We start from the raw sequence: 43996 nt of genomic DNA, 5'->3' as shown, positions 1-43996 counted from the left end.
TGCATGCCATCGCGTTGATACGCTTCCCAATGCCCGCCGATCGAGGTCTGGCGATCCACCGCGTGCCCCTCCACCATGCTTCGCATGGTCCCCCTCCCCCAAGGGGGAGGAATGGGGGTAAGCTGCCTTTCCATCAAAATCAGAAAAACGGGTTCACGCAGAGGCGCAGAGGTTTTACGTAATACCGCCGCCTCCCTTCCTTTTGCAGCGATGAGGAAAACGCTCCGTTGACGAGGAAAGCGGCGCGGCCGCGAGCGGGACTCCTCCGCGCCTCTGCGTGGATATTCCTGCCCCTCTTCGCCACCCGCCTCCCGCCGTGCTATCCGCCCGCCGATGACCGAAGACGCCGAAACCGCACTGCCCCGTGCCCAGCGCCGCCTGCTGCGCCGTATCTACAACGGCCGCACCCAGCCCATCGTCGTCGAGGGCCGGGAATTCCTGACCTACAAGGACGCCAGCCGCCACCTGCTGGCGCTGCCGGAGGACGCGCGCGAGGCCGCCTATCTGGAGATGAAGCGGCAGGCGGAATAGCGCCGCGCTTTCCTACAGACGGCGCGCCGGAGTATCTTCGCAAGGCGGCGGCTCCCCCGCCCTGCCTCGATCACAAGGTGACACTCCATGCCTCGCAAGGTGACACATCGCTGCCCCAAGGTGACACTTTTCCCGCGCAAGGTGACACCTGCACCCACGGATTTCCGCCAATCCCGGAGCATACGGCCCACAAGGTGACACTTTTCCCCCTGGACCGTGTAAACCGTGTAAACCTCGCCCTGTTTCCTCTAGCCCTGCGCCCCTCCCGCCTCTAGGGTCGGCGGCTGTTTCCCCCTTTCTTTCCCGGAGCCCAGCGCCTCGATGCATGTCGCCTATAGCCTGATCGGCATCGTTCTCATCATGGCGGCAGCTTTCGCCCTCTCGACCGACCGCAAGGCGATCCGCCTGCGCGTCGTCGGCGCGGCCTTCGCGCTGCAGGCGGGGCTTGCCGCGCTGGTGCTCTACGTGCCTTTCGGCAACCGCATGCTGCGCGGCGCGGCATCGGGGGTGGAGAGCCTGCTGGGCTATGCCCATGCCGGCGTGGACTTCCTGTTCGGCCCGCTTGCCTCGCCCGAGATCGGCGGCACCAGCTTCGCCATCGCGGCGCTGCCGGTCATCATCTTCTTCGCCTCGCTGATCTCGATCCTGTACTACTTGCGCATCATGCCGCTGGTGGTGCGCTGGCTGGGCGGCGCGCTGGAAAAGGTGACCGGGATCAGCAAGGTCGAAAGCCTCTGCGCGGCCTCCAACATCTTCGTGGGCCAGAGCGAGGCGCCGCTGGTGATCCGCCCCTACCTCGCCTCGCTCAACCCCTCGCAGCTGTTCTGCGTGATGACGGTGGGCCTGGCGGGCGTGGCGGGCACGATCCTGGCCGCCTATGCCTCGATGGGCATCCGCATCGACTACCTCGTCGCCGCCGCGTTCATGTCGGCGCCGGGCGGCATCTTCATGGCCAAGATGATAATGCCCGACCCGCGCCCCGGCATGGTCTCGGATACCGAGGTCCATGAAGGCACCTTCCCGCCCGCCGGTGCTGCTGCCGCCGCGATGAACCGCGCCGACGTCACCCACCTCCCCGGCGTCCACATCGACGAGCCCGAGGCGGTGGAGCACGAGGAGGAAAAGCCCGCCAACATCATCATGGCCGCATCGCAGGGCGCGCAGACCGGCGTGAAACTGGCGGTCGCGGTCGGCGCGATGGTGCTGGCCTTCGTGGCGCTGATCGCGCTGGCGAACGGCGTCGTCGGCTCGATCGCCGGGCTGCTTGGCTTCCAGGACGTGACGTTCCAGTCGCTGCTGGGCTATATCTTCGCGCCAATCTTCTACCTCCTCGCCGCGCCCGACTGGACCGAGGCGATGCATGCGGGCGGTCTGTTCGGCACCAAGATCGTGCTCAACGAATTCGTCTCGTTCATCGAACTGGGCAAGGACGCCGCGCTCTCGCCCCATACCGTCGCGGTGGTGACTTTCGCGCTGTGCGGCTTCGCCAACTTCTCGTCGATCGCGATCCAGATGGCGGTGACCGGCAGCCTCGCGCCCAACCAGCGCCCGATCATCGCGCGCCTGGGCATCCGCGCGCTGGCGGCGGGCAGCCTTTCGAACCTGATGAGCGCGGCGCTGGCGGGGCTGTTCCTCACCGGCATGTGACGGGGGCTAGCCGCCCCGGCGCCGCGCCAGTTCAAGGGCGGAAAGCACGATCCCGGCCAGGATCAGCGCCATGCCCGCGAAGTGGTAACCCTCCAGCCGCTCGCCCAGCAGCAGAGCGGAAAGCAGCGCGCCGAACAGCGGCATCAGCGTGATCGCCTGCCCCGAGCGCGCCGCGCCCAGCTGCGCGGTGGCGGCGTTGTAGATGAAATAGGCCAGAACCGAAGGGAACACGCCGACGTACAGAAAAGCCGCGACCACCGCCGGGCTCCATTCGACCCGCAGGCCCTGCGCCCGTTCCCACGCCGCCAGCGGCGCCATCGCCAGCGCGCCGATCACGAACACCAGCAGCAGGAAGCTCGCCGAGGATATCGCCGGCTTGCGCCGCAGCAGTACGGTATAGAGCCCCCACACCACCACGCCGCACAGGATCAGCGCGTCGCCGGAGCCGAGGTGCAGCGAGGCCAGTGCGGAGACGTCGCCCCGGAACACGATGGCGACGACGCCGATCGTCGATGCGACCACCCCCGCGACGTGCAGCGCCCCCGCCCGCGTGCCGAAGATCGCACGGTCGAGCACCAGCACCAGCGCCGGGATCGATGCCTGCAGCAGCAGCGCGTTGGCGGCGCTGGTATGATGCAGCCCGGAATAGATGAAGGCGTTGAAGCAGACGATGCCCAGGAACCCCAGCGCCACGATCCAGCGCCATCCGGCCAGCGCCTCGGCCCGCTCCGCCCAGACCCGCCGCGCGGCGAAAGGCGCGAGCACCAGCACCGCGATCAACCAGCGCCCGAAGGCGAGCGTGAACGGCGGGATCGCGTCCCGCACCGCGCGGCCAGTGATCGAATTGCCCGCCCACAGGAGCATCACGAGGCCGAGCAGCAGAAACGCACGGGTGGTGGAGGGCGACTTGGGCATGATGGTGTTTCCCTTGCGTCATCCCGGCGCATGCCGGGACCGCGGGCAAGTCTTGAGGCGGCAGCTTGCGGCGGGGCGCCTTGACGACAATGGGCGCCTGAAGACGGCCCACGGTCCCGGCATGCGCCGGGATGACGGGCCTATTGTCGTATTTTACCCCAGCGCCTCGTCGAGCACCTTCGCGAGCCTGAGCCCCGCGCGCTCGATGCGCTCGTCGACGATGGGGATGGTCTGCTCGATCGCGGCGTTGGTCCAGACGACCTTCTGCGGTTCCTTCACGTCGCCCTCATCATCACAGGGCAGCTTGCCGCCGAACGCTAGCGGATAGAGCACGTCGCGGCTGATCTCGTAGCTCTCACGCGCCCAGTCGGCGACGCCGCCGGTCGCCAGCTGCGCCTTCTCGGCCGCGCTGTAGACGCGCACCAGCGGCGGACGGGCAGAGGTGATCGCGCGCTCGGCCAGCGTCGTGTCCCAGATCGAGTGCAGGTTGCGGCCCGGCGCGTCGCCGTAGTCGGCCTTCACCTTGTTGCCGCCCAGATCCTCGTTCTCGCCGATGTGGAGCGGCTGGTGGATATCACCGACGAGGTGAACGACCAGCGACAGCGCTTCCAGTCGCAGCACCGGCGCCAGCTTGCGGTTCGCCAGCTCCTTCTCGTTCCGTTCGAGCTGCGCGGTGGCGCACATGCCGTCACGGCACAACTGCTTGAGGTCGAACGTCCCGCAGACCGGCTGGTCGTGGTAGTGCCACGAACTTTGGTAGGCCCAGCGGCCCTTCTCGCCCTTGATGCAGTCGGGCCAGGTGGCGACTTTCTCGATCGAGGTCATCGCGCACTCGGGCGTGTCGAGTTCGGCCTGGTGCGCGATCAGGCGCCGGATCGCGGCGCGGGTGGAGGGCTGGACGTTGGCCATGGCGATCGCGCCGACCGTGCTGTGGCCAAGATAGCCCCAGGCCATCGCCGGGCTCGACAGGACGCTCGCCAGCGCGGCGAAGGGAAGGAGAAGCTTGCGCATCAGCGGGCCACCGGGGTTTCGTATTGTTCGATGACCCAGTCCTCCGCCTCGGCGGCGGCGATCCAGGCCTGCATCCATTCGTGCTCCCACACCGCCTGCATATAGGCCTGCGCGAAGCCGGGCACGCCGATGCCGTACGTCAGGAAGCGGCTGACCACGGGCGCGTAGAACACGTCCGCCGCGCCGAAGGTGCCGAACAGGAACGGCCCGCCCTTGCCGAACCGCGCCCGCGCCTCGGCCCAGAGGGTGAGGATACGCACGATGTCGGTGCGGGTCTCGTCCTCAAGCCCCGGCAGTTCGACGCGCGAGCGGATGTTCATCGGGCAGTTGCGGCGCAGCGAGAGGTAGCCGGAGTGCATCTCGGCCACCATCGATCGCGCCATGGCGCGCGCGGCGTCCTGCTTGGGCCAGAAGCGGTCGCGGCCGACCTTGTCCGCAAGGTAGTCGACGATGGCGAGCGAATCCCACACCACCGCCTCGCCGTCCCACAGGATCGGCACTTTGCCGTGGCTGGGGGCGAGGTCGTCGGAGGACTTCTTGAAGGCTTCCCATTCCTCGCCGAACAGGGGGACGGTGATCTCGTCGAAATGCAGGCCCGACTGTTTGCAGGCGAGCCAGCCGCGCAGCGACCAGCTGGAGTAGTTCTTGTTGCCGATGATGAGCTTCACGGGGCGGCGTTCCTCGGGATTGCTGAACGAGCGGCCTAGAGGCTGGGGCGCGATGTGTCGAGCCTGACCCTTCGACAAGCTCAGGGTGAGCGGACGTTGGCTGATGCCCCCTCAAATCCGCTCAGGCTGAGTGCCGAGCCTGTCGAAGCACCGAAGCCCCGCCGCCCTCAGAACGCCCGCGTTATCAGATAGAACAGCGCGCCCACCGCCGCGCTGGCGGGGATCGTCACGAACCATGCCACGATGACCCGGCTCGCCACCGACCAGCGCACCGCGCTCGACCGCCGCGCCGCGCCGGTGCCGACGATCGAGCCGGTGATGGCATGCGTGGTCGAGACCGGAATGCCCAGCGCCGAAGCCCCGAACACCACGATCGAACCGGCGGTCGAAGCGCAGAAGCCCGAGTGGTGGTTGAGCTTGGTCAGCTTGGAGCCCATCGTCTTGATGATCTTCCACCCGCCCGACAGCGTCCCCAGCGAAATCGCCAGATAGCACGACAGCACCACCCAGTGCGGCACATGGAAGCCCCCCGACATGTGCCCCGTCGAGTAGAGCAGCACCGCGATGATACCCATCGTCTTCTGCGCGTCGTTGCCGCCGTGGCTGATCGAATAGGCGGCGCTGGAGAGCAGGTGGAGGCTCTTGAAGATGCCGTTCGACTGGCGCGGGGACGTGCCCTTGAACAGCCAGCTCGTCACCAGCATCAGCAACATGGCAATGGCAAAGCCCAGCACCGGCGAGACGAAGATCGCCGCGATGGTCTTCACCGTGCCCGAGCTTTCGACCACCGCGAAGCCGCCATGCGCGATGCCGGCGCCCAGCAACCCGCCGATCAGCGCGTGGCTGGAACTGGAGGGGATGCCCTTGATCCAGGTCAGCACGTTCCAGAACATCGCGCCCACCAAGGCACCGAACACCACCGCCGGGGTGACGGCATCGACGTCGATGATGCCCTTGCCCACCGTCTCGGCGACATGAAGGCCGACGAAGAAGTAGGCGAGGAAGTTGCCGGCGGCGGCGAACAGCACCGCGAAGACCGGCGAGAGCAGCCGCGTCGCCACCACCGTCGCGATGGCATTGGCGGCATCGTGCAGCCCGTTGAGGAAGTCGAACGCCAGCGCGAGCGCGACGAGGCCGATCAGCAGCGGCAGGGCAAGGCTGTGGTCCATGGTCGGGCCTTTACGAGTGGTCGATGACCAGCCCGTCGATCTCGTTCGCGAGGTCTTCGAAACGATCGACCACGCGCTCGAGGCGCTTGAACATCTCCTGCCGCACGAAGAAGTGCATCGGGTTGGTCAGGTCCGCCTTGAACAGGCGCTTGAGCCCGGCCGCGTGGATCTCGTCGGCGTGGCCTTCCATGCGCACGAGGCGCTCGGTCAGTTCGTGGAGGCGGTGGCCGTTGTCGCCGATCTTGCGCAGCAGCGGGATCGCCTCGGCGGTCAGGCGTGCGGCATCGACAATGATCGCGGCCATGTCGATCATCTCCGGCTCGAACTCGCTCACCTCGTAGAGATCGCAGGCGTTGGCCGTCTGCTGCATCTCGTCGATGGCATCGTCCATCGTGTTGATGAGGCTGGTGATGGCCGAGCGGTCGAACGGCGTCAGGAAGCTGCGGCGCACCGTCTGCAGAACTTCGCGGGTGATGTCGTCGGCGTCGTGCTCGCGCTCGGCGATCTCGCGGATGTGCTGGGCGCGGCCCGGGCCGCCCTGCGCCAGACGGGCGAGCGCGTCGGCGCCGGCCACCAGCGTGGCGGCCTGCTTCTCGAACAGGTCGAAGAAGTTGCCCTGCTCGGGCAGCAGCTTCTGGAACCAGGCGAACATGGCATTGACCCCTGTCTTGCTGGCCACCGTATCCATGGCCGCGCCAAGGAAGCGCGCGGGACTGGCGGCGGCGCGGAATTCTCGTGCGCCGAAGGAACGTATGAGGGCGCGAAGGTCCTCTTCGTCGACCGCCCTAGCCGCTTCCTCCAGCGAGAACCAGCGCCGTTCGCGCTGGTGCTGCTCGTCCCATGTGGAAAGCTCGTCGGTGACCGCGAAGGGATAGACATCGACGTCGGCCCAGACCGAGGCCCCCGAATTGCGCTGCTTGCGGTAGCGGTAGGAGCCCAGCGGAACCGGGCAGGTCGCGCCCAGCACGCCTGCTTCCTCTTCCGCTTCTTTCGAGGCGGCGGCGTGCGGTTGCAGGCCCTTCATCAGCCCGCCCTTGGGAATCACCCAGCGGCGGGTGCTGCGCGAAGTGATGAGCAGGATCTGGATGGGCGCGTCGACGGCGGGGCCGACGGTGCGGTAAGGAAGAACGGCAATCTGGCGCATATGGGCGAGATTCCTTTCATCCCTCGACGCGTGAAGCTGCGCCCCATAGGGGACGGCGCGCCGTCATGCAAATGTCACAAATGGAGACGCGGTCTCGATTGTGGACTCGAATGATGAAAGGATGATTTCCAAAGGCTTGGCAATTTACCGAAGGCCCTCCCGTCCGTCATTGCGAGCGAAGCGAAGCAACCCAGCGCGGCTTAGTGCTGCCCTGGGTTGCTTCGCTTCGCTCGCAATGACGAAAGCGTGAAATCAGAGTTCCGAATCGCCCAGCACGGCAGCGCGCAATTCCTCGATTCCGAGGCCCTTTTCGGAACTGGTGACGTGGACCACCGGGAACGCGGCGGGATGCTTGCGCGCCTCGGCGATGGTGGCGGCGTGGACCGCTTCCAGTTCGCTGGCCTTGATCTTGTCCGCCTTGGTCAGGACGAGGCGGTAACCCACCGCCGCCTGATCGAGCATCTCCATCATGTCGAGGTCGACCTGCTTCACGCCGTGGCGCGAATCGATGAGGACCAGTGTGCGCTTGAGCACCACCCGGCCGCGCAAGTAGTCGCGCACCAGACGGCGCCAGGTCTCGACAACCTTGGGCGGCGCCTTGGCGAAGCCGTAGCCCGGCATGTCGACGAGGCGGAACTTGAGCGGTTCCGCCACGTCGAAGAAGTTCAGCTCCTGCGTGCGGCCCGGCGTCACCGAAGTACGCGCGATCGCCTTGCGGCCGACCAGTGCGTTCAGCAGCGAGGACTTGCCCACGTTCGACCGGCCCGCGAAGGCGATCTCCGGCGCATCGGGATCGGGCAGGAACTGCAGCGACGGTGCCGACTTCAGGAACGTCACCGGTCCCGAGAACAGCTTGCGCGCGCGCTCCGTCAGTTCGTGAAGGTCCTCACTCATTTCGGGCGTGCCGCCGAACGGGCCTTGTCCGCCGCATCCTTCTCGGCTTGCGCCTTGAGCTGCGGGTGACGGCTATAGAGGAACTTCTGCTGCGCGATGGTCAGCAGGTTCGAGGTGATCCAGTAGACCAGCAGGCCCGAGGCGAACGGCGCCATCACGAACATCATGAACCACGGCATCAGCTTGAACACCTGCTGCTGGGCCGGGTCCATCTGCGCGGGGTTCAGCTGGAACTGCAGGTACATCGTCACGCCCAGCAGCAGCGCCAGCACGCCGATCGCCAGGAAGCTGGGCGGATCGAACGGCAACAGGCCGAACAGGTTGAGCACGTGCAGCGGATCGGGCGCGGACAGATCCTTGATCCACAGCACGAAGGGCTGGTGGCGCATCTCGATCGCCAGGATCAGCGTCTTGTAGAGCGCGAAGAACACCGGGATCTGCAGGAACATCGGCAGACAGCCTGCGAGGGGATTGACCTTCTCCTGCTTGTAGAGGGCCATGATCTCCTGCTGCTGCTTCTGCTTGTCGTCCTTGTAGCGCTCCTGGATCGCCTTCATCTTCGGCTGGATCGCGCGCATCGCCGCCATCGAGGCGAACTGGCGCTGGGCGACCGGGAACATCATGCCGCGCACGATGAGGGTCAGCAGGATGATCGCGACGCCGAAGTTGCCGACGAGGCTGAACAGCTTGGTGAGCAGCCAGAAGATCGGCTTCTCGAACCAGCGGAACCAGCCCCAGTCGATCGCGAGGCCGAAGTTGGCGATGCCCTGCGCCTCGTAGGCGTCGAGCACCTTGTGCTCCTTGGCGCCCGCGAAGATCTTGGTGGTCACGCTCTGCGCGGTGCGCGGCTGGACGATCGCCTGATCGTAGACGACGTCGGCGCGGAAGATCTGGTTGCCCATCGAGCGCAGCGTGCTCGTCGCCTTCGCGCCCGAGGGAATCAGCGCCGACATCCAGTAGACGTCGGTGAAGCCGATCCAGTCGGTGTTGCCCGTCTCGTTGATGGAGCCGGCCTCGGCCACGTCCTTGTAGTTGGTCGCGAAGCTGACCGAACCGTCATAGGCGCCGATCGGACCGGAGTGGACGTTCCAGGTGTCGAGGCTGGCGGTCTTCTCGGTACGGTTGACGATCGCGAAGGGCTTGACCGAAACCGCGTTGCCGCCCGTGTTCGCCACGGTCTGCTTCGCGGTGATCATGTAGTTCTGATCGATCGAATAAGTGATGCCGAAGCGCTGACCGGTGGGGTTCGTCCAGGTCAGCGTGACCGGGGTGCTCGGCGTCAGCACGGCATTTGCGGGCGCGGTCCAGACACGCGGGTTGTTGGTATCCGGCGTCTCGATGCCCTGCCCGACCCAGCCCAACTGCGTGAACTGCTGCGCGGGCGTGCCGTAGGGCGAGAAGATGCGGACCGGGCCGGAGTTCTTCTCGACCGTCTCGCGGTGGCGGTTGATGACGAGGTCGTCGACGATCGCGCCGTTGAGGTTGATCGAGCCCGAGAGGCCCGGCGCCTGGATCTTCACGCGGCCCTTGGCGCCCAGTTCGGTCGCCAGATCCTTCGCTTCCAGCGTGCGGTCGGCGGCGTCCATCAGGCCGCCCTCGCGGGTGGGCTTGGTCGGCTTGGTCGCGTTTTCAGCGCCGCCCGCCGCGACGGTCTGCGTCGGGGTCTTGGCCTGCGGATAGAAATAGCCGACCCCGGCCTCCCAGCCGAAGAGAACGAGCGCGGTCAGCACGACCGCGAGGATGATGTTACGCTGGTTTTCCACGAAAGCCTGTTTCCTGCCCGTATCTTCGTCTCGGCGGCGGCCATGTGGGGCCACCGGCGTCAATTCGCTAGTGTCTAAGGTTCAGTCCGGCACGGGATCGTGCCCATGCCCACCCCAGGGATTGCAGCGCAATAGACGCCACAGCGCCAGCAATCCACCCTTGATCGCACCATGCCTGCGAACCGCGATGATCGCGTACTGCGAACAGGACGGGGAATAGCGGCAGGTCGGCGGCATGATCGCCGAGGGACCGAGTTGCCACAGCCGGGCAATCCCGATGATCGCCAGCCCCGGAAGCGACACGAGGAAGGCGACGATTCGCTTCATTTGCGGGGACCGCGCTTGCGATTGTGAGGCCGGGGCGCATCCCCCCTGCCGTCCCGCGCCCTGCCCAGCGCCGCGACGAGTTCGACGCGCAGCTTCTCGAAGTCGCGCTCCACCCCGCCTTCGCGGCCGATCAGCACGTGGTCGGTGTCGGCAAGGCCATGCTCGGGCAGCAATTCGCGAAGCAGCGCGCGGAAACGCCGTTTCATGCGGTTACGCACGACGGCATTGCCGATCTTCTTGGTCACCGTGATCCCGGCGCGCCGTCCCAGTCCGTCATTGCGGTTGGCCAGCAGTACGAAACCGGGACGCGCGACTCGCAGGCCGCGATTGGCGGCGAGAAAGTCCGAACGACGGCTCAGGACCGTGTAGGCGTCAGCCTGCTTCATGACAGCTCGAACGTCGGGACATGGCGATTCGCGCCAAAGCAAAACGGCGCCAGCCCATGCCCTCGCGCAAGGCGGGAGCGTGGGCTGGCGCCGCTTATGGCAGGAGCCGGGGCCCCTGCCGATCCCGGCGGATTAGGCCGAGAGCTTGGCGCGGCCGCGGGCGCGACGCGCGCGCAGAACCTTGCGGCCACCGACGGTCGCGGTGCGGGCACGGAAGCCGTGACGACGGGCGCGAACAAGGTTGCTCGGCTGGAAAGTGCGCTTCATGTCAGTCCTCGAAAATCTAACAAAAAGGGCCGCCCAAACCGGACGACCATGGAAATCGTTGGCCGCCGTTACTGGAACGAGGGGATTGAGTCAACAAGCGCCGCAAGCTGGACGAACTGAAAACGCGGGGTCACGTCCACTTTCACGTCGTCCAGTTGCACCCATGCACCCATCTCGCGCTCGTCGAGCCAGCGCGCCGACGCGAACGGAACCGAATTGGTCATGGCATAGAACGCCTGTGCCTCGCCAGTGCTCATGCCCATGGCGCGGTAGTAGTCGATGTAGCGGCGATTCTCCGGCGCATTGGCGGCGTAGTCCGATGGCTCCAGCCCGGTGTCGTCCTGCCAAGAATGGACCGCGAACTCCGAACCCGGATCGGCATAGCGCCGCGCTCCCGCCAGGAACAGCTCGACCCCGCCCGAACGGACCGAACCGCCCGCCGGAACATGCGTGACCAGCCCGCGCTGCCGGATCATCTGCCCGACCTTGAGATTGGCGAGGTCGTCCTCGGTGCCGGGGCAGTCGATCATCTCGATCGTGGCGATGCCGGGATGATCGCGCAGCATCGCCGCGAACAGCGCCGGCGTGCGCCCGTCCGTGACATCGACGAGCGCCGCGCGGCCCTCGTCGATCACGCGGAACGGCCCGTAGGCGGGCCCTTGCGCGATCGCCGGCGCCTCGACGACGGCGGTGGTGAAGAGGGTGCGCTCGCCCCCCGTAACGACGGGATCGGAGACCTCGTCGACAGCCTCGTAGTCGATCACCTGCGCCGACAGGGGGGACACAGCGAACAGGGCGACACACGCGAGACATACGGAAAGCGAGCGCATGGCCAGTGTCTGCGCCGCGCACCCTTACCCACCACCTCACAGGTCCGGTTAAAGTGCTGTAAGGGATGATTTTGCGAATGGCGCCCCGGCCCTGCGGCGGTACTAGATGGAGCCCTCTGGGGCTCCCTTTTGCTTAAGGATCGATCTTGGTCGCCATCGTCTCGACCGTCGCGTACCTCGGGCTGGAGGCGCGCGCCGTCGAGGTCCAGTGCCAGGTGGCGCCGGGAATTCCGGGCTTCACCCTCGTCGGCCTGCCCGACAAGGCGGTGCGCGAAAGCACCCAGCGTGTCAGCGCCGCGCTGACCGCGATGGGCCTCGCGCTGCCGCCCAAGCGGATCATCGTCAACCTCTCCCCCGCCGACCTGCCCAAGGAGGGGTCGCACTTCGACCTGCCGGTGGCGCTGGCGCTGCTGGCCGCAATGGGCGTGATCGATGCCGAACAGCTGGGCGATTTCGTCGCCGTGGGCGAACTCGCGCTCGACGGGCGGGTGATCCCCTCCCCCGGCGTGCTGCTCGCCGCGATCCACGCCAGCGAGCATGAGAAAGGGCTGATCTGCCCTGCCCCGCAAGGCTCGGAAGCCCGCTGGGCGAGCGGGGTGCCGGTGGTCCCCGCCCCCAACCTCATCAGCCTGCTCAACCACTTGCGCGGCCAGCAGGTGCTGCCAACGCCGCCGCCCGGCGAAGTCGAACCGATGGTCCACGGCCCGGACCTCAGGCAAGTCAAGGGGCAGGAAACCGCCCGCCGCGCGCTGGAGATCGCCGCCGCCGGGGCGCACAACCTGCTGATGGTCGGACCGCCCGGCGCGGGCAAGTCGCTGCTCGCCTCGTGCATGCCCGGCGTCCTGCCCCAGCTCACCCCGGCCGAGGCGCTGGAAGTCTCGATGGTCGCCTCCGTCGCGGGCACGCTGGAAGGCGGTCGCATCAGCCGCGCCCGCCCCTACCGCGCGCCGCACCACTCGGCCTCGATCGCGGCGCTGACCGGCGGCGGCATCAAGGTGCGCCCCGGCGAAGTCTCGATGGCGCACCTTGGCGTGCTGTTCCTCGACGAACTGCCCGAATTCCAGCGCCAGGCGCTCGATTCGCTGCGCCAGCCGCTGGAGAGCGGCGAAGTCACCGTGGCCCGCGCCAATGCCCACCTCACGTATCCGGCGCGGGTGCAACTGGTCGCGGCGATGAACCCGTGCCGCTGCGGTTATCTTGGCGATCCCGCACTCGCCTGCAGCCGCGCCCCCCGCTGTGCCGCCGATTACCAGAGCAAGGTGTCCGGCCCACTGCTCGACCGGATCGACCTCCACGTAGAGGTCGATCCCGTGCGCGCCGCCGATCTCGCCCTACCCCCGCCCAGGGAAGGCAGCGCCGAAGTCGCCGCGCGGGTGGCGCGGGCGCGGCTGATCCAGGCCGAACGGCTGAGCGGTACCCCTGCGCGCACCAACGCGCAGCTCGACGGCGACCTGCTGGAGACCCACGCCACCCCGGACGAGCCGGGCCGGCGGCTGCTGCTGCAGGCCGCCGAGGCGATGCGCCTTTCCGCGCGCGGCTATACCCGCATCCTGCGTGTCGCACGCACGATCGCCGACCTTGCCGGCGCGGACGGCGTCACTCGCATTCACATCGCCGAGGCGCTCAGCTACCGCCGCCGCGCCCCGGTGAACTGAGGCGCGGCGCGAGCGTCAGCGATGCTCCCGAGCCGCGACCCGGCGACGGGCATCGGCACCGGCATCGCGCCGCTGGGCCCGCTGGCGAGCCTGAGCCTGCCGCTGCTGGGCCTGATGCGCCTGTGCCTGACGGGCCTGGGCCTGACGTGCCTGGGCCTGACGCGCCTGAGACTGTTTCGCCTGCGCCTGACGGGCCTGCGCACGCTGCGCCTGCTGCTGCTGGCGTTGACGGGCTTGCTGAACCTGCGCCTGCTTCTGCTGCGCCTGACGCGCCTGGCTGGCGCGGCGCTGCTGAACGGCACGGGCCTGTTGCTGACGGGCACTGGCGGCCTCGCGGCGCTGGCGGGCCTGCTCGGTGCTCGCCTGACGGACCCTGGCACGTTCGGCCTGCTGCTGGCGCTGGCGAGCCTGCTGCGTGCTCGCCTGACGCGCACGGGCCTGCTCGGCCCGCACCTGCTGCGCGCGGCGGGCTTCCTGAGCGGTACGCTGCCGCTGCGCCTGTTGCTGCTGCTTGCGCGTCGCCTGCGCCCTGACCAGCTGTGCCTGACGCGCCTTCTGCTGCTGCGCACGCCGGACCTGCTGGGACCGGGCCTGCTCCGAGCGCGCCGCCGCCTGCCTGCGCACATCGTCCCGGTGCGCCTGCACCTCTCGCTGCTGCCGCGCGGCGCCGTCGCGGCGCTGTTGCTCGCGGGCGATTTGAGCACGATGCGCCTGCTCACGCCGCTGCTGCTCACGGCGAGCGTCGTCGGGACGCGTGAACGGACGCCCATCGACGCCCATGAAGCGCGGCGGATCGTGGCGCGCGGCGACGGCGATGCGCTGCTCCTGCCTGCGTTCGTGCATGCGGCGCTGCTCGGCCCGCAGCGCCTGCTGGCGGCGCAGCGTCTCGCGCTGCGCCAGCGCGGCCTTTCGCAATTGCCGGTCGCGCGCCGCCTCGCGGTAGAAGCGCGGGGCCTCGCCGCGATAATCCGTCTTGCGCCAGGTGTCGAAGCGATCCGAGGCGAAGCGCCGGGCCGCGCGCTCCTGCGTCCAGCGGGCGGCGACGACATCGTCATGGCGACGATCCCAGTCGCGCCAGCCGCGCCGCTCCTGACGGACACGGTCCCAGCGGGCCTGCTCCCGCGCGACCTCGCCCCGGCGCTGCGCCCAGAGCGGCGCCGAGACGCCGAACCGCCGCTCGCGCTGCGAGGCGCGGTAGAGGTCGTAGCCGCGCGTGCGATAGCGATCGCCGACCAGACGCTGGCGCTCGGCCCGCCTGCGGTCGATCACCCGGCCGTCGCGGTCGTAGATGTAGGCGATCCGGTCTCCGCGATAACCGTAGGAATAATAGGGATCGCGCACCAGAAACGGTCGTTCCTGACGCGGCGCGTAATAGTAGTAGCGATAACCGCCGTCGATCGGCTCGGCATAACGGCGGTAATGGTCGCCGGTTTCCCAGGCCCAGGGCTGCGCCCCCTCGTAGCCGAAGCCGTAATCCGGGGGCGCGCTGCCGAGAACGCCGCCCAGCACGCCCGCCAGCGCGATCAGCGCATAAGGATCACCGCCACCGTCATCAGCGCTCTGGTCGTACCGGTCGGGGCCGTCCTCGTCGCGGTAGTAGCTTTCGTCATAATAGCGCGGAGCATTGGCGTAGCTGACGTTCGACGAGGCGGCCCGGGCGACCGGCGCGGCGGGGGCCATCGGCTCGGCATCCGGCAACGGCGGCAGCGCGTCGGTGTCGGCCGGCGCATCGATACCATAGGCCGAGAGCGGCCACTCGACGTCGGCGATAGCCTGCTTGCTCTGGGTCTGGGCCCCGTCGTCAGGGCCGCAGCCGGAAAGCGTGGCGCCAAGACCGGCGGCCGCGCCCAGCATCAATATCGCGCGCAAGGTATGCGCCATGGCAGGTCTCCTTCCAGCCCCGCCCCCCGTTTCACATCTATCGAGACAATGCCTAGTTCCCCGCGCCTGAACCCGGCGTGGCGCTTTCGTTCATCGAAAAGCCCGGAAACCTTGCAACAGCTCGTCCGAACGCGAGCCGCGTGCGCCTCGTCGCTATTCGCGGATGTCGAGTTGGCGCAGCACTTCGGCGACGACCTTGGGCGAACTCGCAAAGTCGAGGTGACTGCAGCGGAGCGCCACCGCGCGGTCGCGCTCGTGCGGCCAGCCGGCGGCGGCGCGCGGCTGGATGATACCATCGCGCGGGCTCCACAAGGCGACCGTCGGCACCGCCGGCTTGACCGAGAAATCGCAGTCGATCGGCGGCCGGTCCACCGAATGGCCGGTCACCACCTGATACGCCTTCCATGCATTGTTGGCCCGCGGGTCGCCCGAGAAAGGCGTGCCCATGGTGATGACCTTGGCCACCAGGGCCGGCTCGCGCCGGGCGATCTCGCGCGCGAAGAGGCCGCCCAGCGACCAGCCGACCAGCGCGACGGGATGCCAGTTCTCCCGCGCGATCACCGCCACGCGGCGCATCAGGTACGAGAAGTTGCGCTCGTTGGGCCCGAGGTTGAGGCCCAGCCCCCACTGGTGAACGTGATGCCCCGCTGCCGAAAGCGCATCGGCCATCGGCTTCATCCGACGCGGGTGCGAGCCGAAACCGGGCAGCAACATCACCGGCATCGGACTGACGGCGGCCTTCACCGCTTGCCCGTTAAGCCCGAACTTGTGCCCGCCGCGATAAAGCGAGCGCAGTTCCGCCCACATCAGTTCCAGCGGCGGCTTGCCGACGCCTTCGGGGTGCTGTTCGCGCGCGAACGCCGCCCGCCGCGCGATCGCCTCGCGCAGGGAGCGGGTGGAGCGGTCCTGTTCCTCGTTCGCCGGATCCATCGGCCTTCGCATACCTCGTGAAACCGCTACCGGACCTTGCAGTCTCCGAGGCGGGTGGTGGTCAGGTGCATCGTCATCTTCATCGAACGCATCGGGGCCTGCCCGCCGGTCATGTCCATGTCGACGGTCACGTCTGAACCATCATTCCTGACCGTACCGTTAAGCTTCATGACCGCCTTTCCCTGTTGCGGCGACTGGCAATCCATCTGGGCATCGAGACGGCCGCCGTCCACATCGAATTTCGAATAGGAACACTGATCGCCCTTGCCGACGTTCCTGAACATGTCGCGATAGCCCTTCTCGGCATCCTCCTTCGTCAGGCAGATCGTGCTCTGCTGACCGGCCGTCATCATCGTCTTCATCTGCTCGGCCGCTTCTTTGGGCATGCCGGGCACCTCGAACCGGGTGATCTCGACCACCTGCCGGTATTCGCCCGCCTCCGGCGTATCGAGCTTGGCGGCTTCCTTCTGCACGTCCTCGACCGATCGGGTCGCACCGTCGGAGGCATCCTCCTTCGATCCGCACCCCGCCAGTGCCAGCGCGCCAGCCGCTGCGATCATCACTGCGGTCGTCATCGGGGCCTTCATGGTCTTCTCCCTCTCCTTGCGGAACGACCGAGGGCTATCACTCCAACACGCCCGCGCCAACGTCCTGTTGCCGCGGGAACGGATATACCCCATATGTTCCGCCATGGCAGAGATCATCATCCGGCGCGGCCTCGAAGAACCCGATACTTCGGAGAACTTCGTCCCCCACAAACCGCAGCGGCCCGAGAAATCGATGCCGGGGCGGCCGTTCAAGATCGTCTCGGACTATGCCCCGGCGGGCGACCAGCCGACCGCCATCGCCGAACTCGTCGCCAGCGCGGCCGACGGCGAGAAGACTCAGGTGCTGCTGGGGGTCACCGGCTCGGGCAAGACCTTCACGATGGCCAAGGTGATCGAGGAACTGCAGCGCCCCGCGCTGATCCTGGCGCCGAACAAGATCCTGGCCGCGCAGCTCTACGGCGAGTTCAAGGACTTCTTCCCGGACAACGCGGTCGAATATTTCGTCTCGTACTACGATTATTACCAGCCCGAGGCCTACGTGCCCCGGTCGGACACCTACATCGAGAAGGAAAGCTCGGTGAACGAGGCGATCGACCGGATGCGCCACTCGGCCACCCGCGCGCTGCTGGAGCGCGACGACGTCATCATCGTCGCCTCGGTGTCGTGCCTCTACGGCATCGGTTCGGTCGAGACCTATTCGGCGATGATCTTCGACCTCGTCACCGGCAAGGCGCAGGACCAGACCGAGATCATCCGCAAGCTCGTCGCCCTGCAGTACAAGCGCAACGACGTGGCGTTTGCGCGCGGCAACTTCCGCGTGCGCGGCGACAATCTGGAGCTGTTCCCCAGCCATCTGGAAGACGTGGCCTGGCGCATCAGCTTCTTTGGCGACGAGATCGAGGAGATCGCCGAATTCGATCCCCTCACCGGCAAGAAGGGCGCGGTGCTGGAAAAGGTGCGCGTCTATGCGAACTCGCACTACGTCACACCGGGGCCGACGATGCGGCAGGCCAGCGAGGCGATCCGGTTCGAACTGACCGAGCGGCTCAAGGAACTGGAGGCCGAGGGCAAGCTGCTGGAAGCCCAGCGGCTTGAGCAGCGCACCAACTTCGACCTGGAGATGATCGCCGCCACCGGATCGTGCAACGGCATCGAGAACTACAGCCGCTTCCTGACCGGGCGCATCCCCGGCGAGCCGCCGCCGACCCTGTTCGAGTACCTGCCTGACAACGCCCTGCTCTTCGTCGACGAAAGCCACCAGACGGTGCCGCAGATCGGCGCCATGTCCAAGGGCGACCACCGCCGCAAGATCACGCTGGCCGAATACGGCTTCCGCCTGCCCAGTTGCATCGACAACCGCCCTCTCCGCTTCAACGAGTGGGACGCGATGCGTCCGCAGACTTTCGCCGTCTCGGCCACCCCCGGCCACTGGGAGATGGACCAGACCGGAGGCGTCTTCGCCGAGCAGGTCATCCGTCCGACCGGCCTGATCGACCCGCCGGTGGAAATCCGCCCGGTCGAGGATCAGGTGCAGGACTGCATCGCCCAGTGCAAGGACGTGGCGGCCAAGGGCTACCGCACTCTCGTCACCACCCTCACCAAGCGCATGGCCGAGGACCTGACCGAGTTCATGCACGAGCAGGGCGTGCGGGTGCGCTACATGCACTCCGACGTGGAGACGCTGGAGCGCATCGAACTGATCCGGGACTTGCGCATGGGCGTCTACGACGTGCTGATCGGCATCAACCTGCTGCGCGAGGGGCTCGACATTCCCGAATGCGGCCTCGTGTGCATCCTAGACGCGGATAAGGAAGGCTTCCTGCGCAGCGAGACTTCGCTGATCCAGACGATCGGCCGCGCCGCGCGCAACGTGGACGGGCGGGTGATCCTCTACGCCGACCGCATGACCGGATCGATGGAGCGCGCGATCGCCGAAACCGACCGCCGCCGCGCCCGGCAGGAGCAGTTCAACCTCGAAAACGGCATCACCCCGCAAACGATCAAGCGCCGCATCGCCGACATCGTGGCGGATACCGCCAGCCGCGACGGCGTGGTGGTGGACCTCGAGGATGACAGCACCAACAACCTCGTCGGCCACAACCTGCGCTCGTACATCGAGGACCTGGAGAAGCGCATGCGCGCGGCCGCCGCGGACCTGGAGTTCGAAGAGGCCGGACGCCTGCGCGACGAGATCAGGCGGCTTGAGCAGAATGAGCTTGGTTTGCCCGAGGCGGAGCACAAGGCGCCGAGGGTGGGGCGTAGCAACGAGGGCAAGCCGGGCACACGCAAGATGCGGTACGGGAAGACGCAGCGGAAGTTCGGGAAGTAGCCGGCTTTTCCATAAGGGGGCTTGTTGCGAATCACTTAGTGGCCAGTATTAAAAGTGCTGCGCATTACTGAGGGCAGCCATGATAAAACCGACAAGACTTTACACTCAACTCCTCGAATCCCGAAACCGAACCGTCGCCTTCCGGGATTTCGAGCGGTTGCTGAAAGCCTTCGGCTTCGAGCATGTCCGCACGAAGGGCAGTCACCAGATCTGGACGCATCCGTCCCTGCAACGGCCCTTCCCCGTCCAGCCCAGCGACAAGGACGCGAAGCCCTATCAGGTTCGCGAGTTCCTTGAACTGGTTGAGCAACACGGGCTATATATCGTCCTGTGAACGAGCCACATTACCACATCAACCTGTTCTGGTCGGACGAGGACGCGAGCTGGATCGCGGACGTTCCCGACCTCAAGCCCTGTTCCGCGCACGGCGATACGCGCGCCGAAGCGCTCGCCAACATCGACGATGCCATCGCAGGCTGGCTGGACGTGGCGGCCGAAAAGGGCTTGGCCATTCCCGAGCCCCGGTATCGGCCCGCGATCTACGCGGCGGTCTGATCCCTCACACCGCCACCCCGCGCGCCTTCGCGAAGGCCGCCAGCTTCGCCTGATAGTTCGCCTTGCGCTCGGGCGTGATCCACGCCGTGTCGAAGGCATTGCGCGAAATCCGCACCAGTTCCGCCTTCGTCAGCGATGAGCGCGTCTGCGCCTCGATCATGGCCTGGGTGATGTAATTGCTGCCCATGTAGGCCGGGTCGTCCGAGTTGATCGAGACCTTCAGTCCCTGATCCAGCATCCCGCGCACCACCTCCACCGGCTGCCCGTCCACCACGACCTTGCCCGAGAACGAGGGGCAGACGGTGAAGGCCATGTCCTTCGCCTTGGCGATGGCGATCAGTTCGGGCGACTGCAGGATGTTGCCGCCGTGGTCGATGCGATCGACGGCGATGTCGACCAGCGCCTCGCGCAAGTGTTCCAGCGTATCCTTCTGGTTGACGTCGCAATGCGCCGTCACCTTCAGCCCGGCCGCGCGGGCCTTGGCGAAGTGGGCGGCGAACTTGGCGGGCGGGTTGTCCTTCTCGTCCGAATCGAGGCCGACGCCGACCAGCTTGTCCTTGTAGGGCAGCGCCGCGTCGAGCGCGGCCATCGCGTTGTCCGCCGTCAGGTCGCGCATGAAGCACAGGATCAGCTGTGAGCCGATGCCCAGCTTCGCCTCGGCATCGGCGCGGGCGCGGGTGATGCCGCCGATCACCGCCGCGATCGGCACGCCCCGGTCGATGTGCTGCTGGGGGTCGAAGAACATCTCGGCATAGAGCACGTTCTGCGAATGGGCCTTGGCGAGATAGGCGTAGCACAGATCGTAGAAGTCCTGCTCTGTCAGCAGCACGTTCATGCCCTCGTAGTAGACCTTCAGGAACGTGGGCAGGTCGTGGAACACGTAGCTGCGTTTCATCGCCGCGACGTCGGCATAAGGCAGCTTCACGCCGTTGCGCCTGGCGAGGGCGAACTTCATCTCCGCTTCCAGCGTGCCTTCGAGGTGCACGTGGTACTCGGCCTTGGGCATGGCGGCGATGAAGGTGGCCATGTCATCCGGCGCGGCGAAAGCGCGCATCGGCAGCAGCGGCATGGCGGCAGCGCACAGCGCGCCGCCGATGAGGGAACGTCGATCCAGATGCATGTTGATGGCCCACCCCTGAGTTAACGCGGGCGATCATCGGGGCGGGCGCCGGGCTTGTCCAACCGAGAAAACCGGGCGCGGCGTTGCAGAAAACGGGGCGTGGTGCGCGCGCCCTTCGACAAGCTCAGGGTGAGCGGGGTTGGAGTAAACCGCCGTCTTTCCAATTCCGCTCAGGCTGAGCTTGTCGAAGCCCCGTCCGGACAGACCTTCTCAGCTCCACGTCGCCTCAGGCGGCAGGCTCATCAGGATCGCGTCGATGTTGCCGCCGGTCTTGAGCCCGAACAGCGTGCCCCGGTCGTAGACAAGGTTGAACTCGGCATAGCGCCCGCGCCATTCCAGCTGCTGCGCCTTGTCGGCGAGGGTGAAGTCCATCCCCATGCGGCGGCGTACCAGCCGGGGGAATACCGCCAGGAACGCCTCGCCCACCGCCTGCGTGAAGGCGAAGTTCGCCTCCCACGCGGCCTCGTCGCCGCATTCGAGGTGGTCGTAGAAGATGCCGCCGACGCCGCGATGGACCTTGCGGTGGGGAATGTAGAAATACTCGTCCGCCCAGGCCCTGAAGCGGTCGTAGTAATCCGCGCCGTGGGCGTCGCAGGCGGCCTTGAATTCAGCATGGAACTCGGCCGTGTCCTCGTCATAGGGCAATGGCGGGTTGAGGTCGGCGCCGCCACCGAACCACGCCTTCGTCGTCGTCAGGAAGCGCGTGTTCATGTGAACCGCCGGAACATGCGGGTTCGCCATGTGCGCGACGAGGCTGATGCCGGTGGCCGTGAACTGGTTGTTTTCGGCCGAGGCCCCGTTGATCGTGCCCGCGAAGTCCTTCGCCAGCCCGCCGGAGACAGCCGAGACGTTGACGCCGACTTTCTCGAACACCCGGCCCTTCATCAGCCCGCGCGTGCCGCCGCCGGTTTCCGCGCCCTCTCCCTCGACCGCGTCGCGCCGCCAGGGGGTATAGCCGAATGCCGCATCGGAGCCCGCCTCGCGTTCGATCGCCTCGAACTCGGCGCAGATGCGGTCGCGCAGGGTTTGGAACCAGTCGCTGGCGCGCGCGGTGTAGGGGGTCCAGTCGGTCATCGTGTCCTCATCGCAGGGGTCCGGCCGTTCTGGCACCCTTCGCACCGTGCGGCGCTTGCCAAATCGGACGAGCTGCGGCAAGGGAAAGCCATGGTTCCCTTTTCGTTCCACGACCAGGAGATGGTGCTGGTCGGCGCCGATGGCGCCCCCGGATCGAAAGGGGGTGCGAGCGCGCTCTACTGGCCGTGCGAGCAGGCGCTGCTGGTCGCCGACCTGCACCTGGAGAAGGCCAGCTTCTTCGCCCGCACCGGGCAGATGCTGCCCCCCTACGACAGCCGCGAGACGCTGGAACGGCTCGCCATGGCGGTGCGGGCCACCGGCGCGCGGCGGGTCTTCGCACTGGGAGACAATTTCCACGACAGCGCCGGTCCGGACCGGCTGGAGCCGCACGCGGCCGGAATGCTGGATGCGCTCACCCGCGCGCTCGACTGGGTGTGGATCACCGGCAACCACGATCCGCATCTGGGCGTCGAAGCGGGCGGCACCCGGCTGGAGGAACTGGCGGTCGGCGGCATGGCCCTGCGCCACCAAGCCGTGCCCGGCACGCGCGAGGCCGAGGTTTCCGGCCACTTCCACCCGCGGCTGATGGTGGAGGCACGCGGCCGGCGGATCACCCGGCCCTGCGCGGTGCGCAGCGAGAACCGGCTGATCCTGCCCGCATTCGGCGCCCTGACCGGGGGTATGAACGCGGGCGATCCGGCGATCCTCTCGGCGCTCCAGCCGGCCGAGGCGATCGAGGCGCTGGTGCCCGCGCGCGGACAGCTCGTTCGCTATCCCCTCTGGCGGAAAGCCGCCTGAGCACCTATATCGCGGACCTTGCCGGTAAGACGGCTCGGGGCTCCTTATGCATCACCGCGAAATCCCGCTTTGCGCGGGAGGGCGAATCGCATTAATGACCGCCGAATCTAGCTACGTCGATAGTAACGACTCAGGAGAACGCATATAGCACCCCCACCCCGGCGCATGATGACGCCACCGGTCAAGAGTGGACCGCGCTTCAATAACATGATCCAGTCCGACAAGGTCCGCGTCATCGACCATGAGGGCGAGAACCTGGGCGTCATGTACACGCGCCAGGCGATCGAGCAGGCAGCCGAGGTCGGTCTCGACCTCGTCGAAGTCTCCCCGAACGCCGATCCGCCGGTGTGCAAGTTCCTTGACGTCGGCAAGTACCGTTACGAGGCACAGAAGAAGGCAAACGCCGCACGCAAGACGCAGAAGACGCAGGAGATCAAGGAGATCAAGATGCGTCCGAACATCGACGACCATGACTACGATACGAAGATGCGCAATGTCGTGCGCTTCATCGAGGACGGCGACAAGGTCAAGGTGACGCTGCGCTTCCGTGGCCGTGAGCTTTCGCACCAGCAGCTGGGCATGGATCTGCTCCGCCGCGTGCAGCAGGACGTGGAAGAGATCGCCAAGATCGAAGCCTATCCGCGCATGGAAGGCCGCCAGATGCTGATGGTGCTCTCGCCGAAGTAAGCGATGGTCGTCAGGTCTGACGCAAACGAGGGGCGCGGCCGATGGCCGCGCCCTTTGGCGTTTGGCCGTTTGGCACGAGAGCGTCCATCACGCTCCCAATCACGAGGGCTGGACCGTTCAGGTTGGCGCCGGCAGCATTTCGGGCATGGCCCCAGGCTGCAGGTCGGGCCGTGGCCTGCCCCGCCGCAGCCGCATCGTCGCCGGAGGATCGGCGCCGTCGGTCTCCTCCAGCAGGATCAGCCCCCGGCCCGGCTCCTGCACCAGCGCGGCGGCGCCGTGCGGGCGGATCAGGTGGATCGCGCAGCGCATTTCGCCAAGCTGCGTCTGCTTCACCGGCAGCACGCCCAGCCCCGTCAGGTTGCCGAACTCCTGACGCAGCACCTGCCGCGTCACCGGCCCGAAATCGCGGTTGGCGACGTAGCTCACCCGCGTCCGCGCGCGCCCGGCCACCACCGTGACCGCCTTGGCGCCGATCGACACCCCCTCGTCGCCCCGGCGCGCGCTCACCCAGTCACCCAGGAAATCGCCGAGATGGCATTCGGGTGTGGTCCGGGTCTCGGCGGGGGAGCACCCTGCGAGCAACAGCGCCTGCGCCGTCAGCCCCAGGATGGCCCGCTTCACGCGTCCAGCCCGCCCGTGTAGGTGACCCGCCCGGTCTTGGCGCTCCTGCGCGAGGTCATCACCGCGCGGCGATTGCCCTGCCGCACGATCGAGCACGACACCCGGCCGGAGGCGGTGTCGCCCGCAGCGGGGTATTCCAGCACCAGTTGATCGAACACCAGGTTGTCCCGGATCCACCGCGCGACCTCCGCGTTCGATACGCCGGGCACCGCGAACTCGGCGGCCTCGCCTTTCAGGTGCTGCGATCCGGTCGCCCCGCCGGCGAGTGCATTCACCGCCGGCGAGCGGAAACCGGCGATTATCCGCACCGGCCGCCCGAACTGCGCGCGCACGCGTTCCAGCACCCACTCGCACAGATAACGCAAGGCGAGGATCTCGTCCGGATGCGCGGGCCAGTTATCGGCGCCGTGATGGGTGCGCAGGAGTTCGGAGAGCCGGAAATGCGGCGTCAGCATGATGTCGCGCCTCTGCTCGATCACGGCGGCCAGGCTCTGCGCATCGTAGTTCATCGCGGCGGCAATCCTTTCAAGCGTGGCCTTTCAGCCGTGGACGTCGTCCGAAGGATTTGCGGGTGTGTTCTGTTATCGCTGCCCGCACGGACGCCCCGCCGGAAGGCCGGCGAGAGCCACAAGTTCAATCAAAAAGCGCGAGCCCGGGATCGGCAGCCGAACGACTGCCGTTTGTTCCGGACTAGCAAGCTTTGCGGATGAAGCAAGTGCGCGGGCATGACATTCGCCGTGAAGACTTCGCCGGAGCGGCTTCATCCCCGGCATGCAATCCCTCAGTTGCCCTTCCACTCGCGGCGTTCCTCCGCCGCGCGCAGGACTTCGTAGGCGAGCTGGTAGGTCTGGAAGGCCTTGGCCGCCTCGCCATCGTTGGGGCGCACGTCGGGATGGACTTCCTTGGCCCTGGTGCGCCACGCCTTGCGTACCGCGTCGAAGTCCGCATCGGGATCGAGGCCGAGCGCTTCGAGCGCGCGCAGTTCGTCGCGGCTGCGGGTGCCGTCGCCCGAACCACCCCAGCCGTAATGCGCCGATTCCTTGTAGCCGGACGTCTCGGCCTGCTCGCTCGCCTCGCGGGCCGCGGCTTCCTCGGCGTCCAGGCCGGCGAAGTAGTCCCAGCCGGAATTGTATTCGGCGGCGTGCTTCTGGCAGAACATCCAGCGGTCGCGGCTGTTGGGGCTCTTGGGAGCGGGGCAATCGCCCGGATCGTTGCAGCCGTGGCGATCGCACAGGCGCACCTGCGCCGCCTCGCGCGAGCTGCCGTAGCCGCGCCAGCGCGGAAAACCCCAGTCTGCGGATCGGCGTACGCGGCTCATCAGATCGGCGATACGCTGCGAATCGGCGCCGATGCAACCCCGGTCATGCTTAAAAAGAGTCGCGCACGAAAAAGACGACCGGCGCGCGCGGCCCGCGCGCGCCGGCCATGCATCAGTCGATGGTGACGGTCACCGCGCGGCGGTTCTGCGCCCACGACGCCTCGTCGGAACCGAGCGCGATCGGGCGCTCCTTGCCGTAGGACACCGTGGTCACGCGCGAGGTATCGACGCCCAGGCTCGCCAGGTAGTTCTTGGCGGCATTGGCGCGGCGCTCACCCAGCGCGATGTTGTATTCGCGGGTGCCGCGCTCGTCGCAGTGGCCCTCGATCGTGGCGCGCTTGTTCGGATACTGCTGCAGCCACTGCGCCTGCTTGGCGAGCGCCGCCTGACTCTGCGGATCGATGTCCGACTTGTCGAGCTGGAAGTAGATGGTGTCCGCGCCCATCATCTTGGCGACGAAGTCGGCCTGGCTGCCGGGCTGCGCGGCGCCGTAGGAATCGGTCGGCTGCGTGGTCGAGGTGGCCGGGCCCGGATCGGGCGGCAGCTGCGCCGGAGCCTTCTTGCCGCAGGCGGAGATGGCGAGCGCACCGGCGACGACCAGCGCGGTGGCGCCGACGCGGGTAATGCGCGCGGATGAGAGGGAAACAGGCATCGGCAATCTCCTATGTCGCTCGCCCAACAGAACTGGCCGGAAGAATGGGCGGCATGGCGTGATGGTTCCGTGCAATTTTCTACACAGTCAAGATGAACGTGGCGCAACCTGAACGCACTCGATGCGTCCCCGGATCGCTCCGGGGCCGCATCGGCGTTGCCTCAGGCCGCCGTCAGGGCCGGATCGGGCCCCAGGCCGGGTCCGAAGCGCCCACCGGGGTCGGCAGCTTGCGTTCGTTGCGCCCCGTCAGGTCGACCTGCCAGATCGAGGCGAGGCCGCTGCGCTGCTCGGTGCGGAAGAACTGCACGATGCGCCCGTTCGGCGACCACGTCGGCGCCTCGTCCTGCCACGAATTGGTGAGGTGGCGCATACCGCCGCCGCTGGGCGTCATGACCGCAATGCGCAGGTTACCCGCAATATGCGTGAAGGCGATCTGGTCGCCGCGCGGGCTCCATTCCGGCGTCGCCGCGCGGCCGCCGAAGAAGCTGATGCGGTTCTGGTTCGAACCGTCCGCGTTCATCACGTAGATCTGCTGGCTGCCGGAACGGTCGCTTTCGAACACGATCTTCGAACCGTCCGGCGAGTACGACCCGCCGATGTTGATGCCCGGGCCGTTGGTCAGGCGCTGCGGGGTGCCGCCCCCCGCCGACGAGATGCGGTAGATGTCGGTCGTGCCGCCCTTTGCCATCGAATAGAGCACCCACTTGCCGTCCGGTGACCAGCGCGGCGCCAGCGTGGGCGCGCCGGTGCGGGCGATCAGCGTCTGGCGATCGGTGGCGAGGTCATACGAGTAGATGCTGGGCTGTCCGTTCAGATAGGACAGGTACATGATCTTCTTGTAGTCCGGCGAATAGCGCGGGGTCAGCGCCATCGACTGGCCGCTGGTCAGGAAGCGGTGGTTGGCGCCGTCCGAATCCATGATCGCAAGACGCTTCATGCGGTGGTCCTTGGGACCGGTCTCGGCGATGTAGGCGATCTTCGAATCGAAGAACGGGCTTTCGCCGGACAGGCGCGAATAGACCATGTCGGCGCACTTGTGCGCGGCGCGGCGCCAGTCTGACGGCGGAACCTGCCAGCCGCCCTTCACCAGCTGCTGCTTGAGCTGCACGTCGTAGAGGTAGCAGCCGATCGTCAGGCTGCCGTCACCCCCGGCGCGCACGAAGCCCTGCACCAGCATGTCGGCCCCGCGCGAGGTCCAGGGCGCGTAGTCGGGCGCCTGGATCTGGCCATAGGCGGGCTGCGGCAAGCCGTCCGGGCCCGAGGGCTTGAACAGGCCGTTGTTCTTGAGATCGCCCGCCACGACTTGCGCCAGTGCCCGGCCGAGCTGGCCGGTGGTGCCCGCGTTGGTCTGGGTCGGCACGTCCTGGTCGGTGGCGAAGGTGGTGATGGCGATGCCGAGATCATTCCACGCGCTGTCGTCCGACACCGTGACTTCGAGGCCGCCGTCCTGCGGTGCCGGCGGCGTGATGACCGGGGCCTGCTGGGCGAAGGCCGTACCCGATACGCCAAGCATCAATCCCAGTGCTAGAATGCGGGTTATCTTCATTGCGATAGCCTTCTGTCAAACGTGGTCGTGACGACCTTCCAGCCCTCGTAGAGATCGTCGGGCAAGTTGAATGGTGCTGCAAGCCTTACCGCGCGCACGGCCTGTTCCTGATGACGCTCCACTTGCGCGCGGTTGGAGGCGTTGACGCCGCTGGTGCCGATCACCTCGGGCGCGCCCGCCAGGCTGCCGTCGCGGTTGAGGCGGAAGCGCACCTTGGTGACGAGCAGTTCCACGTCGGCACCCTGCGGCGCCTGCCAGTGCGGCTTGAGCTGCCGGTTGATCGCCGCACCCAGCGCCGAACGGGCCGAGGGGCCGATCTCGGACGCGGGCGTGCCGGTCTGCTTGGGCGCGCTGGACGTAGCGCCGGGCGTGCCGCTCTTGAAGGCGTCGTCGAAGGAACTGGTCCCGGCCTTCTTCGGCGGGGTAGCCGAATTGCTCGAACCCGCGCTGGTGCTCGGCGCCTTGCCTGCGGGAGCGGGCTTCGCGGCAGGTTTCGGCGACGGCTTCTTGACGATGGAGTCGATCGCGCTGGACTGGCGTGTCGGCGGCTTGGGCGCAGGCTTGGGAGGAGCCGGTTTCGGCTTCGGCTGGGGCTTCGGCGCAGGCTTCTCCACCGGCTTGGGCGGAATGGGCTTGGGCACCGGCTTCGGAGCGGGTTTCGGTTTGGGCTTTGGCTGGGGTGCCGGCTTGGGCGGTTCGGGCGCGGGGGCCGGTTCGGGTTCAGGCTCGGGCGCCGGGGCCGGTTCGGGCGCCGCTTCCGCCGGAGCGGGTGCAGGCGCGGGCTCGCCCAGTTCCGGGCTCTTGTCCGGGCTGGCCTCGCCGGGGTTGGGCGCGGTCGAGGTCAGGCCGACCTCGTCGCTGATCGTCACCTCGATGCGCTCGGGCGGCTTGACGGTATTGTTGCCTCGCGGGCTGAACAGGATCGCCGCCAGGACCGCCACGTGCAGCAGCACCGCGACGACCAGACCGACCCGTTCTTCCTTGCGCACTCCCAGAATGGCCATCAGGCGGACCCTAGCTCCCCTGCCTTAACCGCCGCTGACATCGGTCACCAGCGAGATCGAGGTGAAGCCCGCGCGGTTGAGTTCGCCCATCACTTCCATCACCCGGCCATAGTCGAGCGCCTTGTCGGCGCGCAGCGTGACCAGCGGCGGCTTGCCGTCGGGGCCGGTCGGGGTGGCGGCCAGCCGCTCGGCCAGTTCGCCCGAGGCCAGTTCGTCCGCCTCGTAGAACACCGCGCCGTCGCGGCGCAGGGTGATGGTGATCTGGCCCTGCTCCTCGCTCATCGCCTTGGCGCGGCTTTCGGGCAGCTCGATCGGCACCGCCGCCTTCAGCAACGGCGCGGTGACCATGAAGATGATGAGCAGCACCAGCATCACGTCGACCAGCGGGGTGACGTTGATCTCGGCCATCGGCCCGCGACCGCCGCGCCCTCGCCTGCGGCCTCGGCCGCCTCCGCCCGACATTCCCATCGCCATCAGCGCTGCTCCAGCTGACGGGTCAGCGCGGCGTGGAGGTGATCGGCGAAGCGCTGCAGGCGGGCCTCGAAGCCGTTCACCTTATGCGAGAAGCGGTTGTAGGCGATGACCGCGGGGATCGCCGCGAACAGGCCGATGGCGGTGGCGAACAGCGCCTCCGAAATACCCGGCGCGACGACCGCGAGCGAGGAATTCTGCTGCTGGCCGATGTCGAAGAAGCTCTTCATGATGCCCCACACCGTGCCGAACAGGCCGACGAAGGGCGCCACCGAACCGACGGTCGCCAGGAAGTTCAGGCGGTCGGAAAGCTTGTCCGCCTCCTCGCCCACCGAGGAATTCAGGATCGTGGCGATGCGCTGGCGGGCGCCCTCGGCGTCGATGCCGGCACCGACGTTGCGCTTGAATTCGCCAAGGCCCGCGCCCGCGACCTTGCCCATCGGCACGTCGCCGCGCTTGCGCTCCTTCTGGTAGGTGTCGAAGTTCTGGGCTTCCCAGAAGCCTTCCTCGTACTCGTCGCAGCGGCGGGTGATGGCGCCCATGCGCACGGTGAAGGTGACGACGATCATCCACACCCAGATGCTGGCGAGGATCAGGCCCACCATGATTGCCTGCACGATGATGTCGGCGTCGAGGAACAGTTTCACCGGGTTCAGGTGGCTGTCGTCACCGGCGAAGCTGATGGTCGAGGCAAGCAGGTCGAGCGTCATTCTGGTCCTTCCGGGGCCGGAGCGGCGATGGGTTCAAGTGTGGCGAAGGCCTGTTGCCAGGCTTCGGGCTGTCGGCGCGGTCGTCCTTCAGGGCTGATGAACGCGACCTTTACGGCCGCCTCGCACAGCCTGACCTCACCGCGCAATGCGACCTGTCGCAGCACGCTGGCGACGCGGCCGGTGCTTTCGGCCCAGGTCTCGACGATGATGGTGTCGCCCAGCCGCGCCGGGGAGAGATAGCGCAAGTTCGCCTCGGCCACGGTGTAGAGGCCGGTGCCCGCCTCCAGCGCGGCGCGCTGGTCGATGCCCAGCACGTCGAGCAGGTCGGAGCGGGCGCGCTCGAACCAGCGCAGGTAATTGGCGTGATAGACCACCCCGCCCGCGTCGGTGTCCTCGTAGAACACGCGCAAGGGGTAGCGGTGGACCTTGCCGTCGATCACGCCCGTGGCGGGCGCAAGAGGTATGGATGGTGCGTCCGTCATGCCGGGCGGTTGTGTAACGGCAGGCGGCACGACTTCAAGCCCGCTGGCCGCTTTTCCCCCTCATCACGGCGCGTTGCCCGCCAGCGAGCGATATCCGCAAGGCCTTCACTCCGCGCGGCGGCGGTCAGACATGGTCGCCCCTCAGGTCGGTTTCGGCAACCGGCTCCGCACCCAATCCGCTCCGCATCGCGGCAGGCGGCCGCTGCAGCCAAGTGCTTACGCGATAGCCGACCCTCACCATCGGCTGCTCCACCACGACGCGGCAGACCCAGGCCACCAGCGACGAGGCGGCGATGGTGGCTCCGTAAAGCAGCAGCAGGCGCTGCCATCCGGGCAGGGCAAGCGCTTGCATATCGCCCAGTGCATGCAGCACCGCGAAATGGACCAGATAGATGCTGAAGCTGATCTCTCCGATGAAGCCCAGCACGGGATTGACCAGCCACCGCGGCTCATAGCGCGCCGCCACGAAGACCAGCCCGCCAAGCGGAAACAGCATCAGCAGTTGCGTCGCCGGGATGCGATCGCCCAGGCAGCCGACGAGGACCGCCGAGGCGACGACGACACCCGGCAGGACGTGCCTGCCCGCCCCCGCCGGGCGCGCGATGCCATTCTCGCGAAACCAGGTGAACAGTACGAGCCCGATCAGGAATGCCGGCAGGCTGGTCAGGAAGTTGAAATGGAAGAAGTCCTTCCACATCGGATCGTGTATCTTCAGGATGATCGGCAAGGCGCCATTGATCACCGCCACGCCAAGCGACACGCACAGCAGGAGCGACGCCCGCCGCAGGCTTGCGGCGTGGTACAGCAGCAGCGGGAAGATCGCGTAGAACATCACTTCCGAGGCGATGCTCCACCCCCCGGGCACCACGCTGTTCATGCCGTGCGGATCGAACCCGTGCACGAACAGGAAGGCGAAGGCCATGTCGAACCCGGTGACGGGCGGCGCGACGAAATCGACGCCCAGCAGCGACGGCGAGAGCAGGTAGAACATCGCAGCCAGATAGAACATCGGCGCGATCCGGAAGAAACGCCGCACGTAGAAGCTGGGCAGGTCGAGCGTGGCCGGCTTCGTGACCAGGGAGAGCGTCAAGGCGCTGACCATGAAGAACAACTGCACGCCCCGCAGGCCGAAGCGAAAGAAGTCCGTCAGCATCGCCGGCGCATCGTTCACCGACTGTCCGACATGCGTCATGACGACACCCAGTATGGCCACCCCGCGCAAGCTGTCCAGGAATTGATGGCGCGCCATGATACCCCCGGCAGCAGGCTACACCGGGACGCGGCAGCCGAGGCGAAAATCGCCGCCGGAATGGATTGAAAGAATCGTCATCCCGGACCGGCCGTCCGGGAAAGGCCCTTCAGTCCGCGATCATCTGGAAGAACTGGCGCCCGCCGAAGATGTGGACGTGCAGATGCGGCACTTCCTGGTGGCCGTTGGTGCCCATGTTCACCATCAGCCGATACCCCGGCCCGTCCAGCTCCAGCTGGCGGGTGACGGTGCCCACCGCGCGCATGAACCCCGCGATCGTCGCGTCGTCGGCCCCGGCGGTGAAGTCGTCCCACGACACATAGGGCCCCTTCGGGATCACCAGCACATGCACCGGCGCCTGCGGGCGGATGTCGTTGAAGGCCAGCGCGAACTCGTCCTCGTAGACTTTCGCGCACGGCAGTTCGCCGCGCAGGATCTTCGCGAAGATGTTGTTCTCGTCATACGGCAGCTTGGGATCGATGGGCATTTCGCTCTCCGTCAGTCTTTGAGCCGTCAGTTGCCGGGGCGTGCGGCCTTCTCGGCGATGCCCGAGACGCCTTCGCGGCGATCGAGTTCGGCGAGTACCTCGGCCAGGGCCACGTCCTTCGCGCCCAGCAGCACCATGAGATGAAAGATCAGGTCCGCCGCCTCGCCGACGAGGGCCTCATGGTCCTCGGTCAGGGCGGCGATCACCGTTTCGGTGGCTTCCTCGCCCAGCTTCTGCGCGATCTTGCCCAGGCCCCTGGCGTTGAGCTTGGCGACGTAGCTGGAATCGGGATCGGCCGAACGCCGCCGGGCGATCGTGGCTTCGAGACGCGAGAGGGTGTCCGGGCTGCTCATGATGCGGCCATGGAATGCCCGCAGGGCGCGGTCAAGCGCCTCTTCAGTCCTCGCCGCGCTTGGACGACAGCTTGCGGCCCACCGCGACGCCGACGACGCCAAGGCCCAGCAAGAGCATGCTGCTCGGTTCGGGGAGCGGAATGCCCCCGGCGGCATAGGCGGGAACCGGCGCGGCAAAGACCGCGGCGAACGCCGAAAGATACTTGAACACCGGCACGGCGAATCCTCCTGTTGATCCGAGTGGCCGCATTCGCCATCGACTACAGGGTGCGCTGCAGCAAGCGCCGATCCGGGATTGTCCCGATGTGGTTCACTCCGTTAGTCGCATTCGGCTAACCACGAAGCGTTAACCTTCGCGTGCAGTCACCCGCGCGCCGGGATTCCCGCCGCGCGCAGGGCCGCGTGCGCCTCGGCCACGGTATGCTTGCCGAAATGGAAGATCGAGGCGGCCAGCACCGCCGAGGCCTTGCCCTCGGTGACGCCCGCGACGAGATGACCCAGATTGCCGACGCCGCCGCTGGCCACGACCGGGACCGAAACGGCTTCCGCGATCATACGGGTGAGCGCGAGGTCGTAGCCGTTCTGGGTGCCGTCGCCGTCCATCGAGGTGACGAGCAGTTCGCCGGCGCCGTAGTCGGCCAGCTTGATCGCATGTTCCAGCGCGTCGATGCCGGTGGCCTTGCGGCCGCCATGGGTGAAGATCTCCCACCTGCCGGGCGAAACCTGCCGGGCGTCCACCGAGGCGACGATGCATTGCGAGCCGAACTTCTCGGCGATATCGGCCACCACTTCGGGGCGCGAGACCGCCGCGGAGTTCACCGCCACCTTGTCCGCGCCCGCCAGCAGCAGCGCCCGGGCGTCCTCCGCCGTGCGCACGCCGCCGCCGACGGTCAGCGGCATGAAGCAGACTTCGGCGGTGCGCTGGACCACGTCGAGCAGGGTGCCGCGCCCTTCGTGGCTGGCGGAAATGTCGAGGAAGCACAGCTCGTCCGCGCCGGCGGCATCGTAGGCACGGGCCTGTTCGACGGGGTCTCCGGCGTCCTTGAGGTCGACGAAGTTGACACCCTTGACCACTCGCCCGTCACGGACGTCGAGGCAGGGGATGACGCGGACACGCACGGTCATTCAGGTCACTCCACGGGCTTGAAGAACAGCAGCACGGCGAACACCGCCACCACTGCGCACAGCGCGACGTTGAACAGGGTATAGAGCGCGAACTTGCGCGGATCGGCCGCGCGGGACGTCTCCACCTTGGAGCGGGCGCGGCTGAACAGCATGAGCCGCGCCTTGCCCTCGCGCCAGTCCCGGAAGGCGAACAGCGCCGCCGGCACGAAGATCACGAGCGCCAGCACCGCGACGAGGCGGTTGTCGTTCATCCCTCGCGTTCCGCGAACTGGATCGCGGCGGCAAGGTCGAGGCGGCCGTCGTAGAGCGCGCGGCCGGTGATGACGCCCTCGATCCCGTCCTTGGCATGCAGCGCCAGCAGGCGGATGTCGTCGAGGCCCTTGACGCCGCCCGATGCGATCACCGGCAGGTCGGTGCGGCGGGCGAGATCGACAGTGGCGTCGATGTTGACGCCCTTGAGCAGGCCGTCGCGGCCGATGTCGGTGAACAGCAGCGAAGCCACGCCCGCGTCCTCGAAGCGGCGGGCCATGTCGACGATCGAGACGTCGGAAACTTCGGCCCAGCCCTCGGTCGCGACCATGCCGTCGCGCGCGTCCACGGCGACGACGATGCCGCCGGGGAACTCTTTCGCCATGTCCTTGACGAACTGCGGGTCCTTGAGCGCGGCGGTGCCCATGACCACGCGGCTGACGCCAAGCTCGAACCAGCCCGCGACGGCCTCGGGCGTGCGGATGCCGCCGCCGAGCTGGACGTGGCCGGGGAACACCTCGAGGATGGCTTCCACCGCCTCGCGGTTCTCGGCGCGGCCCGCGAAGGAGCCGTCGAGATCGACGACGTGGAGGTACTGCGATCCGGCCTCGGCGAACAGCATCGCCTGCGCGGCGGGGTTGTCGCCATAGACGGTGGCGCGGTCCATGTCGCCTTCGGCGAGGCGCACGACCTGCCCTTGCTTGAGGTCGATGGCGGGGAAGACGATCATTGCGGCTTTCCTGAAGGTTGCGTGCGGGCTTCGACAAGCTCAGCCTGAGCGGGATTAGTGTAAATCGCGGGTTTCTTGAAGCACCAGCCCGAACCATCGCTCAGGCTGAGCTTGTCGAAGCCCCCGCAGCAAGGCGCTATGGCTTCCATTCCAGGAACCGCGCCAGCAGCGAAAGCCCGTAACCCTGGCTCTTTTCCGGGTGGAACTGCACGCCCACGACATTGTCCTTGGCCACCGCCGCGACAAGGCCGCCGCCATGGTCGGTCATCGCCGCCACGCATGCGCCGTCGTCGGGCTGGAAGTGGTAGGAGTGCAGGAAGTACGCCTCGCCCGGATCGATCAGGCCCTGCGCCGGATCCTTGCGGCCCAGGTTCACGTCGTTCCAGCCCATGTGCGGGATCTTGATCCCGGGGTCGGTGCGCTCGATCAGGCGGACTTCGCCCTCGATCCAGTCGAGCCCACGCGTCACGCCATGCTCCAGCCCGCGCGTGGCGAGCAGTTGCATGCCCACGCAGATGCCGAGGAACGGCGCCCCGCCGACGTGGACCCGCTCGGCCATCGCCTCGACCATGCCGTGAATGCCCCACAAGCCCTCGGCACAGGCGCGGAACGAGCCGACGCCCGGCAGGACGATGCGGTCGGCCGCGCGCACGACGTCGGGGTTGGCGGTGATCGCCACGTCCTCGGCCCCTGCCGCGCGCAGCGCGTTGGCGACCGAGTGCAGGTTGCCCGCGCCGTAGTCGATCAGCGCCAGCGTGGTCATCCAGCGAGGCCCGCGATGCTGTCGTCGAGGAAGCCGTGCGCCCACTCGATCACCTCGATGGTGGCCGCGCCGTTCGCCACGAAGGGATCCTGCGAGGCCAGAGCCTCGACCGCCGCCTTGCTCTCGCCCCTGGCCAGCAGGATGCCGCCCTCGCGCGGAACCTTGCGGCCCCAGCCCAGCAGGTGCCCTGCCGCATGCTGCTGCCGCAGCCAGGCGACGTGCGCATCGAGCAGTTCGTCGATCCGTTCGATCGGCGCGGTATAAGTGAGCGAGACGATGAAGCTGGCCATCAAAGCGTGTCCTGTCCGAGAATGCCCTTGGTCGAGGGGATTGCCCCGCCCTTGCGCGGATCGAGTTCCACCGCGCTGCGCATGGCGCGGGCGAAGCCCTTGAAGATGCCTTCGCAGATGTGGTGGTTGTTCGAACCGTACAGCAGTTCGATGTGGAGCGTAATGCCCACCGCCTGCGCGATCGAATGGAACCAGTGCTCGACCATCTCGGTGTCGAACTCGCCCAGCTTCTCCTGCGTGAAGGCGGCCTTCCACACCAGGTAGGGGCGGCCCGAGATGTCGAGCGACACGCGGCTCAGCGCCTCGTCCATGGGGGAATTAACGTCGCCGTAGCGCCCGATGCCCGCCTTGTCGCCCAGCGCCTTGGTGATGGCCTGGCCGATGGCGATGGCGCTGTCCTCGGTGGTGTGGTGCTGGTCGACGTGGAGGTCGCCCTTGATGTGGCACGTGATGTCGATCAGCGAGTGGCGGCTGAACTGCTCGATCATATGGTCGAGGAAGCCGATGCCGGTCTTCACGTCATAGGCGCCGGTGCCGTCGAGGTTCACCTCCACGGCAATGTCGGTCTCATGGGTCTTGCGGATGATCGAGGCGGTGCGCATGGCCGGTGCCTATATACTTGTACGCTGCGGAATCAATTCCGTGGCGCTGCCTTGGGGCACAACAATGCCGCCTGCGCGTTTCACAGGCAATATTCGGTCGCGCGTGGTGCGAGTTAGGGAAAACCCGGCCTGCCATGCTATTTTCCGTCCAAACCCGCTTGACCGGCCAAGGAACCATGAGCACGTAGGGCGCGATGAACGATACCACAGACAGCCTGATCCCTTACGACGAAATCGTGCAGGAGGCCCTGCGCGCCGTCGTTGGCCGCGTGCTCGGCCAGGTCGAAAGCTCCGGCGGCGTCCTTCCGGGCGGCCACCACTTCTACATCACCTTCAAGACCGGTGCCCCCGGGGTCAGCATTCCCGCCGACTTGCGCGCCCGGTTTCCGGACGAGATGACGATCGTGCTCCAGAACAAGTTCTGGGATCTGGGCGTCACCGACACCGGTTTCACGGTGAGCCTCTCGTTCAACGGCATGCCCGCCAAGCTGGACATTCCCTTCTCGGCGATCACCGCCTTCGTCGATCCGGCGGTGGATTTCGGCCTGCAGTTCCAGGCCATGATCGATGACGAGGCCGAGGAACCCGCTCCGGCGGAGAACGATGCGGAACGCGATATCGCCTCGCGCATTACTCCCAGCGAAGACGGCTCGAACGTCGTCTCTGTCGATTTCGGCAAGAAGAAGTGACCGGGCCCGCCCGGTAAAGAGGGCGAAGATGGCAACCGTTCTGAAGGACAATCTGAAAGGCGGGGCCAAGAAGGCGGCCAGCGTCGTCGCGGCGCCCGCCAAGGGTCTCAAGACCCTGGCCGACAACGGCGGCGAACTTCACGGGCCGAGCCCGAACCCCGCCACCAACCTGGTCATCGCCGACATCGCCCTGCGCACCGCGACCACCATCGCCCGCCGCGCGGTGGAGCGCGGAGTGCTCGGCGCCAGCTATTCGCCCCGGAAGGCCAAGTCGATCCTGCGCGGCCGCACCATCGGCGAGACGCTGCTGCACGGCGCCCTCGCCCGAGTCGCGCTGGCCTCGGTTCCCGGCGCGCTGGTCGTCGGCGGGGCGCTGGTGGCAAAGACCCTCTACGACCGCAGCCGCGCCCGGCAGGCGCGGGCCGAAGGGACGGAGCAGTTGCAGGACATGGCCGAGGACGGGGCGGCGGAGGACTGAGAAGCCCCCCCGCCGCGCACACACGAACACGAATCCTTGATTCCGACGCGCATCGTCGCCATCGGAGGTCATGGTCCAGACAGCCCCCTCTCCCGACACCACCGGCACGCTCGCCCGCCGCGGCCTGATGTTCATCCTGTCCTCCCCCTCGGGCGCGGGCAAGACGACGATCGCGCGCATGCTGCTGGAGCACGATCCGCAGCTGCGCAACTCGGTGTCCTGCACCACCCGCCAGCCCCGCCCCGGCGAGATCGACGGCGAGCATTACCACTTCGTCAGCCACGAACAGTTCGACCGCATGGCCGAGGCCGGCGAGTTCCTGGAGTGGGCGACCGTGTTCGGCCAGAGCTACGGCACCCCCAAGGCGCAAGTGAAGGCGGGCCTCAAGGACGGCGTCGACTACATGTTCGACATCGACTGGCAGGGCACGCAGCAACTCTATCAAAAGCTGGAGCGCGACGTGGTGCGCGTGTTCCTGCTCCCCCCCAGCATCGAGGAACTGCGCCGCCGCCTGACCGGTCGCGGCACCGACAGCGCCGAAGTGATCCACGGCCGCATGGAACGCGCCCGGTCCGAGATCAGCCACTGGGACGGCTACGACTATGTCGTGGTCAACGATGACATCGCCAGCTGCTTCGAGGAAGTGAAGAAGATCCTCCACGCCGAGCGCCTGCGCCGCGCACGGCAGACGGGGCTGATCGGCTTCGTGCGCGAACTGATGCAGCCGGACGACTGAGCGGCTGGCGCTGTAACGCGGGGGCTTCGACAAGCTCAGCCTGAGCGGGATTTAAAGACCTGCTCTCAAAACCGCTCAGGCTGAGCTTGTCGAAGCCCCCGCCGCAGACGCCACCCTCACCCGACGACAGCCTTGCCCCGCGCCCCAACTCCCTCTAGGCCGCGCGCCGACAGTTTCATCCCTTCCGGAGACCACACCCATGTCCGACCTCGCCGCCCAGATCGAAGCCGCATTCGATGCACGCGACACCGTCACCCCCGCGAGCGCCGATGTCCGCAAGATCGTCGACGAAGCGCTGGAACTGCTCGATTCGGGCCAGGCCCGCGTCGCCGAGAAGATCGATGGCGAATGGGTCGTCAACCAGTGGCTCAAGAAGGCGGTCCTGCTCTCGTTCCGCCTGAACGACAACGCGGTGATCGACTACGCCGCCGGCGGCGCGCCGGGCTACGACAAGGTGCCGCTCAAGTTCGCAGGCTGGGATGATGCCCGCTTCAAGGCCGCAGGCGTGCGCGTGGTCCCCGGCGCCGTGGTGCGCCGCAGCGCCCACATCTCGAAGGGCGTGGTCCTCATGCCGAGCTTCGTGAACCTCGGTGCCTACGTCGGCGAAGGCACCATGGTCGACACCTGGGCGACCGTCGGTTCGTGCGCGCAGATCGGCAGGAACGTGCACATCTCGGGCGGCGCCGGCATCGGCGGCGTGCTTGAGCCGCTGCAGGCCGGCCCGGTCATCATCGAGGATGGCGCCTTCATCGGCGCGCGTTCGGAAGTGGCCGAAGGCGTGATCGTGGGCGAAGGCGCGGTGCTGTCGATGGGCGTGTTCATCGGCGCCTCGACCAAGATCGTCGACCGCGCGACCGGCGAAGTCCACATCGGCCGCGTGCCGCCTTACGCCGTGGTCGTCCCCGGCGCGATGCCCGGCAAGCCGCTGCCGGACGGCACCCCCGGCCCGTCGCTCTACTGCGCCGTGATCGTCAAGACCGTGGACGCGCAGACCCGCTCGAAGACCGGCATCAACGAACTCCTGCGCGACTAAGCCGCGCAGACGCGGGACGGGCGGCGGAACGTCGTCCGTCCCGGCGTGTTGTCGATTGCAAGGGTGCAGCCTGAGGCCGCCCGCAATCGGAGCGACACGCCATGGAAACCCGGGGACAGGAAGTCCGTCTCGACAAGCAGGACGCCCGCAGCGGCGCTACTCCCGGAGTGGTGCGCTACGTCCTGCTCATCAGCCTGGCGCTGGTGGTGATCGCGCTCTCGGCGATCTGGATCACCGGCGCGCTGACCTCTCCCGACGATACCGGCGGCACGGCGGACACCCACAAGGCCGTCGCCGAGCACAACGACCAGACGCCGTGAGCGCCAATCTGGACCGCTTCGTCGCCGCGCAGGACGAGGTGTTCGATGCCGTGCGCGCCGAACTCGTGCACGGCGAGAAGCGCACGCACTGGATGTGGTTCGTGTTCCCGCAAGTCGGCGGACTGGGCACGAGCGAGATGGCACGCCGCTACGCGATCGAGGGGCTGGCCGAGGCGGAGGCCTATCTCGCGCATCCGGTGCTGGGCGCGCGACTGGCGGAGGCCACGCAGCTCATGCTCGGCTGGGCCGGCCGGCGCACCGCCTTCGCCATTCTCGGGCAGGTCGATGCGATGAAGTTCTGCAGTTCGATGACCCTGTTCGAACTGGCCGCGCTCGGCCGGCCGGGCGCGGAGCGCTTCGCCCATGCCCTCGACGCCTTCTGCCAGGGACGGCGCGACGAGCACACGCCGCACCTGCTCAAGGTCGGCGCCACCCGCGCCGCCTGACGGGGGAATGCGCCGGACGGGGAACTTTTCGCGCCCCGGCGCCGTTCCATCAGACGGCCCGAACCACAAAGAGGCCATGAAGGCCGCCGTCGGGCCGACGGGAGAGCAGTCATGTATCGTTCCGGCGACGAGGTTCATCTCGACGACGACGAGGCGCGCGGGGGAAGCACACCGCATATCGTCCGCTATGTCCTGTTGACCAGCCTGGCACTAGCCGTGCTCGCGATGTCGACGGTCTGGATCACCCGGGCCCTGTCCGATCAGCCAAACCATGCACCGGTAACGGCGGAACAGCACGCGCTGGGAAGTTGAACGGGATCGCGGGAAAACAGGACGAAAAATGCCAGGAGCCGCCGCTTTGGCGATCGCCGGGTGCGGCGGCTCCTGTCAATCTGACGGCCGAAGCCGCCATCTCCTGTGCCCACAGCGATTAGCGCCGACCGGTTGCCAATTCGTTAATGCCGCGCCCTCGCCCGGCATCGCCCGAGCGGGCAATCCCGCCGCCCGGCACCTGTCCAAAGCGCGCGCTTGATCGCGCCGCCCGCACCGCATAGCCCTGTCGCATGGGAGAATTCGATTACGTCATCGTCGGCGGTGGCAGCGCCGGGTGCGTGCTGGCCAACCGCCTCAGCGCCGATCCGCGAAACCGCGTGCTGCTGCTGGAGGCCGGCGGCAAGGACGACTACATCTGGATCCGCGTGCCGGTGGGCTACCTCTACTGCATCGGCAACCCGCGCACCGACTGGTGCTTCTCGACCGAGGCGGAGGCCGGGCTCGGCGATCGTGCGCTGAAATATCCGCGCGGACGGGTGCTGGGCGGCTGTTCCTCGATCAACGGCATGATCTACATGCGCGGGCAGGCGGCGGACTACGACGGCTGGCGGCAGGCGGGCAACCCCGGCTGGGGCTGGGACGACGTGCTGCCCTACTTCACCCGCGCCGAGGACCACTACGAGGGCGCCGGCCCCTTCCACGGCGGCGGCGGCGAGATCCGGGTCGAAAAGCAGCGCCTGCGCTGGGACATCCTCGAAGCCTTCCGCGACGCCTGCGAGGAGCACGGCATCCCCCATTCCACCGACTTCAACACCGGCGACAACGAGGGCGCGGGCTTCTTCCAGGTCACGCAGCGCGGCGGCTGGCGCTGGAGCGCGGCCGACGCTTTCCTCAAGCCGGTGCGCAGCCGCGCCAACCTCAAGGTCGAGACCGGCGCGGTGGTGGACCGGGTGATCGTCGAAGGCGGCCGCGCGGTCGGCGTCGCCTATGCGGTGGGAGGAACCCGGCGCGAGGCGCGGACGGCGGGCGAAGTGGTGCTGGCGGCGGGCGCGATCGGCTCCCCGGCGATCCTGGAACGCAGCGGCGTGGGCGAGGCGGCACGGCTGGCGAGCCTTGGCATCGCCCCGCTGCTGGACCGGCCCGAAGTCGGCGCCAACTTGCAGGACCACCTGCAACTGCGCTGCGCCTACCGCGTCTCGGGCGTCGCCACGCTGAACGCGCGGGCGGCGAACCTGTTCGGCAAGGCGCTGATCGGCCTCGAATATGCGCTGCGCCGCACCGGGCCGATGGCGATGGCGCCCAGCCAGCTCGGGGTGTTCACCCGCAGCCATGCGCGCTATGCGACGCCGAACCTCGAATACCACGTCCAGCCGCTCAGCCTTGCCGCGTTCGGCGGGGCGCTCGATCCCTACCCGGCCTTCACCGCCAGCGTCTGCAACCTGCGGCCGGAAAGCCGGGGCACCACCCGCATCACCGCCGCCGACCCCGCCGCCGCACCGTCGATCCGCCCCAACTACCTTTCCGCCGAGGAAGACCGCCGCGTCGCCGCAAAGGCCATCCGCATCACGCGCGGCATCGTCGCCCGGCCCGCGCTGGCCCGCTATCATCCGCAGGAAGTGCGCCCCGGCATGGCCTTCGCCAGCGAGGAAGACCTGCAACGCGCGGCGGCCGAGATCGGCACGACGATCTTCCACCCGGTCGGCACGGCGGCGATGGGATCTGTCGTCGATGCAAGGCTGCGGGTGATCGGGCTGGACGGCCTGCGCGTGATCGACGCCTCGGTGATGCCGACGATCACCTCGGGCAACACCAATGCGCCGACGATGATGATCGCCGAAAAGGGCGCGGAAATGCTGCTGGCAAAGTAAGCCGAAGGTCGCCCGTTCCTCCCCCTGCGGGGGAGAGGGACCATGCGCAGCATGGTGGAGGGGCACGCGGCAGATCGCGGATGCTGGAAGGACAGCGCTTTTTCCGGGTGCGTGCAGAGGGGGCGTGTGTCCACGAGGGTGCCCCTCCACCACCCTGCGGGTGGTCCCCCTCCCCCGCAGGGGGAGGATGCATACGACAATGCCCGCTGGCGAGTGCGGGCCTAACGCCGGGGGAAGTCAACGCAACCGAGAGTGAACATCGGGTCGGCGTCGGGAGCGTCCAAGCAGGGACGCGGGGTCTTGTGTTCCACCTGCTCTGACGAGCGGCCGGGTAGCGGTGGTCAGCCCGGCTCGACCTTGGCATTCCATCGGAGCCGTCCCGTATGACCGACGTTAGGGTTCGCGTCGTTGGCGGTCATGGGTCATCCGGGATAGCCTTCGCGGTGTCTGTCCATAAGGACAAAGCGGTTCGAAGGACGTTTCCAGAGCCGAGAGGACGGTCCGGGTCTTCGTTGGGCGCGTGGTTCGCACGATCGCGGCTGAAACCGCATCCCGGCCCACGACGCCGACCCGATACACCGAAAGCGACGTGTACCTCGTCACTCCGGATGCTGGGGCATATAACCTATTTGGATATAAATGTCAAGCCTGCCGCCCCCATCAGGCCAGGAATTCGCGCGTGCGCTTGACGATCTCGCCGACGTAGTCGCGCGCTTCGCGCCCGCTCCGCGCCGCCGCGATCAGCGGCACTTCCAGGCCGAGCACCTGCCCGCGCGGCAGGGCCTCGACGAATTCGCGCAAGGGCAATTCGCCCTGTCCGGGAATCATGCGCCCGCTCATCGCCTCGGCCATGTAGTCGTCGCCGCCCTTGCGCGGGACGTCGCTGAGCTGGACGTGGCCGATCAGCGCTGGGTCCAGTTCGGCGACCTGCCGCACCGTCCCGCCCGAGCGGAAGAAGTGCATGGAATCGATCAGCACCGTCGCCCCGCCCTGCCCCTGATCGCCGATATGCGCGACCACCTCCAGCGCCTCTGCCAGCGAGCGGATGGTGAAGATCGGGGTGAACTCGATCGAGAACTCCATCCCCCGCTCCGCCGCCAGCGCCGCCAGCACAGCAAGCTGGTCGAAGGCGCGGGCGCGCTCCACGCCCATGTCCACCGCATTGACGCGCAGCGCGCCAAGGTCCGCGAAGATGTCCATGTCGGCGGCGCGCTCGGATGCATCCGCCGTGGGCGAGACGCCCAGCCCCTCGGCGATGCTGATCGCCACCCCGCGATCGGCAAGAACGGCCTTGAGTTCGCGCCGCAGCGCCGGATCCTCGCGCAGCGACCACGGGCTGTAGCCGTGCGGATTGAAAGCATCCGGCAGCTGCGTCAGTCCCATCGACACCGCGCTGCAGCCCAGGTCCGCCGCCAGCGTCACATGGGCGACCGGATCGAGCCCGAGCACCGTCAACAGTTCGAGTCCCAGCGGATGTGGCATGGATGCGATTCCCTATCCCGTGGCCGCAGCCATACAGCGCACCCGGCCGGGGCGGAAACGATATTGCGATGTCGAAGCCGGTACTGCCAAATCCGCCTGCGGCGGATTTTCAGGCAAGCCTCTCAGAGACCGTTTGAGAATGCGCCTTTCGGCGCATTGCGGCACCGGCCCGCTCCCCCACCCGGCCACCCAACGGCAGTATTCTATGGGTGGCCGGGTGGGGGAGCGGGCCGGTGCCGCCTTGGAAATCGCTCTTCCGCGATTTCTCAAACGGCCTCTCAGCGCAGTACGCCTTCGCGGCGCTGCTGCCACGCGAACCATGGCAGCGCCAGCGCCGCGGCCCAGATCACCGCCGTTACCGCGAGCATCGGCGGCGTGGTCATGCTCGCGGGCATCCCGGCCGAGACCTGCCAGACCTGCGAGACCGCCAGGCCCGCCAGCGACACCGCGAAGGCAGGCACCGCCCGCCGCGAGCGCAAGAGCAGCAGCAGGCTCCCCGCCAGGCCGCCCCATACGCCCAGCGCCCAGGGCACCAGCGTCCATGTCGGCGCGGCATCGAGCCAGTCGATGACGTCGGGCGGCACTTGGGCGAGATAGGCGGGATTGCGCGACGCGGTCATGGTGAAGTCGAGGCAGCCGAAGGCGTTCCATGCGACGGCCGCCGCCGCGACCAGCCAGTATCGCCATCCCGGGCCCATGCCGCATCTCCTTCACGGCAAAGCTACGCCTGTCCGCAAACCGATGCAATTCGCCGCGCAAGCGATTAGCACTACTTTGGCAGAAGTTTGAAATGCGTGACTGATAGGCTCCCACCGCAATGAGGGCATTGGTCTGGCGGAGGTCTTGATATTCGGTCAATGATGGCCTGTCGGATGGCGGGCATGCTCGGC

53 protein-coding genes are annotated in these 43996 nt (G+C 67.5%); 16 read left to right on the top strand and 37 right to left on the bottom strand.

All coding sequences use genetic code 11. From position 1 onward, the window contains the following. Positions 1–333: 333 nt before the first annotated feature. The gene (locus tag V2S85_RS22995; protein ID WP_330705135.1) at positions 334–531 is read left to right on the top strand and encodes a hypothetical protein; all 198 of its coding nucleotides are present in this window, start codon (positions 334–336) and stop codon (positions 529–531) included. A gap of 321 nt (positions 532–852) precedes the next feature. Continuing rightward, a complete protein-coding gene (locus tag V2S85_RS22990) occupies positions 853–2178 on the top strand; it encodes a NupC/NupG family nucleoside CNT transporter (RefSeq protein ID WP_330705134.1) in 1326 nt (441 codons plus the stop codon). Between the two features lie 6 nt (positions 2179–2184). On the opposite strand, the gene V2S85_RS22985 is transcribed toward V2S85_RS22990, so the two are convergent. The 11 genes from V2S85_RS22985 to V2S85_RS22935 all read right to left on the bottom strand — a co-directional run bounded on the left by V2S85_RS22985 (position 2185) and on the right by V2S85_RS22935 (position 11552). Then, positions 2185–3093 carry a DMT family transporter gene (locus V2S85_RS22985; protein ID WP_330705133.1) on the bottom strand — a complete coding sequence of 303 codons (909 nt, stop codon included), beginning with the start codon at positions 3091–3093 and terminating at the stop codon, positions 2185–2187. Between the two features lie 153 nt (positions 3094–3246). Next, the gene (locus tag V2S85_RS22980) at positions 3247–4104 is read right to left on the bottom strand and encodes a S1/P1 nuclease (RefSeq protein WP_330705132.1); all 858 of its coding nucleotides are present in this window, start codon (positions 4102–4104) and stop codon (positions 3247–3249) included. Then, positions 4104–4772 (bottom strand): glutathione S-transferase family protein, encoded by a 669-nt coding sequence (locus tag V2S85_RS22975; protein WP_330705131.1) that lies wholly within the window; start codon positions 4770–4772, stop codon positions 4104–4106. Before V2S85_RS22975 ends, V2S85_RS22980 begins: the two co-directional genes overlap by 1 nt. A gap of 167 nt (positions 4773–4939) precedes the next feature. Then, complete coding sequence (locus tag V2S85_RS22970) at positions 4940–5941, bottom strand: inorganic phosphate transporter (protein WP_271181973.1); 1002 nt, start codon at positions 5939–5941, stop codon at positions 4940–4942. 10 nt (positions 5942–5951) lie between these two features. Then, positions 5952–7085, bottom strand: coding sequence for a DUF47 family protein (locus V2S85_RS22965; RefSeq protein ID WP_330705130.1), 1134 nt, complete (start codon positions 7083–7085; stop codon positions 5952–5954). A 252-nt stretch (positions 7086–7337) separates the two neighbouring features. After that, positions 7338–7979 (bottom strand): ribosome biogenesis GTP-binding protein YihA/YsxC, encoded by a 642-nt coding sequence (gene yihA / locus V2S85_RS22960; RefSeq protein WP_330705129.1) that lies wholly within the window; start codon positions 7977–7979, stop codon positions 7338–7340. Continuing rightward, positions 7976–9742, bottom strand: a complete 1767-nt coding sequence (gene yidC / locus V2S85_RS22955) for a membrane protein insertase YidC (protein ID WP_330705128.1) — start codon at positions 9740–9742, stop codon at positions 7976–7978. Before yidC ends, yihA begins: the two co-directional genes overlap by 4 nt. A gap of 81 nt (positions 9743–9823) precedes the next feature. After that, on the bottom strand, positions 9824–10069 hold the full coding sequence (gene yidD / locus V2S85_RS22950; protein ID WP_330705127.1) for a membrane protein insertion efficiency factor YidD: 246 nt from the start codon (positions 10067–10069) through the stop codon (positions 9824–9826). Beyond that, positions 10066–10455 carry a ribonuclease P protein component gene (gene rnpA, locus V2S85_RS22945; RefSeq protein ID WP_330705126.1) on the bottom strand — a complete coding sequence of 130 codons (390 nt, stop codon included), beginning with the start codon at positions 10453–10455 and terminating at the stop codon, positions 10066–10068. The genes yidD and rnpA overlap by 4 nt, the downstream gene beginning before the upstream one ends. A gap of 132 nt (positions 10456–10587) precedes the next feature. Further along, entirely contained in the window at positions 10588–10722 is a 135-nt protein-coding gene (gene rpmH / locus V2S85_RS22940; protein WP_008831762.1) for a 50S ribosomal protein L34, read from the bottom strand. A 68-nt stretch (positions 10723–10790) separates the two neighbouring features. After that, on the bottom strand, positions 10791–11552 hold the full coding sequence (locus V2S85_RS22935) for an alpha/beta hydrolase (protein WP_330705125.1): 762 nt from the start codon (positions 11550–11552) through the stop codon (positions 10791–10793). Between the two features lie 146 nt (positions 11553–11698). Between V2S85_RS22935 and V2S85_RS22930 the strand changes: the two genes are divergently transcribed. Beyond that, positions 11699–13207, top strand: coding sequence for a YifB family Mg chelatase-like AAA ATPase (locus tag V2S85_RS22930; protein WP_330705124.1), 1509 nt, complete (start codon positions 11699–11701; stop codon positions 13205–13207). Positions 13208–13222: 15 nt separating this feature from the next. Here the strand turns inward: V2S85_RS22930 and V2S85_RS22925 are convergent, their stop codons facing one another. The 3 genes from V2S85_RS22925 to V2S85_RS22915 all read right to left on the bottom strand — a co-directional run bounded on the left by V2S85_RS22925 (position 13223) and on the right by V2S85_RS22915 (position 16725). Continuing rightward, complete coding sequence (locus V2S85_RS22925; protein WP_330705123.1) at positions 13223–15088, bottom strand: hypothetical protein; 1866 nt, start codon at positions 15086–15088, stop codon at positions 13223–13225. A 153-nt stretch (positions 15089–15241) separates the two neighbouring features. Then, the gene (locus V2S85_RS22920) at positions 15242–16018 is read right to left on the bottom strand and encodes an alpha/beta hydrolase (RefSeq protein ID WP_330705122.1); all 777 of its coding nucleotides are present in this window, start codon (positions 16016–16018) and stop codon (positions 15242–15244) included. Between the two features lie 26 nt (positions 16019–16044). Beyond that, positions 16045–16725 (bottom strand): DUF3617 domain-containing protein, encoded by a 681-nt coding sequence (locus V2S85_RS22915; RefSeq protein WP_330705121.1) that lies wholly within the window; start codon positions 16723–16725, stop codon positions 16045–16047. On the opposite strand from V2S85_RS22915, the gene uvrB reads away from it, so the two are divergent. From uvrB to V2S85_RS22900, 3 genes are all read left to right on the top strand, one after another. After that, positions 16709–18895 (top strand): excinuclease ABC subunit UvrB, encoded by a 2187-nt coding sequence (gene uvrB, locus V2S85_RS22910; protein WP_330705120.1) that lies wholly within the window; start codon positions 16709–16711, stop codon positions 18893–18895. The two genes, V2S85_RS22915 and uvrB, sit on opposite strands and share 17 nt — an antisense overlap. Positions 18896–18974: 79 nt before the next feature. Continuing rightward, entirely contained in the window at positions 18975–19229 is a 255-nt protein-coding gene (locus V2S85_RS22905; RefSeq protein ID WP_271181981.1) for a type II toxin-antitoxin system HicA family toxin, read from the top strand. Then, complete coding sequence (locus V2S85_RS22900) at positions 19226–19450, top strand: type II toxin-antitoxin system HicB family antitoxin (RefSeq protein WP_271181982.1); 225 nt, start codon at positions 19226–19228, stop codon at positions 19448–19450. The genes V2S85_RS22905 and V2S85_RS22900 overlap by 4 nt, the downstream gene beginning before the upstream one ends. A 4-nt stretch (positions 19451–19454) precedes the next feature. Here the strand turns inward: V2S85_RS22900 and add are convergent, their stop codons facing one another. Together add and hemF are read right to left on the bottom strand one after the other, a co-directional pair. Further along, on the bottom strand, positions 19455–20570 hold the full coding sequence (gene add / locus V2S85_RS22895; RefSeq protein WP_330705119.1) for an adenosine deaminase: 1116 nt from the start codon (positions 20568–20570) through the stop codon (positions 19455–19457). A gap of 210 nt (positions 20571–20780) precedes the next feature. Continuing rightward, positions 20781–21644: an oxygen-dependent coproporphyrinogen oxidase gene (gene hemF / locus V2S85_RS22890; RefSeq protein ID WP_330705118.1), complete on the bottom strand. Its 864-nt coding sequence runs from the start codon at positions 21642–21644 to the stop codon at positions 20781–20783. Between the two features lie 90 nt (positions 21645–21734). Here hemF and pdeM point away from each other — a divergent pair, with 90 nt between their 5' ends. Both pdeM and infC read left to right on the top strand, forming a co-directional pair. Beyond that, entirely contained in the window at positions 21735–22442 is a 708-nt protein-coding gene (gene pdeM / locus V2S85_RS22885; protein WP_330705117.1) for a ligase-associated DNA damage response endonuclease PdeM, read from the top strand. A gap of 165 nt (positions 22443–22607) precedes the next feature. Further along, a complete protein-coding gene (gene infC / locus V2S85_RS22880; RefSeq protein ID WP_330705116.1) occupies positions 22608–23129 on the top strand; it encodes a translation initiation factor IF-3 in 522 nt (173 codons plus the stop codon). Positions 23130–23246: 117 nt separating this feature from the next. Here the strand turns inward: infC and V2S85_RS22875 are convergent, their stop codons facing one another. The 19 genes from V2S85_RS22875 to hisB form a co-directional block, all read right to left on the bottom strand. Next, positions 23247–23750 (bottom strand): hypothetical protein, encoded by a 504-nt coding sequence (locus V2S85_RS22875; protein WP_330705115.1) that lies wholly within the window; start codon positions 23748–23750, stop codon positions 23247–23249. Next, positions 23747–24259 carry a D-Ala-D-Ala carboxypeptidase family metallohydrolase gene (locus tag V2S85_RS22870; RefSeq protein ID WP_330705114.1) on the bottom strand — a complete coding sequence of 171 codons (513 nt, stop codon included), beginning with the start codon at positions 24257–24259 and terminating at the stop codon, positions 23747–23749. Before V2S85_RS22870 ends, V2S85_RS22875 begins: the two co-directional genes overlap by 4 nt. Before the next feature lie 272 nt (positions 24260–24531). Beyond that, positions 24532–25068: a J domain-containing protein gene (locus tag V2S85_RS22865; protein WP_330705113.1), complete on the bottom strand. Its 537-nt coding sequence runs from the start codon at positions 25066–25068 to the stop codon at positions 24532–24534. 112 nt (positions 25069–25180) lie between these two features. After that, positions 25181–25720: a peptidoglycan-associated lipoprotein Pal gene (gene pal, locus V2S85_RS22860; RefSeq protein WP_330705112.1), complete on the bottom strand. Its 540-nt coding sequence runs from the start codon at positions 25718–25720 to the stop codon at positions 25181–25183. Between the two features lie 172 nt (positions 25721–25892). Continuing rightward, positions 25893–27266, bottom strand: coding sequence for a Tol-Pal system beta propeller repeat protein TolB (gene tolB, locus V2S85_RS22855; protein ID WP_330705111.1), 1374 nt, complete (start codon positions 27264–27266; stop codon positions 25893–25895). Then, positions 27263–28270, bottom strand: coding sequence for a hypothetical protein (locus V2S85_RS22850; RefSeq protein ID WP_330705110.1), 1008 nt, complete (start codon positions 28268–28270; stop codon positions 27263–27265). Before V2S85_RS22850 ends, tolB begins: the two co-directional genes overlap by 4 nt. Positions 28271–28294: 24 nt before the next feature. Next, entirely contained in the window at positions 28295–28744 is a 450-nt protein-coding gene (locus tag V2S85_RS22845; protein ID WP_330705109.1) for an ExbD/TolR family protein, read from the bottom strand. Further along, the gene (gene tolQ, locus V2S85_RS22840; RefSeq protein ID WP_330705108.1) at positions 28744–29451 is read right to left on the bottom strand and encodes a protein TolQ; all 708 of its coding nucleotides are present in this window, start codon (positions 29449–29451) and stop codon (positions 28744–28746) included. The genes V2S85_RS22845 and tolQ overlap by 1 nt, the downstream gene beginning before the upstream one ends. Continuing rightward, positions 29448–29933, bottom strand: coding sequence for a YbgC/FadM family acyl-CoA thioesterase (locus V2S85_RS22835; RefSeq protein ID WP_330705107.1), 486 nt, complete (start codon positions 29931–29933; stop codon positions 29448–29450). Before V2S85_RS22835 ends, tolQ begins: the two co-directional genes overlap by 4 nt. 124 nt (positions 29934–30057) lie before the next feature. Then, positions 30058–31182 carry an acyltransferase gene (locus V2S85_RS22830; protein ID WP_330705106.1) on the bottom strand — a complete coding sequence of 375 codons (1125 nt, stop codon included), beginning with the start codon at positions 31180–31182 and terminating at the stop codon, positions 30058–30060. 109 nt (positions 31183–31291) lie between these two features. Next, positions 31292–31669, bottom strand: a complete 378-nt coding sequence (locus V2S85_RS22825; RefSeq protein WP_330705105.1) for a histidine triad nucleotide-binding protein — start codon at positions 31667–31669, stop codon at positions 31292–31294. 26 nt (positions 31670–31695) lie between these two features. After that, positions 31696–32022, bottom strand: a complete 327-nt coding sequence (locus V2S85_RS22820) for a phosphoribosyl-ATP diphosphatase (protein ID WP_330705104.1) — start codon at positions 32020–32022, stop codon at positions 31696–31698. Positions 32023–32065: 43 nt separating this feature from the next. After that, entirely contained in the window at positions 32066–32239 is a 174-nt protein-coding gene (locus tag V2S85_RS22815) for a PEP-CTERM sorting domain-containing protein (protein ID WP_330705103.1), read from the bottom strand. 146 nt (positions 32240–32385) lie between these two features. After that, on the bottom strand, positions 32386–33147 hold the full coding sequence (gene hisF / locus V2S85_RS22810) for an imidazole glycerol phosphate synthase subunit HisF (protein WP_330705102.1): 762 nt from the start codon (positions 33145–33147) through the stop codon (positions 32386–32388). A gap of 5 nt (positions 33148–33152) precedes the next feature. Further along, positions 33153–33398, bottom strand: a complete 246-nt coding sequence (locus V2S85_RS22805; RefSeq protein WP_330705101.1) for a hypothetical protein — start codon at positions 33396–33398, stop codon at positions 33153–33155. Next, a complete protein-coding gene (hisA, locus tag V2S85_RS22800; RefSeq protein ID WP_330705100.1) occupies positions 33395–34126 on the bottom strand; it encodes a 1-(5-phosphoribosyl)-5-[(5-phosphoribosylamino)methylideneamino]imidazole-4-carboxamide isomerase in 732 nt (243 codons plus the stop codon). Before hisA ends, V2S85_RS22805 begins: the two co-directional genes overlap by 4 nt. 136 nt (positions 34127–34262) lie before the next feature. Then, positions 34263–34889, bottom strand: coding sequence for an imidazole glycerol phosphate synthase subunit HisH (hisH, locus tag V2S85_RS22795; RefSeq protein ID WP_330705099.1), 627 nt, complete (start codon positions 34887–34889; stop codon positions 34263–34265). Beyond that, complete coding sequence (locus V2S85_RS22790; protein WP_330705098.1) at positions 34886–35179, bottom strand: YciI family protein; 294 nt, start codon at positions 35177–35179, stop codon at positions 34886–34888. Before V2S85_RS22790 ends, hisH begins: the two co-directional genes overlap by 4 nt. After that, entirely contained in the window at positions 35179–35781 is a 603-nt protein-coding gene (gene hisB, locus V2S85_RS22785; protein WP_330705097.1) for an imidazoleglycerol-phosphate dehydratase HisB, read from the bottom strand. The genes V2S85_RS22790 and hisB overlap by 1 nt, the downstream gene beginning before the upstream one ends. 194 nt (positions 35782–35975) lie before the next feature. Here hisB and V2S85_RS22780 point away from each other — a divergent pair, with 194 nt between their 5' ends. The 8 genes from V2S85_RS22780 to V2S85_RS22745 all read left to right on the top strand — a co-directional run bounded on the left by V2S85_RS22780 (position 35976) and on the right by V2S85_RS22745 (position 41624). Then, entirely contained in the window at positions 35976–36470 is a 495-nt protein-coding gene (locus V2S85_RS22780; RefSeq protein ID WP_330705096.1) for an SspB family protein, read from the top strand. 28 nt (positions 36471–36498) lie between these two features. Beyond that, positions 36499–36948, top strand: a complete 450-nt coding sequence (locus tag V2S85_RS22775; protein WP_330705095.1) for a hypothetical protein — start codon at positions 36499–36501, stop codon at positions 36946–36948. A 70-nt stretch (positions 36949–37018) separates the two neighbouring features. Continuing rightward, on the top strand, positions 37019–37684 hold the full coding sequence (gmk, locus tag V2S85_RS22770) for a guanylate kinase (RefSeq protein WP_330705094.1): 666 nt from the start codon (positions 37019–37021) through the stop codon (positions 37682–37684). Between the two features lie 199 nt (positions 37685–37883). Then, a complete protein-coding gene (gene dapD, locus V2S85_RS22765) occupies positions 37884–38717 on the top strand; it encodes a 2,3,4,5-tetrahydropyridine-2,6-dicarboxylate N-succinyltransferase (RefSeq protein WP_330705093.1) in 834 nt (277 codons plus the stop codon). Positions 38718–38818: 101 nt separating this feature from the next. Then, complete coding sequence (locus V2S85_RS22760) at positions 38819–39037, top strand: hypothetical protein (RefSeq protein ID WP_330705092.1); 219 nt, start codon at positions 38819–38821, stop codon at positions 39035–39037. After that, a complete protein-coding gene (locus V2S85_RS22755) occupies positions 39034–39483 on the top strand; it encodes a DUF1810 domain-containing protein (RefSeq protein WP_330705091.1) in 450 nt (149 codons plus the stop codon). The genes V2S85_RS22760 and V2S85_RS22755 overlap by 4 nt, the downstream gene beginning before the upstream one ends. Positions 39484–39594: 111 nt before the next feature. Then, a complete protein-coding gene (locus V2S85_RS22750) occupies positions 39595–39795 on the top strand; it encodes a hypothetical protein (RefSeq protein WP_330705090.1) in 201 nt (66 codons plus the stop codon). A 251-nt stretch (positions 39796–40046) separates the two neighbouring features. Next, entirely contained in the window at positions 40047–41624 is a 1578-nt protein-coding gene (locus V2S85_RS22745) for a GMC family oxidoreductase (protein ID WP_330705089.1), read from the top strand. Between the two features lie 660 nt (positions 41625–42284). Here V2S85_RS22745 and V2S85_RS22740 read toward each other — a convergent pair. Beyond that, entirely contained in the window at positions 42285–43106 is an 822-nt protein-coding gene (locus tag V2S85_RS22740) for a sugar phosphate isomerase/epimerase (RefSeq protein WP_330705088.1), read from the bottom strand. A gap of 278 nt (positions 43107–43384) precedes the next feature. After that, a complete protein-coding gene (locus V2S85_RS22735; protein ID WP_330705087.1) occupies positions 43385–43804 on the bottom strand; it encodes a hypothetical protein in 420 nt (139 codons plus the stop codon). Between the last annotated feature and the right edge of the window lie 192 nt (positions 43805–43996).

It is taken from the genome of Novosphingobium resinovorum, assembly GCF_036352595.1.
GTDB classification, from domain to species: domain Bacteria; phylum Pseudomonadota; class Alphaproteobacteria; order Sphingomonadales; family Sphingomonadaceae; genus Novosphingobium; species Novosphingobium resinovorum_B.
Note: the sequence above shows the minus strand (reverse complement) of the source record. Positions and strands in the feature narration are given on the sequence as shown.

Coding starts and splice junctions, on each gene's coding strand:
- V2S85_RS22995 (WP_330705135.1), top strand. CDS start 334: ATGACCGAAGACGCCGAAACCGCACTGCCCCGTGCCCAGCGCCGCCTG.
- V2S85_RS22990 (WP_330705134.1), top strand. CDS start 853: ATGCATGTCGCCTATAGCCTGATCGGCATCGTTCTCATCATGGCGGCA.
- V2S85_RS22985 (WP_330705133.1), bottom strand. CDS start 3,093: ATGCCCAAGTCGCCCTCCACCACCCGTGCGTTTCTGCTGCTCGGCCTC.
- V2S85_RS22980 (WP_330705132.1), bottom strand. CDS start 4,104: ATGCGCAAGCTTCTCCTTCCCTTCGCCGCGCTGGCGAGCGTCCTGTCG.
- V2S85_RS22970 (WP_271181973.1), bottom strand. CDS start 5,941: ATGGACCACAGCCTTGCCCTGCCGCTGCTGATCGGCCTCGTCGCGCTC.
- V2S85_RS22965 (WP_330705130.1), bottom strand. CDS start 7,085: ATGCGCCAGATTGCCGTTCTTCCTTACCGCACCGTCGGCCCCGCCGTC.
- yihA (WP_330705129.1), bottom strand. CDS start 7,979: ATGAGTGAGGACCTTCACGAACTGACGGAGCGCGCGCGCAAGCTGTTC.
- yidD (WP_330705127.1), bottom strand. CDS start 10,069: ATGAAGCGAATCGTCGCCTTCCTCGTGTCGCTTCCGGGGCTGGCGATC.
- rnpA (WP_330705126.1), bottom strand. CDS start 10,455: ATGAAGCAGGCTGACGCCTACACGGTCCTGAGCCGTCGTTCGGACTTT.
- rpmH (WP_008831762.1), bottom strand. CDS start 10,722: ATGAAGCGCACTTTCCAGCCGAGCAACCTTGTTCGCGCCCGTCGTCAC.
- V2S85_RS22935 (WP_330705125.1), bottom strand. CDS start 11,552: ATGCGCTCGCTTTCCGTATGTCTCGCGTGTGTCGCCCTGTTCGCTGTG.
- V2S85_RS22925 (WP_330705123.1), bottom strand. CDS start 15,088: ATGGCGCATACCTTGCGCGCGATATTGATGCTGGGCGCGGCCGCCGGT.
- V2S85_RS22920 (WP_330705122.1), bottom strand. CDS start 16,018: ATGGATCCGGCGAACGAGGAACAGGACCGCTCCACCCGCTCCCTGCGC.
- uvrB (WP_330705120.1), top strand. CDS start 16,709: ATGGCAGAGATCATCATCCGGCGCGGCCTCGAAGAACCCGATACTTCG.
- V2S85_RS22915 (WP_330705121.1), bottom strand. CDS start 16,725: ATGATGATCTCTGCCATGGCGGAACATATGGGGTATATCCGTTCCCGC.
- V2S85_RS22905 (WP_271181981.1), top strand. CDS start 18,975: ATGATAAAACCGACAAGACTTTACACTCAACTCCTCGAATCCCGAAAC.
- add (WP_330705119.1), bottom strand. CDS start 20,570: ATGCATCTGGATCGACGTTCCCTCATCGGCGGCGCGCTGTGCGCTGCC.
- hemF (WP_330705118.1), bottom strand. CDS start 21,644: ATGACCGACTGGACCCCCTACACCGCGCGCGCCAGCGACTGGTTCCAA.
- pdeM (WP_330705117.1), top strand. CDS start 21,735: ATGGTTCCCTTTTCGTTCCACGACCAGGAGATGGTGCTGGTCGGCGCC.
- infC (WP_330705116.1), top strand. CDS start 22,608: ATGATGACGCCACCGGTCAAGAGTGGACCGCGCTTCAATAACATGATC.
- V2S85_RS22870 (WP_330705114.1), bottom strand. CDS start 24,259: ATGAACTACGATGCGCAGAGCCTGGCCGCCGTGATCGAGCAGAGGCGC.
- V2S85_RS22865 (WP_330705113.1), bottom strand. CDS start 25,068: ATGAGCCGCGTACGCCGATCCGCAGACTGGGGTTTTCCGCGCTGGCGC.
- pal (WP_330705112.1), bottom strand. CDS start 25,720: ATGCCTGTTTCCCTCTCATCCGCGCGCATTACCCGCGTCGGCGCCACC.
- tolB (WP_330705111.1), bottom strand. CDS start 27,266: ATGAAGATAACCCGCATTCTAGCACTGGGATTGATGCTTGGCGTATCG.
- V2S85_RS22850 (WP_330705110.1), bottom strand. CDS start 28,270: ATGGCCATTCTGGGAGTGCGCAAGGAAGAACGGGTCGGTCTGGTCGTC.
- V2S85_RS22845 (WP_330705109.1), bottom strand. CDS start 28,744: ATGGCGATGGGAATGTCGGGCGGAGGCGGCCGAGGCCGCAGGCGAGGG.
- tolQ (WP_330705108.1), bottom strand. CDS start 29,451: ATGACGCTCGACCTGCTTGCCTCGACCATCAGCTTCGCCGGTGACGAC.
- V2S85_RS22835 (WP_330705107.1), bottom strand. CDS start 29,933: ATGACGGACGCACCATCCATACCTCTTGCGCCCGCCACGGGCGTGATC.
- V2S85_RS22830 (WP_330705106.1), bottom strand. CDS start 31,182: ATGGCGCGCCATCAATTCCTGGACAGCTTGCGCGGGGTGGCCATACTG.
- V2S85_RS22825 (WP_330705105.1), bottom strand. CDS start 31,669: ATGCCCATCGATCCCAAGCTGCCGTATGACGAGAACAACATCTTCGCG.
- V2S85_RS22820 (WP_330705104.1), bottom strand. CDS start 32,022: ATGAGCAGCCCGGACACCCTCTCGCGTCTCGAAGCCACGATCGCCCGG.
- hisF (WP_330705102.1), bottom strand. CDS start 33,147: ATGACCGTGCGTGTCCGCGTCATCCCCTGCCTCGACGTCCGTGACGGG.
- V2S85_RS22805 (WP_330705101.1), bottom strand. CDS start 33,398: ATGAACGACAACCGCCTCGTCGCGGTGCTGGCGCTCGTGATCTTCGTG.
- hisA (WP_330705100.1), bottom strand. CDS start 34,126: ATGATCGTCTTCCCCGCCATCGACCTCAAGCAAGGGCAGGTCGTGCGC.
- hisH (WP_330705099.1), bottom strand. CDS start 34,889: ATGACCACGCTGGCGCTGATCGACTACGGCGCGGGCAACCTGCACTCG.
- V2S85_RS22790 (WP_330705098.1), bottom strand. CDS start 35,179: ATGGCCAGCTTCATCGTCTCGCTCACTTATACCGCGCCGATCGAACGG.
- hisB (WP_330705097.1), bottom strand. CDS start 35,781: ATGCGCACCGCCTCGATCATCCGCAAGACCCATGAGACCGACATTGCC.
- V2S85_RS22780 (WP_330705096.1), top strand. CDS start 35,976: ATGAACGATACCACAGACAGCCTGATCCCTTACGACGAAATCGTGCAG.
- V2S85_RS22775 (WP_330705095.1), top strand. CDS start 36,499: ATGGCAACCGTTCTGAAGGACAATCTGAAAGGCGGGGCCAAGAAGGCG.
- gmk (WP_330705094.1), top strand. CDS start 37,019: ATGGTCCAGACAGCCCCCTCTCCCGACACCACCGGCACGCTCGCCCGC.
- dapD (WP_330705093.1), top strand. CDS start 37,884: ATGTCCGACCTCGCCGCCCAGATCGAAGCCGCATTCGATGCACGCGAC.
- V2S85_RS22760 (WP_330705092.1), top strand. CDS start 38,819: ATGGAAACCCGGGGACAGGAAGTCCGTCTCGACAAGCAGGACGCCCGC.
- V2S85_RS22750 (WP_330705090.1), top strand. CDS start 39,595: ATGTATCGTTCCGGCGACGAGGTTCATCTCGACGACGACGAGGCGCGC.
- V2S85_RS22745 (WP_330705089.1), top strand. CDS start 40,047: ATGGGAGAATTCGATTACGTCATCGTCGGCGGTGGCAGCGCCGGGTGC.
- V2S85_RS22740 (WP_330705088.1), bottom strand. CDS start 43,106: ATGCCACATCCGCTGGGACTCGAACTGTTGACGGTGCTCGGGCTCGAT.
- V2S85_RS22735 (WP_330705087.1), bottom strand. CDS start 43,804: ATGGGCCCGGGATGGCGATACTGGCTGGTCGCGGCGGCGGCCGTCGCA.